This is a genomic window from Lysobacter changpingensis, from assembly GCF_017308985.1.
Taxonomy (GTDB): Bacteria; Pseudomonadota; Gammaproteobacteria; order Xanthomonadales; family Xanthomonadaceae; genus Lysobacter_J; species Lysobacter_J changpingensis.
In genome coordinates, this window is record NZ_JADWPE010000003.1 from 1,301,299 (window position 1) to 1,357,257 (window position 55,959).

The window sequence follows — 55,959 nt, forward strand, 5'->3', positions numbered from 1 at the left end:
AACTGCGCGCCGCCACCTCGCAGATCGGCAAGCGCGACAGCCGCTACGCCGCCTGACGGCAACATCGCAACGACAGCACGACGGCGGGCATGTCCCGCCGTCGTGCTGTCGGGCCAACGAAGGACGCATCCAATGTCGACGCCGCTGCTCTCGCTGTATCGCAGGATCACGCGCTGGCCCGCCGGCCACTGGCTGTTCTCGCGCGCGGTCTGCTTCAAGGCTCCCTACTTCGGGACGATCGCGCCGTGCTTCGTGTCGCTGGAGCCGAACCGCTGCGAGGTGCGCATCCGCGATCGCCGACGCGTGCACAACCACCTCGGCACGGTGCACGCGATCGCGCTGTGCAACCTCGCCGAACTGGCGGCCGGCGTGATGACGGATGCGTCGTTGCCGACGTCGATGCGCTGGATTCCCAAGGGCATGACGGTCGAATACCTGAAGAAGGCGACCGGCACGATGCACGGCGTCGCGACACCGGACGTTCCGCTGGTGGAATCGGCGTCGGGCTACGAACTGCCCGTCACGGTGATCGTGAAGAACGACGCGGGCGAAGCGGTGTTCCGCGCGTCGATCGCGATGTGGGTGTCGCCGAGGAAGTGAACGGGCCGGCTCAGCCGACCAACCACAGCGCGGCCAGCGCGAGCAGCGCCGGCACCGACTGCACGAGGAAGATGCGCTTGTTGACCGTGGCGGCGCCGTAGACGCCGGCGACGACGACGCATGCGAGGAAGAACGTCGCGACGTCGCGGCGTTCGTCGATGATCGACCAGACGAGGCCCGCGGCGAGGAAGCCGTTGTAGAGGCCCTGGTTCGCGGCGAGCGTTCTGGTTGCTTCGGCTTTCTCGCGCGTGAGGCGGAAGACTTTCATGCCGGGTGGGCGCGTCCACAGGAACATCTCCAACGCGAGGAAGTACGCGTGCAGGAGCGCCACGAGGGCGATCAGGGTCAGCGTGAGGATGGACATGCGTGCGGTCCCCCGGGCGATTCGACGATCGCTACGCGTCAACGTACCTGATCGGGTTCGAGGGCGTCATCCTGCAGCCCGTCGTCCGCCCCGTCATCCTGCAGCAGCCCGTCATCCCGGCGTGCATCCCATCGGCGCTCGCCTTCCAGCGCCTTGAGGTCGGTCCTGCGGTCCTCGTGGAGGATCTCCACACCCTTGGCGCCAACGAACTTCGTCGGATTGGTCTTGCCGCGATTGAACAGCGTGAGCGTGTGGCCGTGCGCGCGCGCCGCCTCGACGAAATGCGGCCCGAGGAAACCGGTGCCGCCGAGCACCAGGCTCTGCAGCGGCTTGGCGGCCTTCTCCGTGCGAACGCGGGAAGGCCCATCAGGGCGGCGCCGGCGAGCCCGGCCTGGAGGACATCGCGGCGGTGGGTCATGTCGATCCTTCGGAACCGGGCGCGGGGAAGCCCAGGTTGCGGCAGCGTGCGCCGGCGGGTGCGCGCCGCCATCCGCCGGAGGTCACGGCGTGGCGGGCTGTGCCTGCGGCGGCGGTGCGGCTTCGACGCGACGCGACAGGCGCCAGCCGATGGTCGCCGCGCTGAGCGCGGCCAACGCGCTGATGGCGGCGAAGCTGCCGGTGGTCACGCCCAGCGCGCGCAGGGCGTTCATGCTCAGCGCGATGGCGGTGTCGCCGAACCGCCACACCGCCGTATCCACCGCGTTCTGGCCCTTGTAGCGGACGTTGCGCGGCACACGCGCATAGAGGCTGTGGCGCGCCGGTTCGGCCATGCCGTAGGCGAGGCCGCGGCTGACGATCAGCGCGATCGCCACCGCCGGCAAGCCCAGCGCGAGCGGCGCGTGCGGGTCGTTCGAGAACACCACCAGCGACAGCGCGAGCATGCTCACCACCGCCCACACCAGGATCACCGCGCCGGGCCCGCGGCGCGGCAGCAGCCAGCGCGTGAGGGTCAGCTGGGTGAGCACGGTCAGCACGTTCGACATCTGGTCGACGCGCGCGGCGAAGGCGGTGCGCGAAACCGCATCGGTGAAGGTCGCGCCCGAATAGTCGACCACCAGCGCGTAGTTCACCGTGCCGATGCCATCGGCGAGCAGCAGCAGGATCGCCATGTTGCGCATGAACGGATCGGTGAACACCTGCTTCAGGCCATCGAGCATGCCGCCGCCGACGGCCGCTTCGTGCGCGGCCTCGAAGCGGCGTTCGCCGTGCGTCCGCGCCCATCGCCCGAGCAGGACGATGCACACCACCGCCCCTCCCAGCAGCGAGGCCGACACCAGCAGCAGGGGCGCCACGCCGATGATGTTCACCAGCGTGGCGGTGAGCGTCGGGCCGGCGAGCGCGCCGCAGGTGCCGGCCACCGCGATGATCGGGAACAGGCGCTTGGCCTGCTCCAGGGTCCAGATGTCGGACATGAAGATCCAGAACACCGACACCACGAACAGGTTGAACACGCTCACCCAGACGAAGAACGTCATGCCCAGCGCGCGCGGCCCGATCAGCGACGGCTGGGCGAACAGCGGCACGAACGCGAACAGGCAGGCGATGAAGAACAGGTACACCAGCGGCACCACGATGCGCCGCGGATAGCGCGCGATCAGCCAGGCGAACACCGGTGTCAGCAGCAGCGTGCCGATGAAGGTGGCGCCGTAGAACCACGGCAGCTGGGTCGAACCCACCGCCGCGGTGAGCTGCTCGCGCAACGGGCGGATCACGTAGTACGCGGCCAGGACGCAGAAGAAGTAGGCGAACGACAGCCCCACCGCCGGCCATTCCCCGCCGCGCACGCGCCGGGTCGCCGGTTCGGAGGGAACGCGATCGTCGTGTGGCTGCGGCATCGCGGTGCTGCTCCGGGCGAGGATGGCGCGAGTTTACCTGCGGCGCGTGGCGCGCTCGCAGTGCGGATTGCGGGTCCGCTTCGCGGCTCGAACCCGCTCCCTCCTCCCCCGAGGGAGCATTTGCTCTAATGGCCCCGCTTACGGTCGGCCGGCAACGTCGGCAGACCGGCACGACGAAAGCGGCGCAAGGGCAAGGCACACGTGTACGACTACATCATCATCGGCGCCGGTTCGGCCGGCTGCGTGCTCGCCAACCGCCTCTCCGCCGATCCCGACGCGAAGGTGCTGCTGCTCGAGGCCGGTCCGCGCGACAGCCATCCCTTCATTCACATGCCGGCCGGTTTGGCCAAGCTGGTGCACAACCGCCGGGTGAACTGGAACTACCACACCGCGCCCGAGCCGGCGCTCGACGGCCGCACCCTGTGGTGGCCGCGCGGCAAGGTGCTCGGCGGCTCCAGTTCGATCAACGCCATGTGCTACACGCGCGGCGTGCCGGGCGACTACGACGAATGGGCCGCCAGCGGCGCCACCGGCTGGGACTGGGATTCCGTGCTGCCCTGGTTCCGTCGCAGCGAACGCAACACGCGCGGCGGCGGCGCGCTGCACGGCGACGCGGGCCCGCTGTACGTCTCGGACCTGCGACACAGCAATCCGCTCTCGCACGCCTTCATCGAAGCCGGGCGCCAAGCCGGTTTCGCCGTCAACGACGACTTCAACGGCCCGCGCCAGGAAGGCTTCGGCCTGTACCAGGTCACGCAGAAGAACGGCGCGCGATGCTCCAGCGCGGTGGCCTACCTCGATCCGGTGCGCGAGCGGCGCAACCTCACCATCGTCACCGGCGCGCAGGTCAACCGCATCACGTTCCGCAAGGGCCGCGCCGATGGCGTGATCTACACGACGAAGGGCCGCGCCTACCACGAGCCCGTCGCGCGCGAAGTGCTGCTGAGCGGCGGCGCGCTCAATTCGCCGCAGTTGCTGATGCTCTCCGGCATCGGCCCGGCGATGCAGCTGCGCCGGCACGGCATCGACGTCGTCGTCGACGCACCGCAGGTCGGCGAGAACCTGCAGGACCATCTCGACATCTGCACGCTGCGCCATTGCCCGCAGCCGATCACCTACGACCGCCTGAGCGACGCGCGCATCGCCTTCGACTACTACCTTCGCGGTCGCACCGGCATCGGCACGAGCAACATCGCCGAGGCCGGCGGCTTCGTGCGTTCGCGTTTCGCGCCGGACGAACGGCCCGACATCCAGTTGCACTTCGTTCCGGCGATGCTCGACGATCACGGCCGCCATCGCCTGCCGGGCGACGGCTACACCGTGCATGCGTGCTTCCTTCGCCCGCGCAGCCGTGGTCGCGTCCGCCTGATGAGCGGCCACGCCGGCGACCAGGTGCGCATCGAGGCGAACTACCTCAGCGACGAGGAGGGCTTCGACCTGAAGATGATGGTCGAATGCGCGAAGCTCTCACGCGAACTGCTCGCGCAACCGGCCTTCGATGCATATCGAGGCGCACCGATCTTCCCGGCCCGCGACGACCTGGACGACGACGACCTGGTCGCCTTCATCCGCGCCAAGGCCGAGACGATCTACCACCCGGTCGGTACCTGCCGGATGGGTTCGGATGCGCTGTCGGTGGTCGACCCGCAACTACGCGTGCGCGGGGTCGAAGGCCTGCGCGTGGTCGATGCCTCGGTGATGCCGACCCTCATCGGAGGCAACACCAACGCGCCGACGATGATGATCGCCGAGCGCGCGTCGGAGCTCACCCGCGCCGGCTGATTCGCGCAAGCGGGCGCGGCGAATTCGCGCAATCTTCACGGCCGTGCGCGCTTCGACAAAGGTGAATGCGAAAAACAGCGGCTGGAGAACTGCGACGCAGTCCGCTAAAGCCTGAAAAATCAGGGCCATGTTGCCGACTGTTGCCCTGCCCCCTGAGATTGGCGCTATGATCCCGCGAGATCGTGAAGCAGGGGCGAAGGCCATGAAAAGCAATGTGAAAAAGCCTTCGCGCGCACTCCCGCGCCTCGCCGCCATCGCACTGCTCCTTCCGCTCACGCTCGGTTCCACCGCACAGACGCCGCAGCATTCCGGCTCGCCGTCGCTCGTCACCGCCAACGCCAAGTGGGTGACCAGCAAGCCGGCGCAGCCCGCTGCTCCGCTGCCGCCCTCGGTTCCGTTGCCCGCCGCGTTCGACGTGCGCCAGTTCGAATCGATGGCGCAGCAGCTCGTCGCCAACCAGCGCGTCCCCGGCCTTGCGATGGCGGTGGTGCATGGCGGACGCATCCTGAGCGCGCGCGGCTACGGCATCACCGACACGAGCCACGCCACGCCGGTCGATTCGCACACGGTGTTCCGCCTCGCGTCGCTGTCCAAGAGCTTCGCCGGCACGATGACCGGCCTGCTGGTCAACGAAGGCTCGCTTCGCTGGGACAGCAAGCTGGTCGATTACATGCCGAGCTTCCGCCTGAGCGATCCGCTGGCCTCGCAGCAGCTGACCGTCGCCGACCTGCTCAGCCATCGCGTGGGCCTGACGCACAACGCGTTCGATCGCGACCTGGAGCAGTACGTCGATTACCGCACGCTGACGCAGAAGCTCGCCTACGCGCCGCTGCAGTGCGCGCCGGGCACCTGCTACAGCTACCAGAACGTCGCCTTCAGCCTGGTCGGCGACATGGTCTTCGCCGCGACCGGCGATTTCTACGCGCAGGAAGTGCAGCGCCGCATCTTCAAGCCGCTGGGCATGAACGATGCGAGCCTGGGACTGGAAGGCATCCAGGCCAGCCCGAGCTGGGCGCGTCCGCACGTGCGCGGCCGTGGCGGCTGGGTGTCGCTGATGCCCAAGACGACCTACTACCAGGTGCTGCCGGCCGCCGGCGTCAACGCCAGCGCGAGCGACATGGCGCAGTACCTGCTCGCCCACACCGGCCACCGTCCCGACGTGCTGCCGGCGCCGCTGCTCGCCACGCTGCACCAGCCGGTCGTCGATACGCCGAGCGAGATCCGCGGATCGTCATGGCGCCGCACCCGCCTCACCAGCGCCGGCTACGCGCTGGGCTGGCGCACCTACGATTACGCCGGCCATCGCGTGGTCTTCCACGGCGGCGCGGTGCAGGGATATCGCGGGCTGATCGCGGTGGTGCCGGAACTCGACTTCGGCGTGGCGATGCTGTGGAACAGCGAAAGCTCGCTGCCCTCGGGCATGCTGCCGACCATCCTCGACACCGCGCTGGGCCTGCCGCCCGGCCAGTGGCTGGACGACGAGATCGACCCGACGCTGTACGCCGAGTCGTCGGACGACGCCTCGCCCGATGCGCCGCACGCGCCGGGCACGCACGCTTCGGCTTCGACGGCGGCGCCGAATTAAACGGCGAAGCGCGGCGCTTCTTATGGGGCTGCTGGTCCGGTAGCCCGGGTAAGCAAAGCGCACCGGGGCCTGCCACGCTCACCCCGGGTGCGCTTCGCTTACCCGGGCTACGAGAGCGCCGGCGCGCAGACGAGTTCGCTCGCATCTCTCGCATGTGGAGCACGGCGACTGCGTAGGCGTCCTCGCTCGCGCGGTTCGTCCTTGCGAAGGCGGGAATCCACCGGCGTTTGAACCACGCTCGTCGCCTCTGCGAGAGCGGGATCCCGCGAACTGAGCCGTCATCACTCCGTCGCGCCTCACCCCGTCCCCTCTCCCGGACGGCGAGGGGCTCAAAAGCTCCCTCGCCTGCGAAAGGCTCCCTCGCCTGCGAATGCAGCGGAGGGTTGGGGATGGGCGAAGTGCACGGCGCCATAACGCTGAAGAGCATGGCGGCGACCGCGAACGCAAAGCGCACGCATCAACCGCATCACTGCATCGCACGCCCCTACCCTCACCCCAACCCCTCTCCCGAGGAAAGGGGCTAAGCGCGGCGCGCACCATTCCGATCAAACGGAAACCACCCGCCGCAACCACAACCACCGGCGCAAAAAAAACTCTCCCCCCGCCTGGGCTGCGGGGAGAGAGCTCGATTACGGTCTTCGGGGCTTTCTTAGATCATCGGAGCCGGGGTGGCCGGCATCGCCGTCACGGACGCCTTCTTGGCGGTCTTCTTGCGGCTCGACTTCTTGGCGGCCTTCTTCGGGGCAGCCTTCTTGGTCGCCTTCTTGGCGGTCTTCTTGGCGCCAGCCTTGCGGGCGGTCTTCTTCGCGCCAGCCTTCTTGGTCGCCTTCTTCGCGGTCTTGCGGGCGCCGGTCTTCTTGGCGGCCTTCTTCGCGGTCTTCTTGGCGGTCTTCTTGGCGGCGGTCTTGCGGGTGGCCTTCTTCGCCGTCTTGCGGGCGCCGGTCTTCTTGGTGGCCTTCTTCGCAGCCTTCTTGGCCGGGCGCTTGGTCGCCTTCTTGGCGGCCTTCTTCACGGTCTTCTTGGCGCCAGCCTTCTTGGCAACCTTCTTGGTCGCCTTCTTGGCGGCGGTCTTTTTCTTCGCAGCTTTCTTCATGGCCATGGTATGGCTCCTCGTCAGTGGTTGATCAGCATTGATCAGTGGTCTTGCAGGTCTATCGCCCAGTAGAACCTCAAGCCGCGGGTATCGGACCCGCGAGCAGCCGCCGACGCGCGAACGCGTCGGAACGGATTTCGTGCCGCCCGCAACCGCGGGCAAACAAAAACCCGGCGCGCGATGTGCGGACCGGGTTGGATGGAATGCCTGGCCTGCGTGTACACGGCGCGCGTTTTCGCGGGGGAAACGAACCCTGCGTCCACCGTTTCGACTGCCCGGTCGGAGGTCCGTTTTGTGCCGCGAGTTGTCGCGTTGTCTGTACTCACTCGCTTCCGCAGGAGACGTCTGCTGGGCGAAACCTAATCACGCTTTTTCGGACTGTCAACAACTTCGCTCATTTTTTTTTCAGGCAGGTCGGCATGGCGTCGCCGTCGCCGGTGTTCGAAGCGCGGGGTCGAACGACGACGACGATCGCCGCGCGTTCGCCGACCCGCCAACGCGCATTTCGCAAATGGCTTTTTTTCAGGGGTTTGCGAATACGCATCGACGTCCGGACGCATTCGATGGCGCGATCGCACCGGTGCATCGAAGCGTCGGGAAGCGGTCGTCGAAGGCATGCGAGGCACCCCGAAAAAATTTTCGGACGACACCCCCGTTTCGCGTCGCACAAACCCGATTTGCGCGAAATTGCGCGAAGCCCGACGACCATCCGAAGCACTCGCACGCGGCGCATCGGCCGACGCGGCGACACCTTCGCGATGCACTCGATGCCGTTCGTCGTTCGTCCGCTTCGCGACGAACGCACCACCCGAGGAGGTTCGAACGATGGCGTCGAACGTGTCGGCCATCGCCATTCGAAGACCCGCGCATCGTCGATCGACGACGCCGCGCTCACCGGACCGTCACGTCCCGCAACACGCCCTGCGCCGAGCGAAAAAAAACCGGCCGCACGAGGCGGCCGGTTCCGGTGAGGTGCGAAGCCGCGCGACGCGTGCCGCGCGCTCGTGGCTCAGTGGTCTTCTTCTTCCAGCAGCTCGGCGTAGTCGTCCGGAGCCAGCAGCTCGTTGAGCTGGTCGCCGTCCTCGATCTCGACGGTGAAGATCCAGCCTTCGCCGTAGGCGTCCTCATTGATGGTCTCGGGCTTGTCGGTCAGCGCGGCGTTGACCGCGACGACCTTGCCCGACACCGGCGCGTAGACGTCGGACGCGGCCTTCACCGACTCGACGACGGCGCAGGCGTTGCCGGCTTCGACGCGGTCGCCGACGTTCGGCAGTTCGACGTACACCAGGTCGCCGAGCAGGCCCTGTGCGTGGTCGGAGATGCCGACGGTGACCTTGCCGTCGCCATCGACGCGGGCCCACTCATGGGACTTCATGAACTTCAGATCGCCGGGAATTTCACTCATGACGGGAGCCTCGAAACGTTTGCGGGGGCGCGGAACAGCGGATGTCGGCGCCTAGTCTAACGGCGGCGACTGGAGCACGCGACAGGGGAATGATCGCGGTCAACGGAAGCCTTCGGAGGGACGGTACGGCGCACGCGGATGCAGCAGGGCGTCGCGCAGCGCGTCGACGCGGTCCTGGCCCCAGAACGGTTCGCCATCGAGGACGTAACCCGGCAGTCCCGGCAGGTCCGCGTCGATCGCCGCGCGCGTGTTGTCGGCGTAACGACCGGCGACCGCGTCGGTGCCGGCCTGGCGCATCACCGTCGATGCGTCGAAGCCCTGCGATGCGAGCAGGGCTTCGATCACCGTCGGGTCGGCGAGGTCGCGGTCTTCCGACCACAGCGCGCGGAAGGCCGCGTCCATGTAGCCGGACGGATCGAGTCCGGCGTCGGCCAGCGCGATCGCGCAGCGGTCGGCCAGGGCGATGTCGACCGGGTAGAACTTCGGCGACAGGTTCAGGGGCAGGCCGCGTTGCGCGCGCCAGCGCTGCAGTTCGACCAGGCGGTAACGCTGGCGCGCCGGCGCGCGCTTGCCCAGCGGCAGGCCGCCGTTCGCATCGAACAGTTCGAAGATGCGCACCGGCCGGTAGCGCAGCGTGGCGCCGGTCTCGCGCGCCACCGCCAGCACCGCCGCATGCCCGAGCCAGGCATACGGCGAGAGCAGGCTGAAGTAGTAGTCGACGACGCGCGTGGCCATGGCGATCAGACCAGCACGCCGTCCTGCGGCTGCCCGTCGCGCACGAACGGGAACTTCACCACGCGCACCGGGACTTCCTTGCCGCGGATGTCGACGCGCACGTTGCCCGCCGAACCCAGCGCGATCTTGCCGGCCGGCACGCGGGCGAAGGCGATCGCCTTGCCGAGCGTCGGCGAGAACGTGCCCGACAGGATCTCGCCGTCGCCGTGTTCGGTGATCACTTTCTGGCCGTGGCGCAGCACGCCCTTTTCGTCCATCACCAGCGCGATCATCTGGCGCGGCGCGCCGGTGGCCTTCTGCTGCTCGAGCACGTCGCGGCCGATGAAGTCGCGGCCTTCGTCGAGCGCGACGGTCCAGGCAAGCGCGGCTTCGTACGGCGAGACGGTGTCGTCCATGTCCTGGCCGTAGAGGTTCATGCCCGCTTCCAGGCGCAGCGTGTCGCGCGCGCCGAGCCCGGCCGGCTTCACGCCCGCGGCGAGCAGCGAGTTCCAGAACGCGACCGTCTGCGCTTCCGGCACGACGACCTCGAAGCCGTCCTCGCCCGTGTAGCCGGTGCGCGCGACGAACACGTCGATGCCGTCGGCCGTCTTCGCCTCGCCGGCGGCGAACTTGCCGAGCTTGCCGATCGCGTCGCGGTCTTCCTCGCGCAGCAGGCCCAGCACCTTCGCGCGGGCATTCGGGCCCTGCACGGCGATCATGCCGAAGTCCGGGCGCTCGGTGACCTTCACGTCGAAGGCCTTCGCCTGTTCGGTGATCCACGCCAGGTCCTTCTCGCGCGTGGCGGCGTTGACCACCAGGCGGAAGAAGTCCTCGGCCCGGTAATAGATGATGAGGTCGTCGATCACCCCGCCCTGCGGGTTGAGCATGCAGGTGTACAGCGCCTTGCCCGGGACCTTGAGCTTGTCGACCGAGTTGGCGACCAGGCGGCGCAGGAAGTCGCGCACCTTCGCGCCGTTGAGGTCGACCACCGTCATATGGCTGACGTCGAACATGCCGGCGTCGCGGCGCACCTGGTGGTGTTCCTCGATCTGCGAACCGTAATGGATCGGCATGTCCCAGCCACCGAAGTCGACCATCTTGGCGCCGAGGTCGCGGTGGGTCTGGTTGAGGATGGTCTTCTGGGTCATGGCGCGGGAAACCTGTCTGCGGGAGCGAGCCCGCGATTATCCCAGAACCCGGCGCCGGAGGTTTCGGCACGCCCGCCTACGCCGGCGCATGGTCGTGCGACCTGTTCGCGTGGCCTATTCGCTGGAGCCTTCGTTGTAGCAGCGCACGCTCGAAGGCGGCACGCGCAGGAAGCGGCCGGTGCGACGGTCCAGCCGCACCGCCCAGCGCACGGCCGGGAGCATGTCGAGTTCCGAAGCCCCGTCCGCGCCCGTGTCGATGATCGCCACCACGCCGGTGTCGTCGACGCCGTTGCGCTGGCAGGTGGCGATGGCGACGAGTTCGTCGCGACGCAGCGCCGGATACGGCACCGAGTCGGTGACGCGCCAGCGAGGCTCGTCGCCGACGCGGTCGACGAACTGCGCGGCGAGCAGCTGGATCGTTCGATCCTCGGCATCGTCGAGCGTGGCGATGCTGCGCGCGCACAACTCGTCGATGCCGCTGCCGATGCCGACGCAGCTGCCGGTGTTCGACCGGAACCCGTCCGGATACGGCGGCACGATCCTGCCGACCAGTCTCGGATGCCCGTCCGCGCAGGCATGGCCAACCACGGCGCAGAGCGCCGCCGCCAGCAGCCATCGCGCGACCGGGCGTCGGGTCATACCGCCGGCTCGACCAGCAGGCTCATGCCGCGATGTCCGACGATGCGCACCACCGTGCCGGCCGGAAGCTCGGGACCGGTGACGTCCCAGAACGCATCGGCGATCTGCACGCGACCGAGGCCGTTGACGATGGCGCGTTCCAGCGGCACCACGCGGCCGATCAATGCATCGGCGCGACGGTTGAGCGTGGGCTTGTCGCTGCGCGGTTCGCGCCCGCGGAACCAACTGCGGTACACCTGGATCGACACGAAGCTGAGCACCACGAACGCCGCGATCTGCGCCAGCAACGGCACGTCGGGCACGAGCAGCACGATCGCGAACACCGCCGCAGCGGCGAAGCCCAGCCACAGCATGAAGGCGCCCGGCGCCATCGCCTCGGCGGCGAACAGCAGCAGCGCCACCACCGCCCAGGTCATCGTCTCGGTGTTCCACTGCATCGGTCAGCCTCCGGGACGCGGCGACGGCGGCGGCATCGTGCGCGCGGCGCCCTGGCGTTCCAGCGCCTCCGGGCCGAGCGCGTGCTTCGCCAGTTCGGCGATGCCGGCGAGCGAGCCGATCACGCCGGTGGCTTCCATCGGCATCATCACGAACTTCTGGTTCGGCGCTTCGGCCAGCGCCTTGAACGCCTCGATGTACTTCTGCGCGACGAAGTAATTGATCGCGTTGACGTTGCCGCCGGCGATGGCGTCCGACACCAGCTGCGTCGCCTTCGCTTCGGCTTCGGCCAGGCGCTCGCGCGCCTCGGCTTCGCGGAACGCGGCCTCGCGCTTGCCTTCGGCTTCCAGGATCGCGGCCTGCTTCTCCCCCTCGGCGCGCAGGATTTCCGACTGCCGGTGGCCCTCGGCTTCCAGGATGTTGGCGCGCTTCTCGCGCTCGGCCTTCATCTGCCGCGCCATCGAATCGACCAGGTCGCGCGGCGGCTGGATGTCCTTGAGCTCGATGCGGTTGACCTTCACGCCCCACGGATGCGTCGCCTGGTCCACGGCGACCAGCACCTTGGCGTTGATCTCGTCGCGCTTGGACAGCGATTCGTCCAGGTCCATCGAACCGATCGCGGTGCGGATGTTGGTCATCACCAGGTTGAGGATGGCGATTTCCAGCGTGGCGACCTCGTAGGCGGCCTTGGCCGCGTCGAGCACCTGGAAGTAGACGACGCCGTCGACCTTCACCACCGCGTTGTCCTTGGTGATCACGTCCTGGCTGGGGACGTCCATCACCTGTTCCATCATGTTGATCTTGCGGCCCACGCCGTAGACGATCGGGATCAGGAAGTGCAGCCCGGGCTCCATGGTGTGGGTGTAGCGGCCGAACCGCTCCACCGTCCATTCATACCCCTGCGGCACCATCCGCACGGCCTTCAGCACCAGGATGATGCCCGCGAACAGCAGGACGACGCTCAGCACCGCACTCAGTCCCATGATCCCCTCCTTCGTGTCAGGGCGAGTATAGGCCGACCGCTGCGACGGTTTCGGCGGCCCCCGCATCCAGGGGAAGGACGATCCAAAAAAACGCAGGACGCGAGCCCTTGCCCACGCCCGTGCCACCCACCACCGACGCACCCCGCAGCAGCTTCGCCATCGACGTCCCCGAGGCGTTGCTGGCGCGCGTTCGCGCCGGCGAGCGGGCGGCGTTCGAGCAGATCTACCGCCGCTTCGAGCGGCCCGTGTTCAACCTGGCGCTGCGGATGCTCGGCGCCGGCCACGGCCCGGACGGCCGCGAGGAGGCAGCCGAGGTGCTGCAGGAAACCATGCTGAAGGTGTTCGACAAGATCGGCGATTTCCGCGGCGCCGCGGGGAGCGGCAACGGCAGCGGCGCCAGTCCGTTCTGGGGCTGGGTGCGGCAGATCGCCGTGAACGAAACGTTGATGCGCCTGCGCGGCCAGCGCCGGCACCAGCACGACGTGGCGCTGGAAGGCGACGAGTTCGCCGTCGACACCGGGCCGCTGCCGGCCGCAGCGGCCGATGCCGCCGCCCTGACGCGCGCGCTCGCCCGCCTACCCGCCGCGACCCGCAGCGTGCTGTGGCTGTACCACGCCGAGGGTTACACGCACGAGGAAATCGCGTCGCTGATGCAACGCACGCCGAGCTTCTCGAAATCCCAGCTCGCACGCGGCGGTCGCCGTTTGCGAGAGCTGCTCGAGCCGGAGAAGGCCCATGCCTGACACCGAACGCAACGATTCGCCCGCCGACTGGAGCGGCGCGTTCGCTTCATTGCCGATGGAAACGCCGCCGGCCGGAGGCTGGCAGCGCGTGGATCGCGCGCTCGACGCTCCCGCCGCGCGACAGCGACGGCATTGGCCGGTGTGGCTGGCTGCCGCCGCGATCGGCGCCGCTGCGATAGGCACGGTCGCGCTCATGCCGGCACTGCATCGCTCCGGCGATGCCGATGCGCCGGGCGAATCGACCGAGCTGGCCGCGCGCAAGCGCACGCCGATCGACACCTCGCGCCCACCGATCGCCTCCTCGAAGCGACCGGAAACGCGTGTGGCGGGCGAGGACGAACCTGCACCGCGCAGCACCGGGACGTCCCCGGTCGAAGACGCGACACCTCAGCCGCGTTCCGACGCCACGCCGCGCATCGCCAGCACGCCGGCGAACGACGCCGCACCCGATCCGCGCGCCGCCGAGCTGCGCGAACGGGTCGCCGCGCTCCAGGCCGAGTCGGCGCAGCTGGAAGCGCTGCTCGCCATCGCGCGCGACGACCGCGTGGCCTCGGCCAGCGGCGCGGCGCTCGCGGTCGAGTTCGATCGTCGCATCGGCCGCATCGACGCCTCGCTCGTGCAGCCGGGCCTTGCCGACGCGGATCGCGCCGCGCTGTGGCAGGCGCGCGTCTCGACGATGCGCGAACTCGCCGGCATCGAAACCACCCAACGCTGGCTGGTGTCCAGCGGCGAGCGCTACGACGGCGCGCTGGTCAGCGTCGATTGACCCCTCTCACCCGCAGGACCCATGCCATGACCCACCTCCGCAACACGACGCGACTGGCCGCGACGATCGCCCTGCTCCTCGCCGGCATGGCCGCCGGCGCGCAGACGCCGAAGGCCGATGCCGGGCGCGCGCGCGCCGACGCCACGCGGCAGGACGCCGAACGCACGCGGCAGATCGAAGCCGCGCGCGCCGACCTCAACCGCGCCGCACGCCGATACGCCGAACTCACGCGCGAGAACGCGAACTTCGACCGCGCCCGTTTCGAGCGCGAGTTCGAGAAGCGCTTCGCCCGGCAGCCGGTGCTGGGCGTGGTGCTCTCGCCCGATCCGAGGGGCGGCGTGCGCATCGCGGCGGTCACCCCGGACAGCGCGGCGGCGAACGCCGGGCTGCGCGCCGGCGACGTCATCACCGCGATCGACGGCAACCGGCTCAACCAGCCGCAACCGGAGGAGCGCCTCGCCCAGGCCCGCCTGCGGCTGCGCGCGCTCGATACCGACAAGCCCGTCGCCCTCGCCTACACGCGCGGCGGCCGCGCCGCGACCACGCGCGCCACGCCGAAGCTCGGCGACCGCCTGCTGGTCGCGCGCGATGCGGACGGCAATCCGCTGGCCGCACCGATGCCGATCGTCGCACCGCAGGTGCGCAGCGAACTCATCCGCCTGGACTGCGACGACGACGAGGGCGATTGCCGCCTGCCGCTGCTGTCGGAGGCGTTCCGCTGGAACGGCCTGAACCTTGCGACGGTGGACGCGCAGCTCGGTCGTTATTTCGGCACCGATCGCGGCGTGCTCGTGCTCAGCACCGGGCCGGAATTGTCCGGGTTGCAGGCCGGGGACGTGATCCAGCGCATCGACAACAAGCCGGTGAATTCCCCACGCGAGGCGATGGCCGCGTTGCGCGACAAGCCGGAGCAGAGTCGCGTGGGCATCACCTACCTGCGCGACCGCAAGAGCGCGACGACGCAGATCACCGTGCCGAAGACCGCGATGTTGCGCATCCCGAAGCCGCCGGTTCCGCCATTGCCGCCGAAGGCACCGCCTGCGCCGGCGGCACCGGCGGCTCCTGCTGCGCCCGCCGCGCCCGCGGCACCGCCCCCGCCGCCCGCACCGAAGCCACCGCTGGCGATGACGCCGCCCGCGCCGCCGGCTCCACCGGAGCCGCCGGAGGGAATGATCGGATTCGTGATATCGCTCTGACGACCAACGAAAGAGCCCCTCACCCGCAAGCACGGGAGAGGGGTTGGGGTGAGGGAGGGCGCCCTGCTCGCGTCGGCGAATCACCGTGCTGCCGAAAAGATTGACCCGGCTCTTGTAGCCCGGGTGAGCGAAGCACACCCGGGTTGTGCGTCGCGGCGACGTTGCCCCCGGGTGCGGCCTGCGGCCTTACCCGGGCACAAAAGCTGCTCGCGTCGGCGAGTCACCGTGCTGCCGAAAAGATTGACCCGGCTCTTGTAGCCCGGGTAAGCGAAGCGCACCCGGGTTGTGCGTCGCGGCGACATTGCCCCGGGTGCGGCCTGCGGCCTTACCCGGGCTACAAAAGCTGCTCGCGTCGGCGAATCACCGCGCTGCCGAAAAAGATTGATCAGCTCTCGTAGCCCGGGTAAGCGAAGCGCACCCGGGTTGTGCCTCGCGGCGACGTTGCCCCGGTGCGGCCTGCGGCCTTCCCCCGGGCTGCAAAAGCTCTGCCGAGTCCGGCCGGTCAGTACGAAGCCGTGCTCACCGCCGCGCCGCCGCCTCCACCGGCGCGCGCTCGACCCACTTGTCGAACACCGCGTCGATCTGCGCGTCGCGCACCTTGCCGCCCTTCTCCAGCGAGCCGGCCTGCTCGAACAGCGGAATGATCATCGCCATCCCGTCGACCTTCGTCCTCAGGTGCACGCCCGGCGACTGGCCGAGGAAGCGCTCCCAGCGCGCGCGCACCTTCGCCCAGTAGTCCTTCGTCGCGTTCCAGTAGGCATAGGCCGGCTTGAAGTCGACCTCCGTGGTCTTCCGGTAATCGTTGAAGCCGAACTCGCGCGCCAGTTCCACCTGCGTGCCGTCGGGCTTGCGCAGCACCTTGGTGTTGAACTGCTCGTGCGTCCAACCGTTGGGCGTGAGCGTGTGGCGGTTCACCGCGCTGATGGCGTTGTAGTCGCTGCGCCTGGTGTACTCGCGACGCGGCAGCGGGCGCCAGCTCACGTCGCTGGTCCACGTGGGCACGTTGTTGTCGTAGGTCCATGGGCCCGTGCCGCAGTAACGCGGCGCGTCGCTCACCTCGTACACGCACTGCGTCCATGCGCCGCGCGTGCGATCGGCCGGGATCGCCCGCACCTGCCACGTCTGGTCGGCGCTGAACTCGAAGCGCGTCGGTGCCTCGAACGTCCAGTCCTGCCGCCAGTGCTTGGTCACGTGGCCGCTCTTCTCGTCCACGAGGATGTGCTGCAGGACGACCTTGGTCGGCGAATCCTCCACCACGATCACCGTCTCGTTGCCGCCGCTGCGCATCGCCGGATGGCGTTCGTAGCCGGGCTGCAGCAGCACGGTTTCATCGAAGGCGAAATCGACGATGTACTCGCCCTGCATGGCGAGGATCGACTCGCGATCGCGCGCAGCGTCGGCGAAGGCCGCCGGCGGGGCGGCGGCGAGAAGGAGGCCCATCGGAAGGGCGAGCGTGCGGAGCTTCATGGCTGGCTCGATGTTGAAGGTTGGAGAGAGGAACGTGAGCTTCACCAGCTCACCGACAGGCTGACGCCGACGCTGCGGCCCGGGCTGGTGTAGCGATCGACCACGCGGCTCGACGCGAGCGTGCCGGCGGGCACGTCGGCCGCGTCCCAGTACTTGCGGTCGGCGAGGTTGAACACGCCGGCGTCGAACACCGCGCCCGGCGCGAAGTTCCAGTGCGCGAGCAGGTCGAGCACGCCGTAGCCCGGCACCTCGAACTGATTGTCCGCCGGCAGTTCGTCCTTGCGCCCGGCGAAACGGCCGGCGAGTTCGATGCCCCAGCCCTGCGCGTCGTACGCGACGCCGAGGGTCGCGCGCAGAGGATCGATCGACGGCAGCGGATCGTTCGTCGTGCGGTCCTCGCCCTTCGCCCACGACGCGGCGCCCCTGATCGACCAGCCGGCCAGCGCATCGCTGATCGCCCGCAGGTCCACGCCGGCACGCGCCTCCACGCCGTGGATCTCCGCGTCCTCGATGTTCTGCGACTGGAACACGATCAGTTCAGATGCCGGCGGCGCGCTCACCTGCACCGACGATTCGATGAGATCGTCGTAGCGGTTGTAGTACGCCGAAACCTCCGCGTACACCGCTTCGTTGGAGAAGCGCAGGCCCAGTTCGACGCCGTCGCTCTTTTCCGGCTTCAGGTCGGGATTCGGAATCGCCGTGTAACCGAACTGCAGGTTGGTGAAGCCCAGGTTGACGTCGCTGTACGGCGGTGCGCGGAAGCCGTGCTGGTAGCCGCCGAACAGCGACCAGTCCTCGCTGAAATGCCACACCGCGCCGAGTTTCGGCGACACGCTGGTTTCGCTCAGTTCCGCGACTTCGACGCCGGGGTTGTCCTCGGCGAAGATCGAATCGGGCTTGGGCTCGAGCTTGTAGTAATCCACGCGCACGGCCGGGATCAGCCGGAACGCGCCTTCGGCGAACGACATCTCGTCCTGCACGAACAACGCCGCCTGCGTGGTTTCGCTCACCGGGAAATCGCGCACGGGGAAGGTGTCGGGCGAGATCACGTTGGTCACCGTGCCGGTGAGCAGGCTGGTCGCGCGGCCGTCGCGCTTCTGCCGGAATTCGGTGCGCGTCAGCTCCACGCCGTAGGTGATGGCATGGTCGACGGCGCCGCCGGTGATGTCCTTGTGCAGCACGGCGTCCAAGCCGGTGAGGCGCTGGTCGAAGTTGAATTCGCGCTCGCGCAGCACCGGGTTGGCCGCGACGCCGCCGGCCAGCATGGCGCGCTCCTCGCGCGTGCGCTGCGTGGTTTCGCTGTCCTGGCGGTAGACCTGCCACTGCAGCGAATCGGCGAACGCCGCGCCCAGCGCATCGGCTTCATGCGCGAACGCGATGCGCGCGCGGGTCTGCGTGTCCTGGCCGGACTGCGAGGCCACGCGCACCGACGGCGACATGCCGGGCATCATCGTGGTATCGCCCAGCGCGGTGAGCACGTCGGTGTCGACGTTGTCCTCGTTGCCTTCGACGGTGAGCTTGAAGCGCTGGTTCCCGTCCGGCTCGAACACCAGCTTCGTCAACAGGCTGCGGCCGTCGTATTCCTGCGGGTTCGGCGCGGTGCGCGAGGAACCGGTGCCGCGGTTCCCGCCCATGTTCTCGCGTTCCTGCCCCTGGCGATGGCCGACCACGACCAGGCCCGACCAGCGATCGCCGCCGAACGCCGTGGTCGCGCCGCCGAACAGGCCGTTGTCCTCGCCGAAGTAGCCCAGCTTCATACCGAAGTAGGCGTCCTTGCCCTCCGCCAGGTAATCCGACGGGTCCTTGGTGACGAACGAGACCACGCCGCCGAGCGCGTCGGAGCCGTACAGCGCGCTGCCCGGTCCGCGCACGACCTCGACGGCCTTCAGCGTGTCGAGGTCGACGAAGTTGCGGTTCGCATTCGAGAAGCTGCCGATCGAGAACGCGTCGGGCACGGCGATGCCGTCGGTTTCGATGCGCACGCGATTGCCGCCGAGGCCGCGGATGCGGATGTCGCCCAGGCCGCCGAAACGGCCGGAACCGCTCGACACGCTGATGCCGGGCTCGTAGCGGAACAGGTCCTTCAGATCGCGCACGAGCTGGCGGTCCATCTCGTCGCGGTCGATCGCGGTGACGACGTTCGGCACGTCGTCCAGCGCGCGCTGCGTCAGCGTGGCGGTGACGACGATGCGGTCGAATTCGTTCGCGGCGGCGACGCCGGTCGCGGCGGTGGTCAGGGAGGGGGCGCTGCCGTCGGGCGTGGCCTCGTTGGAGACGGCGACGGCCGGAATGGCGAGCAGCAGGGCAAGGGCCAGGGTGTTGCGGACAGGTTGCATGCGCGGTCTCGGAGTGGATTCCGAGGCGGGCTGGCAGCCGTTGCCGGCAGGCTTGCTTGCCTTGGGAGAGAGAGGTTGTCGAAGGGAAGCCGCCATGTGCGGCCGTGCGCGGCGTCCTTCCCCAAGGGCGTCGCGCGTTCGGTGGATCACGGCGCCCGGAGGAGCCGCCGCGATCAGGGAATCACTTGGTGAGGATCAGCTTGTCGTTGCGCGTGTGGCGCAGGCGGTAGACCTCGCCGCCGTGGCGGATCAGCACTTCGCGACCGCCCCGCAGCAGCTCGTCGCTGTCGAGGAGACCGTTGGCGAACGCCATCGCGGAGGGCGTGGACATCGCCTGCGCGGGCATGGCCGGCGAGGAGACGGCGGCGATGGGCGGCGTCAGCCGTTCGGTGCGGGGCTTGAGCTGCAGCAGCGTGGGACGCGTCGACATGGGCGTGGCTCGTTGGGGCTCGCCACGGATGATAATGATTCTCATTTGCTAGTCAACAGCCCACGCCACGAAGCCGCTATCCGACCGCGGCGTCCACGCGCTGCCAGTCGCCTTCCGACAGACGGTCGGCCAGCTCCAGCGCATCCAGGTTCTGGATCAGCTGCTCCGGGCGGCTCGCACCCAGGATCACGCTGGACACGTGCGGGTTGCGCAGGCACCAGGCGATCGCCAGCGGCGCCGGCGCCACGCCGAGTTCCTCGGCGATCGCGACGAAGCGGCGCGCGCGCTCCACGCGGGCGCCCTCCTCGCCGAGCACCGAACGCTGCAGCCATCCGAGGCCTTCGCGGCCGAGCCGGGCCTCGTCCGGCACGCCGGCGTTGTACTTGCCGGTGAGCAGGCCCGACGCGAGCGGCGACCAGATCGTCGTGCCCAGGCCGTATTCGGCGTAGAGCGGCGCGTATTCGAGTTCGACGCGTTCGCGATGCAGCAGGTTGTACTGCGGCTGCTCCATCGTCGGCGCATACCAGTTGCGCGCGTGCGCGATGCGGTGCGCGTCGCGGATCTGCGCGGCGGTCCATTCCGACGTGCCCCAGTAGAGCACCTTGCCCTGGCGGATCAGTGCGTCCATCGCGCCGACGGTTTCCTCGATCGGCGTGTCGGGATCAGGACGATGGCAGTAGTAGAGATCGAGTGTTTCCACGCGCAGCCGCTTGAGCGCGGCGTGGCAGGCATCGGTGACGTGCTTGCGCGAGAGGCCCCGCTGGGTCGGGCCCGGTTCGGCCACCGCACCGAAGAACACCTTGCTCGACACGCAGAAGCCGTCGCGCGGCAGGCGCAGGTCGGCGATCACGTCGCCCATCACCTTCTCCGCCTCGCCGTTCGCATAGGTCTCGGCGTTGTCGAAGAAGTTGATGCCGTTGTCCCAGGCGGCGGCGATGAGATCGCGCGCGGTGGAGCGCCCGATCTGGGCACCGAAGGTGAGCCAGGCGCCGAAGGACAGCGCCGAAAGCTGCAGGCCGGACGAACCAAGGCGACGGTATTGCATGGGGACACTCCAAAAAAAGGGGATCTGGAAGCTGGCTCGTTCAGTTTAGCCCTGCCCCTGTGGCGGTCCGGTCGGTACAATGCGCGCACTTCCTCCTCCGGGGAGTAGCCCATCCGCCGCGACACGCAGCGGAGACCCGCGTCAACACACTTGGCCCACAGGCCATGGCGCGGGAGCGGCAGCCAGCCGGCGACGGCCAGCCACCACGGGCAAGACCGAAGGCAGGCGTCATGCGAGCAACTGGCGAGAGCCGGGTCGGGCCGCGTGGCGGCTGCCTTTCGCGTCCACGCGAAAGCCCGACCCCCCGGAACGTCCATGGACCACTTTCCCCTGATGACCGCCGCGGTGTCCGCCGGCACCGTCGCGCTCGCCGAGATCGGCGACAAGACGCAGCTCCTCGCCCTGCTGCTGGCCGCGCGCTTCCGCAAGCCGTTGCCGATCATCGCCGGCATCCTCGTCGCCACGCTGCTCAACCACGCCCTCGCCGGCTGGTTCGGCACGCTGGTGGCGCAATGGCTGAGCCCGGACGTGCTGCGCTGGGTGGTCGCGGCGAGCTTCCTCGCGGTCGCGCTGTGGACGCTCAAGCCGGACACACTCGACGAAGGCGAGGAATCGCTGCCGGCGCGCGGCGCGTTCATCGCCACGACGTTCGCGTTCTTCCTGGCCGAGATCGGCGACAAGACCCAGGTCGCGACCGTGCTGCTGGCCGCGAAGTACCCGCCGCTGTGGGAAGTGGTCGTGGGTACGACCGTCGGCATGCTGCTGGCGAACGTGCCGGTGGTGCTGCTGGGCAGCAAGCTCGCCGACCGCTTGCCGCTGAAGGCGGCGCGCTATACGGCGGCGGTGGTGTTCCTGGTGCTGGCGGCGTGGGCGGCGGTGCGCGGGATTTCGTAAGGGGGTATCGAACACTGCGCGTTCCTTCCATATGCCGAAAGGAGGGCGCCGCGCGGGGAACCGCCTTGGCGCGCTATGCTCGGCGCGGCCCCGGGAGGGCCGGCAAGCGGGGGAAGCGCATGCTCGGAACCGGCGGTAGGGTCCGCGACGTCGTCGCCGCGCTGCTGGCGCGGCCGGATGAAATCATGTTGGAGATCGGCGCCGGCGGCGAGCTGATGGTCGCGCGCCTGCGCGTGGTCATCGCCGCGATGCTGCTGGTGCTGCCGGTGACGAACGCGCTCGGCGGCGGCAGCGTCAAGGACACGCTGATCGGGCTGGTCGGCGCGATCGTCGTCAACATCTTCGCGCACCTGTGGCTGGCGATGGCGCGGCGGCGGCGGCTGTTCCGCTGGCTGCCGTTCGCTTCTTCCGCGTTCGACGTCACCGCCACGACGGTGCTGCTGGTCATCCTCGCCGCCGACCACCTGCCGGCGGGCCTGAACAACCTCACCGCATGGTGCGGCTACGTGATTTCGATCGTGCTCACCGCACCGCGCAGCGACGGGCGCATCGCGCTGTTCGCGGGCGCGCTGGCCATCGGCCAGTACAGCCTGCTGGTGCTGTGGGTGTTCGCGTCGGCGTCCTCGCCCGAGCAGCTGATTTCCAGCGATTACGGCGCCATCACCATGGGCGGCCAGGTCCAGCGCGTGCTGCTGCTGGTGGTGTTCACGCTGATCACCGCGATGGTGGTCTACCGCATGCAGCGGCTGGTGGAAATGTCCGGCACCGACGGCCTCACCCGCCTGCCGAACCGCACCTGGCTGCTGTACCGCGTGCCGCGCCTGTTCGACAGCGTGCGGCATGACGGCGACAGCCTCACCTTGGCGCTGATCGACCTGGACCACTTCAAGCGCATCAACGACGCCCACGGCCACCACGCCGGTGACCGCGCGCTGCGGCACGTGGTCGCGGTGCTGCGCGAACTTGCCGAACCGGGCGAATGGCTGGTGCGGATCGGCGGCGAGGAATTCGTCCTGCTGCTGCGCAAGCCGATCGGCACCGCCTGGGAACGCGTGGACGCGATCCGCCGCGCGCTCGGCGAGCGGCCGTTCGAACCCGAGCGCGGCGCCGACACGGTCGCGCTGAGCTTCAGCGCCGGGCTGGCGGGCTTCCCGCACGAAGGTTCCGACCTGTCGAGGCTGCTGCGCCGCGCCGACGGGCGCCTGCAGCAGGCCAAGCTCCAGGGCCGCAACAAGGTCGTCGCGCGGGATACATGACGGCGCACTGATGGCTTGGCCCGATCCCTCGACGCGCACTTTTCCGACACCCGATCGCGGCGAGCCCTTCTGGACGCGCCCGCCGCCGCGCCCGCTCGGCCTCGTCGTAAACTACGCGCCGCCGCAGCCGTGACCCGCCCCTCGCAGGGGCCCAGGCCGCATCATTCCTGAACGACAACGACTCGCTGCCGGCCGCCGGTTGCAGGGGAGAACTGAGTGGAAGCCATTACCCGGGTGGCCTTTGGCCTGTTTGGTCTTGCCGTGCTGATCGGCATCGCCTGGCTGTTTTCGAACAACAAGCGCCGCGTGGACTGGAAGCTGGTCGCCACCGGCGTGAGCCTGCAGGTCGCCTTCGCCGCGCTGGTGCTGCTGGTCCCGGGCGGCAAGGACGTGTTCGACGCCATCGGCCACGGCTTCGTGAAGGTGCTCAGCTTCGTCAACGAAGGCTCGAAGTTCATCTTCGGCAGCCTGATGGACGTGAACACCTACGGCTTCATCTTCGCCTTCCAGGTGCTGCCGACCATCATCTTCTTCGCCGCGCTGATGGGCGTGCTCTACCATCTGGGCGTGATGCAGGCGGTGGTGCGCGCGATGGCATGGGTGATCACCAAGGTGATGCGCGTGTCCGGCGCGGAAACCACCAGCGTCTGCGCCAGCGTCTTCATCGGCCAGACCGAGGCACCGCTGACCGTGCGCCCGTACATCCCGAAGATGACCGAGTCGGAGCTGATCACCATGATGATCGGCGGCATGGCGCACATCGCCGGCGGCGTGCTCGCCGCGTACGTGGGCATGCTCGGCGGCGGCGATCCGGAGCAGCAGGCGTTCTACGCCAAGCACCTGCTGGCCGCGTCGATCATGGCCGCGCCGGCCACGCTGGTCATCGCCAAGATCCTCGTGCCCGAAACCGGCGAGCCGCTCACGCGCGGCACGGTGAAGATGGAAGTGGAGAAGACCACCGCCAACGTCATCGATGCGGCGGCGGCTGGCGCCGGCGACGGCCTGCGTCTGGCGCTGAACATCGGCGCGATGCTGCTGGCCTTCATCGCGCTGATCGCGCTGATCAACTGGCCGCTCGCGTGGTTCGGCGAGGTCACCGGCATTTCCGCCGCGATCGGCAAGCCGTTCGACCTGGCGACCATCTTCGGCTATGTGCTCGCGCCGCTGGCGTGGGTGATCGGCACGCCGTGGCAGGACGCGCCGATCGTCGGCAGCCTGATCGGCCAGAAGATCGTCATCAACGAATTCGTGGCCTACCTGCAACTGGCCGACATCGTCAACGGCAAGGTCGCCGGCGTGACGCTGACCGACCAGGGCCGCCTGATCGCCACCTACGCGCTGTGCGGTTTCGCCAACTTCAGCTCGATCGCGATCCAGATCGGCGGCATCGGCGGCCTCGCGCCGGAACGTCGCCAGGATCTCGCCCGCTTCGGCCTGCGCGCGGTGCTCGGCGGTTCGATCGCGACGTTCATGACGGCGACGATCGCGGGCGTGCTGACGTGGTTCGGCAGCTGAAGATGCCGTGATTCGCGATTGGGGATTCGTGATTCGCACAGGCGGATCCCCGATCGGCCACAACCTTCGGCAGGCGTAGCGATGAGCGTTGCTTCAACGAATCACGAATCACGAATCACCCATCCCGGCGCCATCGTCGTCGTCGGTTCGTTCAACGTCGACCACGTCTGGGCCGTCGCGACGCTGCCGCGGCCGGGCGAGACGCTCAGCGGGCAGTACCACACCGGCCCGGGCGGAAAGGGTTTCAACCAGGCCACCGCCGCGGCCCGCGCCGGCGCGACGACGACGTTCGTGTGCGCGCTGGGCCAGGACCTCGGCGGACAACTGGCGCGCGCACTGGCGGAAGCCGACGGCATCGAGCTGCGCGACCTCGTCAGCGAGGCGCCGACCGGCACCGCCGGCATCTATGTCGATCACGATGGCCGCAATTCGATCGTGATCGGACCGGGCGCGAACGCGGATCTCTCGGCCGCGTTCGTCGAATCCCAGCGCGAGCGCATCGCCGGCGCGCACGTGCTGCTGGCACAGCTGGAATCGCCGTTGGCGGCGATCGAAGCCGCCTTCGTCGCGGCGCGCGCGCATGGCGTTCCGACGGTGCTCAATCCCGCGCCGTCGGACGCGCAGTTGCCGGCGTCACTGCTCGCGCTGAGCGACGTCGTCACGCCCAACGAAACCGAATTCTGTTCGCAGGTCCGCCGGCACGTGGGCGAGGACCTCGATGCCTCCACTCTGACGACGCTGGGCGATGCGGCGCTGCACGGCTGGTGCCGCCGGCTGCTTCCACACGGGACGGTCGTGATCACGCTGGGCGCGGCGGGCTGTTTCGTCTCGCACGCGGACGGCGCGCTACGCGCGGATGCACGTTCGTACTACCGCGTCGCCGGCACGAAGGTGCATCCGGTGGACACCACCGGCGCCGGCGATGCGTTCAACGGCGCGCTGGCGGCGTCGTGGGCGCTGCGACCGGACGCGGCGTTCGCCGATCATCTGCATTACGCGAACCGGTATGCGGCGCTTTCGACCGAGCGCGAGGGCGCGGCGTTGTCGATGCCGCGCGACGCGGATGTGCGCGCGCGCTTTGGTTGAACGCCCTCCCCTGCGAATGCAGGGAGGGGTGAAGCGCACAGCGCCGAAGCGCTGACGAAAGTCGCTTCGATCGGCTAAGCGCCGGCACCAACCGCATCACTACATCGCACGTCCCGCCCGCCACCCCGACCCCTCTCCCGGGGGGAGGGGCGCAGGCATCGGGGCACGTCGTTGTACCGAACACCGTCCGCGCCAGCGCAACAAAACCCGCCGCCCTATCAAATAAGAACCATTCGCATTACCATGGCGGGCTTTCGACGTCCCGGAACCCACGATGCTCCGCCGCCATGCCCTCGCCAGTGCCCTGCTGGCCGCCCTCGTCGCGCCTGTCGCCCACGCCGATGAGGCCACCGACATCGATCGCGTGACCGTTTCCGCCAGCACCAGCCGCATTCCCGATTCCGAGGCCGCGCTGCCGAACACGATCACCGTGATCGACCAGGCGCAGCTGCAGCAGCAGCTCGCGCTGACGCAGGACGTATCGCAAGTGCTGGCGAACCTGATTCCCTCCTTCGCGCCCTCGCGCCAGAAGCTCACCAACAGCGGCGAGACGCTGCGCGGACGCAAGCCGCTGTACCTCGTCGACGGCGTGCCGCAGTCCACGCCGCTGCGCGACGGCGGTCGCGACGGCCACACCATCGATCCGTCGATGATCGAGCGCATCGAGGTCATCCACGGCGCGAACGCGCTGCAGGGCCTGGGCGCGTCGGGCGGCATCATCAACATCATCACCAAGCGCGCGCCGCGCCAGGACGGCCAGGCCTTCCAGGACGTCTCGGTGTCCGCGTCCACCGCCGTGCCGCACGAGAGCGACAGCACCGGCTACCGCGCGTCCTACCTGTTCGGCACGCGCAGCGGCGCGTTCGACTTCGTCGGCGGCGCCTCGTACGCCAGCGAAGGCCTGTACTACGACGCCGACGGCGACTCGATCGCCGTCAACGACGTGCAGGGCGACCTGATGGACGCGGAGAGCTACAACCTCTTCGCCAAGGCCGGCTGGAACCTCGACGGGAACCGCCGTCTGCAGCTCAGCGCGAACCGCTACGAACTGCAGGGCAACAACAACTACCACGCGGTCGAAGGCGATCCCGCCACCGGCGAGACGGCGACGTCCGCGCGCGGCGGCAGCATCGGCGAAGGCCCGCGCAACCGCTCCACCTCGCTGACGCTGGACTACACCGACAAGGCGCTCGCCGGCGGCTACTTCCAGGCGCAGCTGTACTGGGTCGATTTCGAGGCCCTGTACGGCGGCAGCTTCTGGGGCGATTTCTGGGGCGACGGCCGCGATCCGGACTGGTTCGACCAGTCGCAGAACGCGTCGGAAAAGCTCGGCGGCAAGTTCAGCTGGTCGCGTGGCGACCTGTTCGGCCTGCGCCTGCGCGCGACCCTGGGCCTGGACATCGCGCGCGACACGACCTCGCAGGAACTCGTGCGCGCCGGCATGGATTGGGTGCCGGAAACCACCTACGAGTCGGTTTCGCCCTTCGTGCAGCTGGAATGGTGGGTGGCCGATTCGGTGATGCTGACCGGCGGCCTGCGCCACGAACGCGGCAAGCTGCAGGTCGACGACTACATCACCATTCCCGACCAGCGCCTCACGCCCGGCATCCATGGCACGCGCTACCTCGTCGAAGGCGGTTCGCCGGAAACCAGCGAGACCCTGCCGAACGTCGGCATCGTGTGGGAAGCCACCGACGCACTGAAGTTCTACGCGTCCTATTCGGAAGGCTACACGGTGGCCGACATCGGCCGCGTGCTGCGCGCGATCAACACGCCGGACCAGCGCGTGGACACGCTGGTCGACCTCCAGCCGGTCATCGCCGACAACCAGGAAATCGGCCTGGACTACGACGACGGCCGCTGGCTGGTGCACCTGGCGGCGTTCTGGTCGGATTCCGACCTGGGTTCGCGCCTGGCCTTCGACCAGGCCACGCAGTTCTACAAGGTCGTGCGCGAGCGCACCGAGATCGACGGTTTCGAAGGCAGCGTCGCCTACCAGTTCAGCGACGCCACGCGCGTCGGCCTGGCCTACGCGCAGACCGACGGCCGATACGACAGCAACGGCGACGATCGCGTGGACAGCGACCTGCCGGGCGTCAACGTGAGCCCGGATCGCGCCACCGCCTTCTGGGAGCAGTCCTGGACGCCGGCGATCTCCACGCGCCTGCAGGCCAGCCACTCGCTCGACCGCGATTTCGACTATCGCGGCACGACGCTGCCGGACGAGTTCGAGGGTTACACGACGGTCGACCTGCAGGCGCGCTTCCAGCTGCCGGTCGGCGCGCTGAACGTGGGCGTGGAGAACCTGTTCGGTGAGCAGTACACGACGTATTACTCGCAGACCACGCCGCGCGCCGACACCTACACCGCCGGTCGCGGTCGCGTGCTGACGGTGGGCTGGTCGCACCGGTTCTGATAAACCACGCAGATGGACATGGCCACCACCGTCGCCGCATCGAAGGCACCGCCCAGGCGGCGCCTGCGCGCGGCGCTGTCGTGGCTGCACCTGTGGACGGGGCTGACCGCGGGGCTGGTGTTCGCACTCGCCTCGCTGGCGGGCACGGTGCTGGTGTTCCATGTCGATCTGCTCAAACTGCAGCATCCGCAACTCGCGCAGCACGAACCCGTCGCAGACGGGCGCGTGCTCGCGCAACTCATCGAACGCTGGCGGCCGGAAGGCTTGCGCTCGCTCGATCTTCCGCGCGAGGAACTGCCGGTCTGGCAGGCGTATTTCGAGGACGGACATCGCCAGTACTTCGCGCCCGAGGACGGCGCGCTGCTGCTCTACCGCAGCCATCGCGACGACGTGCTGCTGTGGCTGCACGAGTGGCACGTGGACCTGCTCGGTGGAAAGACCGGTCGCGAAGTCTGGGGCGTGATCGGCTGGATCTCGCTGGCGATGATCCTGATCGGCCTGTATCTGTGGTGGCCGAAGGCGGGGCGCTATCTCGCGCAACTGAAGGTGCACGCGGGACCGCCAGTGCGGCGCTGGCTCACGTGGCATCGCAGCGCCGGCGTGATCCTGCTTCCGCTGCTGTTGCTCGGGACGGTGACCGGCGTCGGCATGGTGTATTCGAAAGGCTTCCAGAAGGCCCTGACGGGTGCGTTCGGCGGGAAGAACGTGGCGGCGCCGGAACTGCCCGCGAGCAGTGCGCCGATCGACTGGACGCACGCGATCGCGCAGGCGCGCATCGCGATTCCGGAGGCGCGGCTGGCACGCGTGTCGGTGCCCGATCCGGATGAAGGCGCGGTCTCGTTCCGCGCACAGGCCCACGGCGAATGGCATCCGGTGGGACGCAGCACGATCGTGCTGACGCGCGACGGCCGGGTCGTCCAGGCCTTCGACGCGACGACGCACGGCCTCGGCATGCGCATGAGCCAGGCGTTCTATCCGTTGCACATCGGCGCGGTCGGCGGCAGCACGATGAAGTGGATCACCGCGTTCATCGGGCTGCTGCCGATGTTCCTGCTGGTGACGGGGTTCCTGTTCTGGCGGCGTCGACGCGGGAAGCGGTAAGCCGGCGATCCGGGTGGCGTGATGGCCTCGCACGGGACAACGATATCCCGCCGCTACAATAAGGCCATGTCCGCCCTCTCCTTCCGCATCGGTCCGCACGAGATCGCCCCGCGCGTCGTCCTGGCGCCGATGGCGGGCGTGACCGACAAGCCGTTCCGCATCCTGTGCAAGCGCATGGGTGCGGGGCTGTGCGTGTCGGAGATGACGACTTCGGACCCGCGTTTCTGGACCACGTCGAAGTCGCGCCACCGCATGGACCACGAAGGCGAGCCGGCGCCGATCAGCGTGCAGATCGCAGGCACCGTGCCGGAGGTGATGGCGGATGCCGCGCGCTACAACGTCGACCACGGCGCGCAGATCATCGACATCAACATGGGCTGCCCGGCGAAAAAGGTCTGCAACGCCTGGGCCGGATCGGCGCTGATGCGCGAGCCGGAACTGGTCGCGCGCATCCTCGACGCCGTCGTGCGCGCGGTGGACGTGCCGGTCACGCTGAAGATCCGCACCGGCTGGGCCGCCGGGCAACGCAACGCGCTGGAGATCGCGCGCATCGCGGAACGTGCCGGCATCGCCGCGCTCGCCGTGCACGGCCGCACGCGCGACCAGCAGTACACCGGCTTCGCCGAATACGACACGATCGCCGAAGTGAAGGCCGCGCTGTCGATTCCCGTGTTCGCCAACGGCGACATCGATTCCCCGCACAAGGCCGCGCAGGTGCTCGCGCACACCGGCTGCGATGCGGTGCTCGTCGGGCGCGCGGCGCAGGGCCGGCCGTGGATCTTCCGCGAGATCGCGCACTACCTGGAAACGGGCGAAACGCTCCCCGAACCCACGCTGGCGGAAGTGCGCGACGTGCTGCTCGGGCATCTGGAACACCTGCATGCGTTCTACGGCGAGGTCTCCGGCGTGCGTATCGCGCGCAAGCATCTGGGCTGGTACGCGAAGGACCGACCCGAGAACGCGGCGTTCCGCGCGGTGGTGAACCGGGCGGAGACGGCGGAGGCGCAGCTCTCGCTCACGCGCGACTACTTCGATGCGTTGATCGCGGGCGTGCAGCCGCTGGGTGTGGCGGCGTAACGAACTTCCCGCGAAGTCGGGAAGCCATCCTTCGGGCGCATCAGCCATCCGGAAGACGGAATCGATGCGGACAGTCGGATCCCCGCCTTCGCGGGGATGACGGTGATACTGGGAAAACGGGAATGGGACAGCACGTTCCTGCCGCGACGGCTGGTTCTTAACTTCCGCCATGCGAGCATCCCGGCATCCGATACCGCACCGGTGCCGCCATGCCTTCCAACCCGACGTCCTGCTCCGACTTCCCCTACCTGCACGGCTTCTCCGCGACCGAACAGGCGCGGCTGGTCAAGCAGGCGCGGCTGGCCGAATCGACGATCTTCCACAACATCGACTACAGCAGCGCGCAGCGGCTGCTGGAAGTGGGCAGCGGTGTCGGCGCGCAGACCGAAATCCTGCTGCGCCGCTTCCCGGAACTGCACGCGACCTGCGTCGATCTCAACGAAGCGCAGCTCGACGCCGCGCGCGCCAACCTCGATGCGATGCCATGGCTGAAAGGCCGTTACGACCTGCACCAGGCCGACGCCACCAATCTGCCTTTCGAACCGCGCAGCTTCGATGCCGCCTTCCTGTGCTGGGTGCTCGAGCACGTGCCTTCGCCCTCGCGCGTGCTCAACGAAGTGCGCCGCGTGCTCGCGCCGGGATCGCCGGTGTACATCACCGAGGTGATGAACTCGTCCTTCCTGCTCGATCCGTATTCGCCGAACGTATGGCGCTACTGGATGGCGTTCAACGACTTCCAGTACGACAGCGGCGGCGATCCGTTCGTCGGCGCGAAGCTCGGCAACCTGCTGCTGGCCGGCGGCTTCCGGGACGTGACCACCGAAGTGAAGACGTTCTACTTCGACAACCGCGAACCGGCGCGGCGCAAGACGATGATCGCGTTCTGGGAGGAACTGCTGCTGTCCGCCGCCGACCAGCTGATCGAAGCGGGCAAGGTCACGCAGGACGTGGTCGACGGCATGCGCCGCGAGATGCACCAGGTGCAGAACGATCCGAATGCGGTGTTCTTCTACGCGTTCGTGCAGGCGCGCGCGGTCGTTTATTGAAACTGCTACCAGCGCAGGAACGAGAAACCAGGAACGGGAAACGGGTAACGCGTTGCATCACCTGCTCGTTTCCCGTTCCTCTCCACTCGTTCCCCGCTTTGGTGAGATACGTGAAGGCCTCGCATCGTTTTCGCATGTAACCTTCATGCGCATGTGCCTGCATCGCGCTCGCGACGAACGGTGCAGGTCGAAAGTAACGCCCCCCTTCGGCCGATGTTTTTCCGCATCGCATGACCCAACCTGCGAGCGTCGGGGCGTCCCCTCTGCGGATCCACCGCAGCGCTCCGGCGGACCAGGAGGCCAACATGAAAGCCAAGCTTGCATTCATCGCCCTGGCAATGGCGGTGGCCCCGGCATGGGCCGCCGATCCGGTAGGCGATCTGTCGAAAGTCACCGGGCTGAGCGAGCGCAAGGTCACGATGCTCGTCGGCAACCGCACGGCGTTCGCGGAGTATCCGTACACCTACAATCGCGCGTACAAGAAGTTCGTTGCCGCCGTCGGCAAGGACAACTACGAGCGGTTGATGGATGGCGAAGCCATCGCGCTGCGCGACGCGCAGGGCAACGAGTACCTCGTGCAGCTCGACCGCGAGACGCTCTCGGAGCGCGATGCGCTGTAAGTCCGGCCGGGGTGCGCGTCGTCGCGCGCTCCGGGCGGGCCGGTCCAACCGACGATCGGGTGCCTACGTGAACCGTTCAATGTCCATCTGAAGGGACCGCGTGCGCACGCCACGCGGCCCCGCAGGAGACGCCGGTTCCGGCACAGGGGATCAATCCAGCGTGACGCCTTCCGCCGACGCGCGCGGCGTGCTTTCGCTTGCGCCCGCACTGGCGATGTCGCTCGCCGGCTCGTGCCAGATGCGATGCCACATCGCTTCCAGGCGTCGCCCCGCTTCCCACGGCCATTGCAGCTGGTGCGGCGGGATTTCCTTCCAGCCGCCGTCCTGGCGCGCGACCGCGAAACTGAAGCTGTAATCGGGCTCGGCGCCCATGCGCAGGTCCGACAGCACGAGTTCGCCATCGCGCACCTGGGCCTTCATGAATCCGCGGTTGAACCACTGCAGGCGCTGCACGGCCGGGAATTCCCGTACCTGCGACATCGCGGCGACGTCGGAGGGATGATGGCGGAACCGCATCAGCCCCTGGTCCGCGACCAGCGAGCGTTCGCCTTCGACGAAGCCGTCGGGCGTCATCGCGACCACGCGCCAGAGCAGGATGTTGAACGGCATCGGCACCGAGAATCGCGGCGCATCCGCCAGCCCCTGCGCTGCGAGCGCCTGCTCCGCCGCATGGTCGACCTGCCGCTTGGCGAGCAGCGACAGGCCGAGGTAAAGCGAACTCACCGACAGCCCGGCGACGAGCATGGCGTGCGCGATGCGCCGCTCCCGCGCGAACCACGCGATGACGCACGCCAGCAGCAGCCATACGGTATAGAGCGGATCGATGATGAACACGCTCGACCACATCGTCGGGCGAACCGGCAGGGGCCACAGCAGCTGCGTGCCGTACACGGTGAACGCGTCGAGCAGCGGATGCGTCACCAGCGCGCCCTGCATCGCCCAGAACCAGCGCTTGGGCGATTGCGCGACACGGCCGCCACGCGAGCGGAACCACGCCCAGATCGCCCACGCGACGAAGGGCAGCACCAGCAGCGAATGGCTGAAGCTGCGATGCCAGGTCATGCGCGCGACCGGGTCGTCGGTGATCAGGTTGATGGGAAGGACGTCGAGGTCGGGCAGCGTGCCGAGCGCCGCGCCGGCGAGCAGTGCGGCGCGCCGATGCTGCGGCGGTGCGATGGCGGCGGCGACGGCGGCGCCGAGGACGATCTGGGTGAAGGAATCCATGCCCGGATGCTAGCGGGTTCGCGTGGTTGGGTGTTTGAACCCCTCTCCCTTCCGGAGAGGGGTCGGGGTGAGGGTCAGGGCGTGCGGTGCGGTGATGCGGCCGAAGCATGCGCGGCATTCAAGTCCGCGGCGCCCTTCGTCGGCGCAACGGTGCTGCACTTCACCCCTCCCCCACCCTCCTGCAGTCGCGGGGGAGTTCAGGCCGCTTGCGGTTCCGCCACTGGCTGCTGCTCCGCGTCGGTGCTCTCGTCGCGCCGCGAAGGCCCGATCACCCCCCGCGTCTCCCCCGTATGCGTCAGCAACCGCAGCATCCCGTCCGGGTCCTCCGCGATCGCACTGAGGCTTTCGACCCAGTCGCCGTCGTTCGCATAGATCAGGCCGTCGCGTTCGATCAGCGACGCGCGATGGATGTGCCCGCAGACGATGCCGTCGAGTCCGCGGCGCCGCGCATCGTCCAGTCCGGCCTGCACGAACCGCGCGATGTAGCGCTCGGCCGCGCCGCTGCGGCGCTTGAGGAATTCCGACAACGACCAGTAGCGCCGGCCGGACAACCGGCGGATGCGGTTGAGCCACTGGTTGCCGGTGAGGATGCGGTAGTACAGCCAGTCGCCGAATCGTTCCTGCAGGCCGCCGAAATGGGTGACGCCGTCGTAGTCGTCGCCATGCGTGACCAGCAGGCGACGGCCGTCGGCGGTGACGTGCACCATGCGGCGGCGCACCCGCATGCGCGGCAGCGCGAGGCCGCAGAAGCGGCGGATCGGGCGATCGTGGTTGCCCGGCACGTAGATCAGTTCGGTGCCGGCGCGACGCAGCGCATGCAGTGCCTCGACCACGCGGTTGTGGTGTGCGCCCCAGCGCGCGCGCCGTTGCGCCATCCACCACAGATCGACGATGTCGCCGACGAGGTAAAGACGATCGCAGCGCAGCCCGGCGAGGAAATCGGCCAGTTCGGCCGCGTGGCAGTGCTTGGAACCCAGATGGACGTCGGACACGAAGACCGCGCGTCGGCGCGGCGGCAACACGGTCGGCATCGACGTCATCCGGCGGTCTCCAGGCACGGTTGGCTGGGCACGGCGCCGAGGTAGCGCTCGCGCTTCTTCGGGCGAAGCTTTTCCAGGTCGACCTCGATCAGCCCGTCGACCGCATCGCTGAACGCCGGATCCACGCCGAACGCGAGGAATCGCGCGCCACCCGGTTCGCACAGCTCGGTGTACTGCTTGTAGAGCATCGGCAGCGTGGCGCCGAGCGCGTCGAGGTTGTTCTTCAGCACGCGGAACGCGGTGGCCGCGTCCACTTCGCCGAATTGCGGCGGCGCGGCCTGGTAGACGAACGGCTGGCGCGAGACCGCACTGTGCGCCTCGCTGCCGTAGTAGCGCGCGTAGTAGGCGACGATCTGCTCGCGCGCGGCGGCCGGCAGCGCGGCGCTGATCGACACCGGCCCGAACAGGTAACGCACGTTCGGATGCGCCGCCAGGTACGCGCCGATGCCCTGCCACAGGTAATCGATGCTGCGGCTGCCCCAGTAATCGGGTGCGACGAAGCTGCGCCCCAGTTCCATGCCCTGCGCGATGCGCGGCACCGCGTCGTCGGCGTAGGCGAACAGCGACGCGGTGTAGAACCCGGCCAGGCCGCGTTCGGCAAGCACGCTGGCACCGCGCGCGATGCGATACGCGCCGGCGATCTTCGCCGCCTGCGCATCCCACAGCACGATGTGTTCGTACCAGCTGTCGTAGACATCGACATCCAACCGCTGGCCGGTGCCCTCGCCCACCGCGCGGAAGGTGAGTTCGCGCAGGCGGCCGATTTCCTGCAGCAGCGGCGAACCGGCGGCGAGCCTTCCGACGCGGATCTGCTTGCCGTCGAAGGTCTGGCCGAGCAGCGTCATCGCGTCGACCCCTTCACGCACCTGCGCCGGATCGAGCGGATCGATGAGCGGCGCGACCAGCGGCGCGGCGGGCTCGGCCGCGATGGAGGTGGCCGAATCGCCGCGACGGCGACCGAGCGAGAACAGCTCGCGACGCACATCGCGCAGCACGCGCTGCGGGTTTCCATCGGCCGGCAACACCAGCGGCGTGCCGATGCGCAGGGCGATGCGGTGCGCGCGGCGGGCGAACATCTCGCGCGCCAGCAGCGCGGTACCGGCCGGCTTGAACAACACCGAGGCGCCGTAGAACAGCGCTGAATTGCGTGCTTCGATCCGCACCGGCAGCACCGGCGCGCCACTCGCGCGGGCGAAGCGCAGGAAGCCGCGCCGCCAGCGCCCGTCGGTCACGCCGCGCAGGCCGAGCCGCGCGACTTCGCCGGCGGGAAAGACGATCACGCACTCGTCGGCGGCCAGCGCGGCATCGATGGCGGCCAGGCTTTGCGGGCTCGGTCGCCCGCCGAGGATGCGCACCGGCAGCAGCAGGCCCTCGAGCGGTTCCAGCGCGCCGAGCAGGTCGTTGGCGACGATCCGCACGTCCCGGCGCACGCGGCCGACGGCGTCGAGCAGGGCGAGCGCATCGAGCGCGCCCGACGGGTGGTTGGCGACGATCAGCAGCCGGCCCGTGGCGGGGATGCGCCCGAGTTCGTCCGCATCGACGGTGTAGCGCGCCTGCAGGTGGTCGAGCCCCGCGGCGACGAAGTCGAAATCGCGCAGGTGGCCGTTGGCATGCAGGAATTCCTCGACCTGGTCGAATCGCGACCAGCGGCCGATCGTGCGCAGCAGCGGCCGGGCGACGCTCGCGCGGCGGCCCCGGAACCAGTGCGGAAAGCGTTCTTGCAGGCGGCGTTCGAGTGGCATGCAGCGTGCGCGCATCGCCCCGGCGGGGCGTTCGCCGCGGAAGGTTGGGCGCGCATGGCGACAGGGAGGTGGCGGTTTGGGGACAGGAACGTGACAGCCCGGCGATTGGGCGGTTCCAGGGCGTTGTTCAGCCGGCGCGGCGCCCGCGAACGCCCTGCAGCGCTTAACCAGCGCGCAACATCTCCATGGCGCACAATGCGCCGACCCGGCCGAGCCTGTATCATGCGCGGCCATCCTTTCATCCGAATCAAGGGATATTGACCTCGATGTCCAGCTACCTGTTCACCTCCGAATCCGTCTCCGAAGGCCATCCGGACAAGATCGCCGACCAGATCTCCGATGCCGTCCTGGACGCGATCCTGGCCCAGGACAAGCGCGCACGCGTGGCCTGCGAGACGCTGGTGAAGACGGGCGCCGCGATCGTCGCCGGCGAAGTCACCACGACCGCGTGGGTCGACATCGAGTCGCTGGCGCGCCGCGTGATCAACGAGATCGGCTACAACAATTCCGACGTCGGCTTCGACGGCCACACCTGCGCGATCATCAACATGCTCGGCAAGCAGTCGCCGGACATCGCCGCGGGCGTGGACCGCAAGAAGCCGGAAGAACAGGGCGCGGGCGACCAGGGCCTGATGTTCGGCTACGCCTGCAACGAGGCGCCGGAATTCATGCCGGCCCCGATCTACTACTCGCACCGCCTGGTCGAGCAGCAGGCCAAGATCCGCAAGAAGAAGAACTCGCCGCTGCCGTGGCTGCGTCCGGACGCGAAGTCGCAGGTCACGCTGCGCTATGACGCCAACCACAACGTCGCCGGCCTCGACGCCGTCGTGCTGTCCACGCAGCACGATCCGGGCATCAAGCAGAAGGACCTGGTCGAAGGCGTGTACGAGAACATCCTGCGCCCGGTGCTTCCGAAGAAGTGGCTCGAGTCGCTGCCGAAGAACAAGATCCACATCAACCCGACCGGCATCTTCGTGATCGGCGGCCCGGTGGGCGACTGCGGCCTGACCGGCCGCAAGATCATCGTCGACAGCTACGGCGGCATGGCCCGTCACGGCGGCGGTGCGTTCTCGGGCAAGGATCCGTCGAAGGTCGACCGTTCGGCCGCCTACGCCGCGCGCTACGTCGCCAAGAACATCGTCGCCGCCGGCCTGGCCGACCGCTGCGAAGTGCAGGTGTCCTACGCCATCGGCGTGGCCGAGCCGACCTCGATTTCGGTCACCACCTTCGGCACCGGCAAGATCCCGGACGAGAAGATCGAGAAGCTGATCCGCAAGCACTTCGACCTGCGTCCGTACGGCATCGTGAAGATGCTCGACCTGATCCACCCGGTCTACCAGGACACCGCCGCCTACGGCCACTTCGGTCGCAAGCCGAAGGAAGTGTCCTACGTCGACGGCGCCGGCAAGAAGCAGACCGCCACGGCCTTCTCGTGGGAGAAGACCGACCGCGCCGATGCCCTGCGCGCCGATGCGAAGCTGAAGTAAGGCATCGCCACCCCAAAGCTCCTCCCGCTCGTCCGGAAGGGGCCGGGGAGAAAGGAAAAAGGCCGCGAAAGCGGCCTTTTTCATGCCTGCGCGACGACGCCCGGGACCGCGCCGGGTTCACTCATCCGGGGCCATGAACGGCTAGAATGCGCGTTCCCGCCGAGGGGCGCTGCAAGTCCGGAACCTCCATCTCCTGGAGGCACGGAATCAGGCTCGGCAGGACCGAACACGAACAACGGCGCCCGGTTTGGCAGGCCTCCACGGCCGGCCCTCACCCCACCCTCTCCCGCGAGCGGGAGAACGGGACACAAACCGGAGCAATCTGATGAACGCACAGATCAAGACCTTCTCGACCGAGGGCGACTACAAGGTCGCCGACATCTCCCTGGCCGATTGGGGTCGCAAGGAAATCGACATCGCCGAGCACGAGATGCCGGGCCTGATGTCCATCCGCAAGAAGTACGCCGCCGCGGCCTCGCTCAAGGGCGTTCGCGTGACCGGCTCGCTGCACATGACGATTCAGACCGCGGTGCTGATCGAGACGCTGCGCGACCTCGGCGCCGACGTGCGCTGGGCCTCGTGCAACATCTTCTCGACGCAGGACCATGCCGCCGCCGCGATCGCCAAGTCGGGAACGCCGGTCTTCGCGTGGAAGGGCGAAACGCTGGAGGAATACTGGGACTGCACGCTGGCCGCGCTGACCTTCCCGGGTTCGGGCGCCGACAAGTACCTCGGCCCGGAGCTGGTGGTCGACGACGGCGGCGACGTCACGCTGCTGATCCACAAGGGCTACGAGCTCGAGAACGGCAGCGACTGGGTCAACACCCCGTCGGGCAACCACGAAGAGCAGGTCATCAAGAACCTGCTGAAGAAGGTGCACGCCGAGCGTCCGGGCTTCTGGCACACCGTCGTTCGCGACTGGAAGGGCGTCTCGGAAGAGACCACCACCGGCGTGCACCGCCTGTACCAGCTGGCCGAAGCCGGCAAGCTGCTGGTGCCGGCGATCAACGTCAACGACTCGGTCACCAAGAGCAAGTTCGACAACCTGTACGGCTGCCGCGAGTCGCTGGCCGACGGCCTCAAGCGCGCAATGGACGTCATGCTCGCCGGCAAGGTTGCGGTGGTGTGCGGCTACGGCGACGTCGGCAAGGGCTCGGCGCATTCGCTGCGTGCCTACGGCGCGCGCGTGGTCGTCACCGAGATCGATCCGATCAACGCCCTGCAGGCGGCGATGGAAGGCTTCGAGGTCAACACCGTCGAATCGACGCTGGGCCGTGGCGACATCTACGTCACCACCACCGGCAACAAGGACGTGCTGACGCTCGAACACATGTCGCAGATGAAGGACCAGGCCATCGTCTGCAACATCGGCCACTTCGACAACGAGATCCAGGTCGATCGCCTGAACGCATCGGGCGCCACGCGCCTGAACATCAAGCCGCAGGTGGACAAGTACACCTTCAATCGTGCCGACGGAAAGCCGGGCAACTCGATCTTCCTGCTGGCCGAAGGCCGCCTGGTGAACCTGGGCTGCGCCACGGGCCATCCGAGCTTCGTGATGTCGAACTCGTTCTCGAACCAGACGCTCGCGCAGATCGACCTGTGGGCGAACAAGGACAGCTACGAGCCGAAGGTCTACATCCTGCCGAAGAAGCTCGACGAGGAAGTCGCGCGCCTGCACCTGGAGAAGATCGGCGTGAAGCTGACCACGCTGACCAGCGAACAGGCCGCCTACCTCGGCGTGCCGGTGGAAGGTCCGTACAAGCCGGATCATTACCGCTACTGATCCACGGCGGTATCGCTCCGCGATGCACGGAAACGGGCGCTTCGGCGCCCGTTTCTTTTGGACGACCGTCCACGCCGCCAAAGTCCGTTCAATTCATCGCGATGAAGAGATAAACTCTCCCGAACCCTCTGCGAGCGGCCCGCATGCCCACGCCCATCAGCTTCGAGTTCTATCCGCCCAAGACCGACGAGCAGCGCGCGCAGCTCGACAAGACAGCGGCGAAGCTCAAGTCGCACAAGCCCGAGTACGTCTCGTGCACCTTCGGCGCGGGCGGTTCGACGCTGAGCTACACGCCCGAGACAGTCGAGCGCCTGCACCGGGAACACGGGCTGGATGCAGCGCCGCACCTGTCCTGTGTCGGCGGCACGCGCGCGGAACTGGGCGAACTGCTGGAACGCTACAAGGCCATGGGCTGCCACCGCATCGTCGCGCTGCGCGGCGACCTGCCCTCGGGCATGGGCCACACCGGCGATTTCCGCTACGCGACCGAACTGGTCGAGTTCATCCGCCGCGAGCACGACGGTTATTTCCACATCGAGGTCGGCTGTTATCCGGAATGCCATCCGCAGTCCGACGACGCGCTCGCCGACCTGCGCCACTTCAAGGCGAAGGTGGATGCCGGCGCGAACGGCGCGATCACGCAGTACTTCTACAACGCGGATGCGTATTTCCGTTTCGTCGACGATGCGCGCCGGCTCGGCGTGGACGTTCCGATCGTGCCGGGCATCATGCCGATCTCGAACTTTTCGCAGCTTCGCCGTTTCTCCGATGCGTGCGGCGCGGAGATCCCGCGCTGGATCGGCAAGCGCATGCAGGCCTACGGCGACGACGTGGAATCGATCCGCGAGTTCGCCGCCGATTTCGTCGCGGACATGTGCCGTCGCCTGGTCGAGGGCGGCGCTCCGGGCCTGCATTTCTACACGCTGAACCTGACCAAACCGACGCTGTCCGTGCTCGCGCGCATGGGCTGACGAAGCGGCGATCTCACACGCGGTATTGACGGTTCCGGGCGGACGATGAGCGCACCCGCCCCCCCCCCCGGGAACCGACATGAAACCGCCGCGTTCGATTGCGGCGTGGAGTGCGATCCTCGCGTTGTCGTGCGCGCTTGCCCCCGCGCATGCCGCAGGCGCCCTCCACCGTTGCGAGACTTCCGACGGCTCGGCCGTCTACACCGACAGCGCCTGCGCCGCGTTCGACGCGAAGCCTTCGCCGATGTCGAGCGAACTGATCAGCCGTCTTGCGATGGACGATGCGGCGTTCGCCACCGATTCCGCGCGCACGCGTTCGCTCTCCAACGCGATCCGCACCCGCCGCGCACCGCAGGCCGGCTGCGCACGCAGCCCCACCCAACTGTCGATCGACCTGCTCGCGTCCTTCGCCATGGGCGATGTGAACCGCATCGCCGAAAGCGTGCACTGGCCCGGCCTTCGCCATCGGCAGGCGCACGTGGTGATGAACCGGCTGCAGCAACTGGCGCGGCAGTCGCTCATCGACGCCAGCTTCTGGCCGGGTTTCGCCGGCGGTGGGGGCAGCGGCGCGATGCAGCTGACCTTCGCCCGGCCGCAACGCGTGATGGAAGTCGGCGTGGAGCGGTACGCCGGCTGCTACTTCGTGCGCTTCTGAATGCCGCCCCGAACACCGCGCGCGGATGTGCGATGCACGCACTGTGCGACGGCGATCCGCCCCGCTAGTCTGCGCCGATGCCCGTGCCCGCCCGCCCGTTCCTCGTCGTCTCCGCCTTGTTGTCCCTGGCGTGGTCCGCGCCGGCCCCCGCGCAGGTGCGGCACTGCGTGCTGCCCGATGGGCAGAGCGTGTTCACCGATCGCGGCTGCGAGGAAGTCGGCGGCGTCGAACAGGTGCAGCAGGGTCCGCCGGTCGTCGGCAATGTCGAGAAGAAGCGCGGCGGCGGCTGCGCCCGCAATATCGACGACCTGCTGTTCGAGATGAACACCGCCTTCGGCGCGCACGACGCCAACCGCCTCGCCGGCGTCTACCACTGGGCCGGCATGTCCGGCAGCAGCGCGTACCGGGTAATGGAGCGGCTGGATGCGATCGTGCAGCGACCGCTGGTGGACATCGTGCCGGTAATGCCCGAGGACGAGCCAGCACTGGTGGCCGAGCCGGCACCGTCCTACTCCGCCTTCGCAGACGCCGAACTCCACGCCGTCACCGCCGAAGCACCCACGGCCCCGCCGCCGCGAGTGCCGGTCGCCGTGCGCGTGGAGCAGACGCAGGAGAACGGCATCACCCCGTCGCGGACCGTGTTCGGCCTGCAGAAGCATTTCGGCTGCTGGTGGATCAAGGGCTGAAGCGCCGCGACCGGCAAGCCCGGTCGTTTGGGAAGCCGGCGCGACGCGGGCACAATAGCGGTTTCCCCTGACGGAATGCCGCGATGCAATACCCCGACTGGATCTGGCACAACGGCGCGATCAAGCGCTGGGCCGACGCCACCACGCACGTGATGTCGCACGCGCTGCATTACGGCTCGTCCGTCTTCGAAGGCATCCGCTGCTACCAGACGCCCGGCGGCCCGGTGATCTTCCGCCTCACCGACCACAACACCCGCCTGTTCGCCTCGGCGAAGATCTACGACATGGCGATGCCGTACTCGCTGGAGCAGATCAACGCGGCCTGCCGCGAGGTCATCCGCGCGAACGAGAACACCACCGACTACCTGCGCCCGGTCGCCTACCGCGGCCTGGGCGGCTTCGGCCTGTCGGCCGACACGCCGACCGACGTCGCCGTCGCCACGTGGAAGATGGGCCAGTACCTGGGCGCGAGCGTGCTCGAACAGGGCATCGACGCCTGCGTGTCGAGCTGGCAGCGATTCGCCCCGAACACCCTGCCGGCCGGCGCGAAGGCGGGCGGCAATTACCTCTCCGGCCAGCTGGTCGCGCGCGAGGCGCGTCGCCTCGGCTTCGGCGAAGGCATCGCGCTGGCGTCGACCGGCCTGTTGTCGGAAGGCGCCGGCGAGAACCTGTTCCTCGTCTTCGACGGCGCGCTGCACACGACGCCGGTGAGCGCGGCGCTGCTCAACGGCATCACGCGCAACACGATCATCACCCTCGCCCGCGACGCCGGCATCGAAGTGGTCGAACGCGACCTGCCGCGCGAGTACCTGTACCTGTGCGACGAGTTGTTCATGTGCGGCACCGCGGCCGAGATCACCCCGATCCGTTCGGTCGATGGCCGACAGGTCGGCGCCGGCAAGCCGGGCCCGCTGACGCGGCGCATCCAGGATCTGTTCTTCGGCCTGTTCGACGGCAAGACGCCGGACAAGTACGGCTGGTTGGAAGCGCTGTAAGCGAGCGCATTGTCGTGGATGGAAAAGGCGCCGGGAGGCGCCTTTTCTGTTGGTGCGGTCGATGGCGTGCTTGCGGGTGCGTGTGGGCGTGCGTGTCGCACCATCACCCGTTGTTCTTGTAGCCCGGTAAGCGAAGCGCACCCGGGGCCCGGCCGCCTCGCCTACCCGGGTGCGCTTCGCTTACCCGGGCTACACGAGCAGCACCACCTTCCCGAGAAGATCGCCCTTCCGAGAAGGGCAAACGCCTCTCACCCCACCGGAATCGAAATCACCGGCGAATCGAACGTCAGCGTCGCGATGACCCCGCGCGGTCCGCCCGGCCGCACCTGCACGTCCCATGCGTAGAGCGTGCACAGCCGACGCACGATCGACAGGCCGATGCCACCGCCCTGCGAATGCCCCGCATGCGTGCCGCGATACCCACGCTGGAACAGCTTCGCCGCATCTTCCTCGCTGAGTCCCGGCCCCGAATCGACCACGTCCACCGAACGCCTGCCGATGCGCACCACGACCTCGCCTTCGGTCGTGTACTTCACCGCGTTGCCGATGAGGTTGCCCAGCGCCACCGACACCGCCGCTTCCGGCGCATCGACGATCAGGCTCGGTTCGCCTTCCACGCGCAGGTCCAGCGGCTTGCCGCCGAGCTGCGCCCGATGCGCATCGAGCAGTTGTTCGGCGACCCTCGCCACGTCGGTCGCGCCGTGCCCGCGCTCGTTGCGCGAGAGCAGCAGCAGCGCACTGATCAGGTCCGTGCACTGCTGCTCGGCGCGCTGGATGCGCAGCAGGCGGTTGCGCGTCTTCTCGTCCACGTCGGGACGCGAAAGCAGCAGTTCGACCGCGCCCTTGATCACCGCCAGCGGCGTGCGCAGTTCATGGCTCACGTCGGCGTTGAACTCGCGGTCGCGCTGCACCACTTCGGTGAGCCGCTCGGCGTAATCGTCCAGCGCTTCGGCCAGCTGGCCGACTTCGTCGCTGGGGAAATGCGAGGCGAGGTTTTCCGGCTCCGCGCTACGGCCCGACTGCTTGAGACGCTTGGCGAGTTCGGTCACCGGGCTCATCACGCGCGAGGCCGACCACCAGCCCACCAGCAGCGAGAGCAGCGTGAACACGAACACCGACGCCCAGATCGCCCGCTGGAACTGCGCTTCGCCACGCGAGGCCTGCGACATGTCGTAGGCGAGGAAGAACCATGCCTTGGGCGTCTTGCGCACGGCGAGCTTGTACGCGAATGGCTCGCCGTTGGCGACGCCGGTCATGCCGTAGATGCCGTCGCCCAGCTCGTACCATTCGGGCCAGTTCACCCGGACCGAATCGATCTTGTCGATCGGATAGACGTAGGCGCGGATCTGGTCGACGGCGAACTGCGGGTTCTCCGGATCCAGCTCGAACTGGCGCGCGGCCATTTCGATGTTCCGGTTCATCACGTCCTCGACCAGCTGGTTCTCCACGCGGTTGCGCGTCCAGTTGGTCGCCCACGCGAACAGCGCCGTCAGGCCGAAGCCCAGCAGCACGAACGCGAGGATGATGCGGCTGCGAAGCTGCCGCCGGAAACGGGTGCGCCTTCGCGGCGGTGCGGTTTCCTCGGCCACCCGGTCAGCCGTTGTCGGGCGCGGCGATGCGGTAACCGATGCCATGGCGGGTCTGGATCAGCGGCACGTCGAAGGGCTTGTCGACCACCGCGCGCAGGCCGTGGATGTGCACGCGCAGGCTATCGGAATCGGGCAGTTCCTCGCCCCAGACGCGCGTTTCCAGTTCCTGGCGCGTGACCACGGCCGGCGAGGCTTCCATCAGCGCCTGCAGGATCTTCAACGCGGTCGGATTGAGCTGCAGCAGCTTGCCCTGGCGGCGCACTTCGAGCGTGTCGAGGTTGTATTCCAGGTCGGCGACGTTGAGCACGCGCGTCTGCACGCCGCGACCGCGACGCGAGAGCGCGTTGAGCCGCACTTCCACTTCCTGCAGCGCGAAGGGCTTGATGAGGTAGTCGTCGGCGCCGGAATCGAAGCCGGCCAGCTTGTTCTCCAGCGAGTCGCGCGCGGTGAGCATCAGCACCGGCGTCTGCTTGCGCGCTTCGTTGCGCAGCTTGCGGCAGACCTCCAGGCCGTCGAGGCCCGGCAGGTTGAGGTCGAGGACGATCGCGTCGAAGTCGTGGACCACCGCCAGGTGCAGGCCGGTGACGCCGTCGGCGGCGAAGTCGACGGTATGACCGCGGTCCTCGAGGAAATCGCCGAGGTTGGCCGCGATGTCCTGGTTGTCTTCGATGACGAGAATGCGCATGTGACCTTTCCTGGGTAATGGGCCTTCGACCGGCGCGAGCCGCTGCGGTTCCGCATCGTCTGAATGCGCGCGCGACGTTGCCGGGGAGCTTAACGATATTGCCAGAGCCGCCGAAGTGCGCCGATCACCGTGCGCTGACGTCGCAACGCACGTTCGCGATCGCCGCGCGCCGGACCGGAGCCGACGGCACCGCCCAAACAAAGGCCCAGACACGGGGCCACCGTGCCTGGGCCAAAAAGGTATTGCCCCGATTACCGTAACCTGCATCGACCAGGTACTGACTTGGAAGAGCGGCAGTGCTGCGGTAGGCACAGGCTACGCCGATTTCGATTAAACCGTCGTTAAAAACAGGCGTTAAATCCGCGTTATTCAGCGTTGAAAATGGCCGCTGAACGCGGCTTGATCGCAGAACTTCGGCGAACGCGCACGCATCCGCCGCGAACGCCGGACTCAGCGCGCGGCGGCCCGTTTCACCGCCTTCCGCCGTACGCGCTCGGCCAGATACGTGACGATCTCCCCGGCCACGTCCACGCCGCTGGCGTCCTCGATGCCTTCCAGTCCGGGCGACGCGTTGACTTCGAGCACCAGCGGACCGCGCTGCGAACGGATCAGGTCCACGCCGGCGATGCCGAGCCCCAGCACGCGCGAGGCGCGGATTGCGACATCTTCTTCCGCCGCGCTGGCGCGCACGCCCTTGGCGGTGCCGCCGCGATGCAGGTTCGAACGGAAGTCGCCCTTTGGCGCCTGCCGCTTCATCGCCGCCACCACGCGGCCGCCCACCACGAAGCAGCGCAGGTCGGCGCCGCGCGCTTCCTCGATGAACTCCTGCACCAGGAAATTGGCGTACAGGCCGCGCAGCGCCTCGATCACGCCCTGCGAGGCGGACAACTTCTCGGTGAGCATCACGCCGGCGCCCTGCGTGCCCTCGTTGAGCTTGATGACGTGCGGCGGCGCGCCGAGCATCGACAGCAGGTCGTGCGTGTCGTCCGGGTTGTCGCCGAACACCGTCGTCGGCAGGCCGATGTGTTCGGCCGCGAGCAGCTGGTGGCAGCGCAGCTTGTCCCGCGCGCGCAGCACGGCGTCGGAGGAATTGGGCGTGAGGGTGCCCATCAGTTCGAACTGGCGCAGCACCGCCGAGCCGTAGCGCGTGATCGAGGCGCCGATGCGCGGGATCACCGCCTGGTAGCCGGAGATCGGCTTGCCCTTGTAGCGCATGCTGAATCCGTCGCTGGCGATGCGCATGTAGCAGCGCAACGGGTCGAGCACGCGCACGCTGTGGCCCTGGTCGCGCGCGGCTTCCACCAGGCGGCGGGTGGAGTACAGCTTGCTGTTGCGCGAGAGGATCGCCAGTTTCATGAAGGGCGGCGGTGCGGGGGCGAGGTCGGGAAGGGAACCGCCTCGCCGGGCGCGGCGGGGCGGGATACGGCGACGACACCCGGCTCGCGCCGGGCATGTCGTCCGTGCAGGAACGAGCGCCCAGGATCGACCGTGAACGCGCGCGCCAGCGCGGTACGCCCGAGCAGCATCGGGAACAGCATCCCGCGCCGATCGGACAGATTGATTTCAATCTCGCGTTCGATGCCCGCCAGCGCCAGCGTCGTGCGGACGAACACGCGACGCGTGCAGTGTCCGCCCGAATCGGTGACCTCGCGTTCGTCGAACACCGGCGCCACGGCTTCGATCATCGGCGCGCCGTGGCCGGGGCTCAGGCAGAAGCCGACCCACGGACCACCGCGCTCGTGGAACCGCCATTGCGAATCCACGTGCAGCGCCGAACTTCGCGCGCCGCTGTCCACCTTCGCCCGCAACCGCCCAATGCCGAGTTCCGGCAGGGCGATCCATTCACGCCAGCCGAGCACGATCCTGCTTGCCATCGCGCCTCCAGACATCGTCTGAAAGACAAAAACGGCGGCCACTGTAAAGCAGGCCGCCGTCGCAATTGTTTGGAGCGGGTGATGGGAATCGAACCCACGCTAGCAGCTTGGGAAGCTGCAGTTCTACCATTGAACTACACCCGCACGCGATGAAGTCTATGCCCCCGCGTGGAGGCTTGGCAACGCGGCGCCGGGAGATCGTTTCGCGGGCGCCGCGTGCCGGTTCAGCCTACCCGGTCAGAACCCGCCGCCGAAGCTGACGAACACCGTCGCGTCGTTGCCGCCCTTCTGGCCGACCGTGACGTTGGCGCCGATGTCGGTGCGCAGGCCGAACAGCTCCGTGCGCGCGCCCATCACCAGCGTGCCGTAGTCCTGGTCGTACTCCAGGCCGCGCACCGCGTAGGCGCCCACGCCCGGCAGCGAACGCAGCGCGGCGGTGGCCTCGTTCGGGGCGTCCTCGAACTCGTGGTCGTAGGTCAGCTTCGCGTACGGCTGCAGGTGCTCGTTGATGGTGTAGTTCACCTGCCAGCCGAGGCTGCCGATCAGCGAGTCGAATTCCTGGTCGCCATACGACAGCGCGGTGGATTCGTCGCTGTTCTCATCGAAGCCGTCGACCTCGATCGTCTGCGAGACCAGTTGCATCAGCGGACCGTGCTTGAGCGAGCCCTCGCCGAAGTTCCAGCCCGCGGCGATCGCGGCGGTCAGGTTGGTGCCGTCGGTCGAGCCGCTATGCACGCGGTAGGTCGGACCGAGGTTCACGCGACGGTCGATGTCGTACGACACCCAGGTGTAGCTCAGCTGGCCGTTCACCCATGCCGAACCGCTCGCCCAGGCGAGGTAGCCGCCGAGGCTCGCGTCGTCCTGGTCGAACTCGCCGCGGTTGCGGCCCCAGTCCATCTTCTGCTGGCCGTAGCCGGCGAAACCGCCGTACACCAGGTTGCCACTGGCCCAGTCGAGGCCGAAGCTCAGCGTCGGGCCGATGCCGTCGTAGTCGTCGCCGCCGCCGTAACGCTGCGAATCGGCGCGCACGTCCGCCCACCAGCGCATGCCGTCCACGTCCGGACGCGTCGCCGCCTGCGCGCCGACGCGCTCGGCGCGGGCGCGGCCGACCATCGCTTCGGAGTGCGGCAGCACCGCGATCTGGCGCGGCGCGTCGAGCAGCGACAGCGTGTAGTCGGCGAGGATCTCGTGCGCCTTGCTCGACGGATGCACGCCGTCGGCGAAGACGTAGGTGTTCGGGGCGTCCGGCGAGACCATGCTGCCCGGAGTCACCGGGTTGCAGGTGATCGACTGCGCCGTGATCTGCGGATTGCAGGCCGTGCCGGTGGTGTTGGTGATGCCGTACGGCGTCGGGTTGGCGACGATTTCCTGCAGCAGGTGGAAGGTGTCGACCGGGATGAAACGCGCGCCGACCGAGGCCAGGCCCGCGTACAGCGCGTTGTTGTAGCCGGTCGCCAGCGCGGTGCCGGCGGCCGAAGCGGCGGCGCCCTGCGAGCGGAACTGCGGCGTGATGCCCAGGTCGGGCACGTTCGGCACCAGGATGTACTGCGCGCCGGCGTTCTGCAGCGCCATGACGTTGCCGACCTGCCCGGCCGCCGCGGCGCCGACGATCGCCTGCGCCTGCGCGGGCGCAGCCGCCGCGGCGAACAGGTCGTTCGCACCGCCCCACACCGTGTAGAGCGCGTCCGGATCGGCGGCACCGCCGTTCGCGGTCAGATAGGTGGCGATCTGCGAACGCAGCGAGAGCGTCGGCAGCTGCGGCGTCAGGCCGGCGCGGTCGGTGGTGACCATCGCGCCGCCGATGGCGTAGTTGGTGCCGCCGGCGTTGAACGCGTTGGCGTTCGTGCCCAGCTCGGTCGCCACGTGCTCGGCCCACACCAGGCCCGGGTTGGTGGTGAAGCGGCCCAGGATCGCGCCCGCGGGGCCGGCCTGGGCGATGATCGCCGGCCGGAAGTAGCCCGCGTCGGTCAGGCTGTCGCCGAAGAACACGGTCTGCGAATAGTCCTGCGCGAAGGCCGGCGCGGTCGCCAGCGCGAGGGCGGCGGCGAGCACGGAGCGGACGGGTTTCATCATCTTTCGATTCCTTGTTGGATGTTCTTGGCTGGAGCCGGTTCGGGCTGGATCCGGGAATACATACGCCCGCGGATGGCCGAATCGAACCATGCGGCGCCAGCGCACTCACGCCGCACTGCGTCAAAAACCGTGCCGACTGGCCGGCCGCCGCGGCGAGGGGCGACAATACGCGAATGCAGATCCTTTTGAACGGCGAGCCGCGCGCGATCGCGGCGCAGACCACCGTGCTGCAGCTCGTGCAGGCCGAAGGCCTGGGCGAGCGCCGCGTCGCGGTGGAGGTCAATGGCGAGATCGTCCCGCGCGGGCGGCATGGCGAGCATGCGCTGGGCGAAGGGGATCGCGTCGAGATCGTGCACGCGCTGGGCGGTGGGTGAGGTAAGGCCGCTTGCGCGGCACTGCCGCGTGGCGTGCCGAACGCCCGTCCATGGATCGGCGGGCCGGGCGATCCGGAGCCCGCAACGTCCCGCCCGGGATGGCAGCCATGGCCGAACGGAGTCCGTGCAACACGGCGCGCAGAACATCGCCGGGCTCAACCAAAAGGCCGCTGAACGCGAAAGAGCCGCCGCGACGCGCTGCTAAACTAGCGCGATGACCGCTCCGCACTCCCCCACGTTCCCGGCCGATCCGCTCGTGATCGCCGGCAAGGCCTACGCGTCGCGCCTGCTCACCGGCACCGGCAAGTTCACCGACCTCGAACAGACCCGCCTGGCCACCGAAGCCGCCGGCGCGCAGATCGTCACCGTCGCGATCCGCCGCACCAACATCGGCCAGAATCCCGGCGAGCCGAACCTGCTCGACGTCCTTCCGCCCGATCGCTACACGATCCTGCCCAACACCGCCGGCTGCTACACCGCCGACGATGCCGTGCGCACCTGCCGCCTCGCGCGCGAGCTGCTCGACGGCCACTCGCTGGTGAAGCTGGAAGTCCTCGGCGACCAGAAAACCCTCTACCCCGACGTCGTGCAGACGCTGGCTGCCGCCGAGCTGCTGGTGAAGGACGGCTTCGACGTGATGGTCTACACCTCGGACGATCCGATCCTGGCCAAGCGCCTGGAAGAGATCGGCTGCGTCGCGGTGATGCCGCTGGCCGCGCCGATCGGCTCGGGCTTGGGCGTGCAGAACAAGTACAACCTGCTGGAAATCGTCGAGAACGCCAAGGTGCCGATCATCGTCGACGCCGGCGTGGGCACCGCGTCCGATGCCGCCATCGCGATGGAACTGGGCTGCGACGGCGTGCTGATGAACACCGCCATTGCCGGCGCGAAGGATCCGGTGCTGATGGCGCACGCGATGAAGCTCGCCGTCGAAGCCGGTCGCGCCGCGTTCAAGGCCGGCCGCATTCCGCGCAAGCGTTTCGCGTCGGCGTCGAGCCCGGTCGACGGACTCATCGGGTGAGGCAGGCCGCTTGCGCGGCACCGCCGCGCGGCCTGTCGAACGCCCGTCCATGGATGGACGGGCCGGGCTCTCCGCAGCCCGCCACGTTCGGCCACGGATGGCCGCGTTAGCGCACATCGCACCAAAGCCCAACAAGAAGAACCCGCTTGTCCGACTCGCCTTTCAATCGAAAGCTTCCCCCCAAGCCTTTCACCCTGGAGGAAGGCCGCCGCCAGGTCCGCAGCTTCGTGCTGCGCCAGGGCCGTTTCACCGAAGCGCAGCAGCGCGCGTTCGACACGCTGTGGCCGCGCTACGGGCTGGACTACACCGGGCAGCCGCGCGACTTCGACGCCGTGTTCGGCCGCAGCGCGCCGCGCGTGCTGGAGATCGGCTTCGGCAACGGCGAGGCGCTGCGTTACGCCGCGCAGCACGACAAGACCCGCGACCTGATCGGCATCGAAGTGCACGCGCCCGGCGTCGGCCGGCTGCTCAACGCGCTGGCGCAGGACGAGGCGGAACACGTCCGCCTGTACCATCACGACGCCGTGGAAGTGCTGCGCAACGAGATCGCCGACGGCACGCTCGACGAGATCCGCATCTACTTCCCCGATCCCTGGCACAAGAAGCGCCACAACAAGCGGCGCCTGGTCCAGCCGGAGTTCGCGAACCTGATCGTGGCCAAACTGGCGCCGACCGGCCGCTTGCACCTCGCCACCGATTGGCAGGACTATGCCGAGCAGATGTGGGACGTGCTCGATGCCACGCCCGGCCTGGTCAATCGCGCCGGTCCGCGCGGCAGCGTGGAACGGCCGCAATGGCGACCGCAGACCCATTTCGAAACCCGCGGCCAGAAGCTCGGCCACGGCGTGTGGGACCTGTTGTACGACAAAGCGCCGTGATTCGTGATTCCGGATTCGTGATTCGCAAAACAGGCGCCAGCGCCTGCCACGATGCACCGGATTGGTCGAGTGACGGTTCTTCCGAATCACCAATCACGAATCACAAATCACGGATCTGATGGACACCGCGCTGACGCTCACCACCGACATGAAGCTCGTGCTCGGGCTGGTGGGCTTCACGATGGTGATGTTCCTGTTCGAACGCATCCGCGCCGACGTCGTCGCACTGGTCGTGCTGGTGCTGCTGGGCCTGTCGGGGCTGGTCGAACCCGACGAACTGTTCAACGGTTTCTCCGGTAACGCGGTCATCAGCATCGTGGCGACGATGATCCTCGGCGCCGGCCTGGACCGCACCGGCGCGCTGAACCGCCTCGCCGGCTGGCTGCTGCGCCGCGCGAAAGGCATGGAGCAGCGGCTGCTGCTGCTCACCACCGCGGTGGCGGGCGTCAATTCCTCGGTGATGCAGAACCCGTCGGTGCTGGCGCTCTACATGCCGGTCGCCGCGCGCCTGTCCTCGCGCACCGGCATCGCGCTGCCGCGCCTGCTGCTGCCGCTCGCCGCGGCCATCGTGATGGGCGGCGGCCTGACGATGGTCGGCAACTCGCCGCTGATCCTGCTCAACGACCTGCTGATCGCCGCCAACAGCAACCTGCCCTCGGGCGCGGCGACGCTGGAACCGCTGAAGATGTTCGCGCCGCTGCCGATCGGCATCGCGCTGCTCGCCGCGTCGCTGGCGTACTTCCATTTCTTCGGCGACAAGCGCCTGCGCCACGACGACGACGGCACCGGCGCGACGCCCGCGCGCACGCAGAGCTATTTCGCCAAGGCCTACGGCATCGAAGGCGACGTGTACGAACTCACCGTCACCGCCGACAGTCCGCTGGTGGGCATGTCGCTGGGCGAAGCCGAGGCGCTGCACAACGCGCCGCTGCTGCTGGCGCTCAAGAGCGACGGCGAGGCGCGGCTGGCACCGCCGGCGGACACGCGCATCTGGGTCGGCAGCGTGCTCGGCGCGATGGGCCCCAGGCAACAGGTCGCGGACTTCGCGCAGAACCATTTCCTGCGCCTGTCCTCGCGCCTGCGCAACTTCGGCGATCTGTTCAATCCCAGCCGCGCGGGCATTTCCGAAGCGGTGGTGCCGGCCACGTCGAAGTTCATCGGCAAGAACGGCCGCGACCTGCAACTGCGCAAGCAGATGGGCCTGAGCCTGCTGGCGATCAACCGCGACAAGAACGTGCTGCGCGAGAACGTGCGCGACGTGAACCTGCGCGCGGGCGACATGCTGGTGTTCCACAGCATCTGGACCGACCTGGGCGAAGCCGCCGCGAGCAAGGACCTGGTCGTCGTCACCGACTACCCCAAGGGCGAGCAGCGTCCGCACAAGTTCAAGATCGCCATGGCGATCTTCGCCGTCGCGATGCTGCTGGCACTGTCCTCGCGCCTGCCGGTGTCGATCGCGCTGATGACCGGCGTGGCCGGCATGCTCATCGCGGGCGTGATCCACATCGACGAGGCGTACGCGGCGATCAACTGGCGCACCGTCTTCCTGATGGCCTGCCTGATCCCGCTGGGCTGGGCGATGGATTCCAGCGGCGCGGCGGCGTGGGTCGCGGGACACACGATCGAGCGGTTACCCACCGGCACACCGGTCTGGCTGCTGGAAATCCTCGTCGGTCTGTTCACCACCCTGTTCTCGCTGGTGATCAGCCACGTCGGCGCGACCATCGTGACGGTGCCGCTGGCGATCAACCTCGCCCTCGCCGCCGGCGGCAACCCGACCGCGTTCGCGCTGATCGTCGCGCTGTCGGCATCGAACAACTTCATGACCGCGTCGAACCCGGTCATCTCGATGATCACCGGCCCGGCAGGCTACACCGGCAAGGAGCTGTGGAAGATCGGCGGCCCGCTGTCGCTGATCTATACGGCGGTGGCGGTGGCGATGGTGAATCTGTTGTATTGATTCTTCGTGATTCGTGATTCGTGATTCGTGATTCGTGATTCGTGATTCGAAACAGCAGATCACGCATCGCCTTGCTGATCCGTCATCCCGGCGAAAGCCGGAATCAAGGCCCCACCGCCCCACCTCGCAATGCCCGCTCTTGTAGCCCGGGTAAGCGAAGCGCACCCGGGAACCGACGCGGCAACGTGCATTGCCCAATGCGGCACCCACGCGTTACCCATCGCGAGAGGTGCTGAACACACCTTCATCTGTCGGCGGACCGATCGCATCCGGAAGCCGCGGTCTCCTCGAGCCAGGAGTTCCCAATGACTTCCCGTTGTCAGTCTTCGAACCCCGCCGCCTCATGATCAGCCGGAGTCGCTACGCGAATCGACGGTATGCACGCCCCGCGCAACCCGCCGCCCCCCACATCCGCCTGCGCGGATACCGGCTCGCCGAAGCCGGCTTCGCCGCAGGCGCGCAGGTGAAGGTGATCGTGGCCGAACGCGCCATCACACTCGTTCCCGACGCTTCGAGATGACCGATGACCGAAGCGCGCGATCCCGGGTGCGCTTCGCTTACCCGGCCTGCAAAGGCGTCGCTTGTGTGGCGAACGCGTTCGCCACCACCACCGCCCACATTCCAAGCACCGCGAGGAAGTTGACGGTGAACACCACGCCACGCAGGCGCACGTTCCCGGTAGGGATCTGCACCAGGCTGTGCAGCACGCGCCCGGCGACGAAGGTCCACGCCAACGACCGCGCGAGGCCGCCGCCGTCGTTGCCCACGATCAGCAACACGCAGGCGACGTGGAAGAACAGCGGCCATTCGAACTGGTTCGACAGGTTGGCGCTGATGCGCGGCTCGACCTTCGACCACGGATTGCTTCCATCGGCGCGACGGCCGACGCCCCACACGGCAGGCGCACGCGCAACGGTCAGCAGCACATAAAGGAATGCGGCCCACGCGACATGCGCCCCCATCGGCACCATCAAGGGATGCGACACGACGCCTCCATGCAACGGTGGCGATGTGCCTCAGGCACGCGCATCAGCGCGCGTCGCCCAGCCACACCGCCCCATCGCGAACGCTGACATCCACCGCCCGCAGCGACTCCCCGCGGCACGGACCCGCCACGCATTCGCCGCCGGCGAGTTCGAAACTCGCGCCGTGCGCGGCGCACACGAGGTGCCCGTCCCTGCTCTTGAGGAACTGGCCCGGCGCCCAGTCGAGGCGCCGGCCGGCGTGGGGGCAGATGTTGAGCCAGGCTCGGACGTGATCGCCGTCACGATACAGAATCAGGCTTTCCGCATCCCCGTCGAGGACCGCTTCGACCTCGGCGAAAGCCCCGTCCTGCAAGCGTTCCAGCGCCAGGAGCGGGTCCGCCGCCGCGTCCCCTTCATGCGAAATGCTTAACGAAGTTCTCACACCCTCGCTCATGGCTGGCCCGATACTCGCCTCCCCGGCGCTTGTTGCCGCATTGTGTCACGACGCAATCCGATGTTCGCCCAGACCTTCCGCTTCGGTACTTCCCACTTCCATTCGCGCGTGCGTTCGGCCTTCGAGCCGCGCAAGCCGCGTCATCGCCTGCTGCGTTTCGCGCTCGGCGTGGTCGGCCTGGGCGTGCTCGCGGTACTGGTGGCGTTCTCGGTGGCGCTGGGCGCGGCGATGATCGCTGCCGGCATGCTCTACAAGCTGTGGAAGCAGCGCGGCAAGCGCATCGCGCGCTCGCAGGATGCGCGCATCGTCGAAGGCGAATTCCGCGTCGTCGGCCAGCCGGCGATCGACCGTTCCCGCCCGCACACCACCCTGTAAGCCCGCATGAGCGACGTGATCGCGGCCCCGCCGCAGCCGCGCGTCCCGGTCCGTGGCACGGACCAGACCTTTCCCGTACACCGCATCTACTGCGTCGGCCGCAACTTCGCCGACCACGCGCGCGAAATGGGCGCGGCGGTTCCGGCTTCGCGCGCCGATCGCGGCACGCCGGTGTTTTTCCTCAAGCCGGCCGATGCGATCGCGCTGCAATCCGACGTGCCCTACCCGCCCGGCACGAACGACCTGCACCACGAAGTCGAACTCGTCGTCGCGCTCGGCAAGGACGCGCCGGTCGGCGTGCTCGATCCCGCCGATGCGATGAGCCTCGTCTACGGTTACGCCGTCGGCCTCGACCTCACCCGCCGCGACCTGCAGGGCGCCGCAAAGGCCAAGGGCCTGCCGTGGGACACCGGCAAGGCGTTCGACCATGCCGCGCCGATCAGCGCGATCGTGCCGGCGAGCGTCGCCGGCGAACTCGGCGAACGCGTGCTCACCCTGACCATCAACGGCCAGACGAAGCAGCACGGCTCGCTCGCGGACCTGATCTGGACGGTGCCGGACATCCTGCACGAGCTGTCGAAGCTCTACGCGCTGCGCGCCGGCGACCTGGTCTTCATGGGCACGCCCGCCGGCGTCGGCCCGCTGCAGCCGGGCGACCGCTTCCACGCGGTGCTCGAGGGCATCGCCGAGCATTCCGGGACGATCGTCGCCGCCCCGACGGTATAGTCGCAACGCCGGGGACCGCCCCCAATGTCAACGCTGGAGACCACGACGCCATGGGCCTGATCACCGAGTTCAAGGAATTTGTTTCGCGCGGCAACGTCGTCGACCTCGCCGTCGGTGTCGTGATCGGTGCGGCGTTCGGCAAGATCGTCACGGCACTGGTGGACGGCATCGTGATGCCGACGATCGGTGCGTTCACCAAGGGCGTGAGCGTCAGCGACTGGAAATACGTCATCAAGCCCTCGCAGCTGGATTCGGCGGGCAAGGAAGTGGCGGCCGAACTGGCGATCCGCTACGGCATGTTCCTGCAGACGATCATCGATTTCCTGCTGATCGCACTGGTGATCTTCCTGTTCCTGAAGGCGTACAACCGCGTGCGCGCGCCGGCCGCCGCTGCGGCGACGCCGGAAGACATCCTGCTACTGCGGGAAATCCGCGACGAATTGAAGAAGTAAGCGCGATCGCGCGCCGTGCTCGACCCCCACTGTGGTCGTGGGCCGGCTCGCATCTGCTGTTCGGGCTGGCGTGTACGGCGGTGGGCGTCATCGTGGTCGCCCCCTTGCTGCCCAGCCATCGTTTCCGGCGCTGGTTCGCGCGCGGCGATATCGATCTGGAATACGTCGGGCCCGGTGTTCTGATCCTGGTGGTGCTGTGCATCGGCGTGTCGAATTACGTGCGCGGCCCCGCGTAGCCGCGCTTCGCGCGAAGCGACCGATCCCGCAAACTCCAGCGCGTGACTGACGACACCCTGCCTTCCGGCCGCGAGTTGCTACGCTCGCGTTCTCGTCGTTTCTTTTCGACACCGTCTTCCAGGGGAGTTGTTCG

General features: G+C 68.4%; 55 protein-coding genes, 1 tRNA gene and 1 riboswitch (1 of these 57 only partly in view). Of the genes, 31 read left to right on the plus strand and 25 right to left on the minus strand.

Annotation, left to right across the window (positions count from 1 at the left end; all coding sequences use genetic code 11):
- On the plus strand, positions 1–56 hold the end of the coding sequence (locus tag I4U41_RS12965) for an acyl-CoA dehydrogenase (protein WP_206861500.1). 2,413 nt of this gene lie to the left of the window's left edge; only the last 56 of its 2,469 coding nucleotides appear in the window; the start codon falls outside the window, past its left edge; its stop codon occupies positions 54–56.
- A 76-nt stretch (positions 57–132) separates the two neighbouring features.
- A complete protein-coding gene (locus I4U41_RS12970) occupies positions 133–600 on the plus strand; it encodes a hotdog fold domain-containing protein (protein WP_206861501.1) in 468 nt (155 codons plus the stop codon).
- Positions 601–610: 10 nt separating this feature from the next.
- On the opposite strand, the gene I4U41_RS12975 is transcribed toward I4U41_RS12970, so the two are convergent.
- The 3 genes from I4U41_RS12975 to I4U41_RS12985 form a co-directional block, all read right to left on the minus strand.
- Positions 611–964: a DUF1304 domain-containing protein gene (locus I4U41_RS12975; RefSeq protein WP_206861502.1), complete on the minus strand. Its 354-nt coding sequence runs from the start codon at positions 962–964 to the stop codon at positions 611–613.
- Between the two features lie 38 nt (positions 965–1,002).
- The gene (locus I4U41_RS12980; protein WP_206861503.1) at positions 1,003–1,278 is read right to left on the minus strand and encodes a Rossmann-fold NAD(P)-binding domain-containing protein; all 276 of its coding nucleotides are present in this window, start codon (positions 1,276–1,278) and stop codon (positions 1,003–1,005) included.
- Positions 1,279–1,464: 186 nt separating this feature from the next.
- Positions 1,465–2,799, minus strand: a complete 1,335-nt coding sequence (locus I4U41_RS12985; protein WP_206861504.1) for an NTP/NDP exchange transporter — start codon at positions 2,797–2,799, stop codon at positions 1,465–1,467.
- A gap of 201 nt (positions 2,800–3,000) precedes the next feature.
- Between I4U41_RS12985 and I4U41_RS12990 the strand changes: the two genes are divergently transcribed.
- The 3 genes from I4U41_RS12990 to I4U41_RS18690 all read left to right on the plus strand — a co-directional run bounded on the left by I4U41_RS12990 (position 3,001) and on the right by I4U41_RS18690 (position 7,290).
- Entirely contained in the window at positions 3,001–4,581 is a 1,581-nt protein-coding gene (locus tag I4U41_RS12990; RefSeq protein ID WP_206861505.1) for a choline dehydrogenase, read from the plus strand.
- Positions 4,582–4,783: 202 nt separating this feature from the next.
- Positions 4,784–6,166, plus strand: a complete 1,383-nt coding sequence (locus I4U41_RS12995) for a serine hydrolase (RefSeq protein ID WP_206861506.1) — start codon at positions 4,784–4,786, stop codon at positions 6,164–6,166.
- Between the two features lie 698 nt (positions 6,167–6,864).
- Positions 6,865–7,290 carry a hypothetical protein gene (locus tag I4U41_RS18690; RefSeq protein ID WP_425492582.1) on the plus strand — a complete coding sequence of 142 codons (426 nt, stop codon included), beginning with the start codon at positions 6,865–6,867 and terminating at the stop codon, positions 7,288–7,290.
- A gap of 328 nt (positions 7,291–7,618) precedes the next feature.
- Here I4U41_RS18690 and I4U41_RS13005 read toward each other — a convergent pair whose 3' ends face one another.
- The 7 genes from I4U41_RS13005 to I4U41_RS13035 form a co-directional block, all read right to left on the minus strand.
- Positions 7,619–8,107, minus strand: a complete 489-nt coding sequence (locus I4U41_RS13005) for a hypothetical protein (RefSeq protein ID WP_206861508.1) — start codon at positions 8,105–8,107, stop codon at positions 7,619–7,621.
- Between the two features lie 161 nt (positions 8,108–8,268).
- Positions 8,269–8,664, minus strand: a complete 396-nt coding sequence (gene gcvH / locus I4U41_RS13010) for a glycine cleavage system protein GcvH (protein ID WP_206861509.1) — start codon at positions 8,662–8,664, stop codon at positions 8,269–8,271.
- Between the two features lie 99 nt (positions 8,665–8,763).
- Complete coding sequence (locus I4U41_RS13015; RefSeq protein WP_206861510.1) at positions 8,764–9,399, minus strand: 2-hydroxychromene-2-carboxylate isomerase; 636 nt, start codon at positions 9,397–9,399, stop codon at positions 8,764–8,766.
- A 5-nt stretch (positions 9,400–9,404) separates the two neighbouring features.
- Entirely contained in the window at positions 9,405–10,526 is a 1,122-nt protein-coding gene (gene gcvT, locus I4U41_RS13020) for a glycine cleavage system aminomethyltransferase GcvT (RefSeq protein WP_206861511.1), read from the minus strand.
- A 114-nt stretch (positions 10,527–10,640) separates the two neighbouring features.
- Positions 10,641–11,165, minus strand: a complete 525-nt coding sequence (locus I4U41_RS13025; RefSeq protein ID WP_206861512.1) for a hypothetical protein — start codon at positions 11,163–11,165, stop codon at positions 10,641–10,643.
- Positions 11,162–11,602, minus strand: a complete 441-nt coding sequence (locus I4U41_RS13030; protein WP_206861513.1) for an NfeD family protein — start codon at positions 11,600–11,602, stop codon at positions 11,162–11,164. Before I4U41_RS13030 ends, I4U41_RS13025 begins: the two co-directional genes overlap by 4 nt.
- Positions 11,603–11,605: 3 nt before the next feature.
- Complete coding sequence (locus tag I4U41_RS13035) at positions 11,606–12,583, minus strand: SPFH domain-containing protein (RefSeq protein WP_206861514.1); 978 nt, start codon at positions 12,581–12,583, stop codon at positions 11,606–11,608.
- Positions 12,584–12,690: 107 nt separating this feature from the next.
- On the opposite strand from I4U41_RS13035, the gene I4U41_RS13040 reads away from it, so the two are divergent.
- Genes I4U41_RS13040 through I4U41_RS13050 form a run of 3 tightly spaced genes read left to right on the plus strand, consistent with a single transcriptional unit; the run spans position 12,691 to position 15,288 of the window.
- Complete coding sequence (locus I4U41_RS13040) at positions 12,691–13,326, plus strand: RNA polymerase sigma factor (RefSeq protein ID WP_206861515.1); 636 nt, start codon at positions 12,691–12,693, stop codon at positions 13,324–13,326.
- Positions 13,319–14,092, plus strand: a complete 774-nt coding sequence (locus tag I4U41_RS13045) for a hypothetical protein (RefSeq protein ID WP_206861516.1) — start codon at positions 13,319–13,321, stop codon at positions 14,090–14,092. The genes I4U41_RS13040 and I4U41_RS13045 overlap by 8 nt, the downstream gene beginning before the upstream one ends.
- Before the next feature lie 26 nt (positions 14,093–14,118).
- The gene (locus I4U41_RS13050; RefSeq protein ID WP_206861517.1) at positions 14,119–15,288 is read left to right on the plus strand and encodes a PDZ domain-containing protein; all 1,170 of its coding nucleotides are present in this window, start codon (positions 14,119–14,121) and stop codon (positions 15,286–15,288) included.
- A 519-nt stretch (positions 15,289–15,807) separates the two neighbouring features.
- On the opposite strand, the gene I4U41_RS13055 is transcribed toward I4U41_RS13050, so the two are convergent.
- The 4 genes from I4U41_RS13055 to I4U41_RS13070 all read right to left on the minus strand — a co-directional run bounded on the left by I4U41_RS13055 (position 15,808) and on the right by I4U41_RS13070 (position 20,566).
- A complete protein-coding gene (locus I4U41_RS13055; RefSeq protein ID WP_425492583.1) occupies positions 15,808–16,728 on the minus strand; it encodes a DUF6607 family protein in 921 nt (306 codons plus the stop codon).
- Between the two features lie 68 nt (positions 16,729–16,796).
- Entirely contained in the window at positions 16,797–19,091 is a 2,295-nt protein-coding gene (locus I4U41_RS13060) for a TonB-dependent hemoglobin/transferrin/lactoferrin family receptor (protein WP_206861519.1), read from the minus strand.
- A 181-nt stretch (positions 19,092–19,272) separates the two neighbouring features.
- Positions 19,273–19,521, minus strand: coding sequence for a hemin uptake protein HemP (locus tag I4U41_RS13065; protein ID WP_206861520.1), 249 nt, complete (start codon positions 19,519–19,521; stop codon positions 19,273–19,275).
- A 76-nt stretch (positions 19,522–19,597) separates the two neighbouring features.
- Positions 19,598–20,566, minus strand: coding sequence for an aldo/keto reductase (locus I4U41_RS13070; protein WP_206861521.1), 969 nt, complete (start codon positions 20,564–20,566; stop codon positions 19,598–19,600).
- Positions 20,567–20,881: 315 nt separating this feature from the next.
- Here I4U41_RS13070 and I4U41_RS13075 point away from each other — a divergent pair, with 315 nt between their 5' ends.
- The 9 genes from I4U41_RS13075 to I4U41_RS13115 all read left to right on the plus strand — a co-directional run bounded on the left by I4U41_RS13075 (position 20,882) and on the right by I4U41_RS13115 (position 31,577).
- Positions 20,882–21,460: a TMEM165/GDT1 family protein gene (locus I4U41_RS13075; protein WP_206861522.1), complete on the plus strand. Its 579-nt coding sequence runs from the start codon at positions 20,882–20,884 to the stop codon at positions 21,458–21,460.
- Between the two features lie 185 nt (positions 21,461–21,645).
- The gene (locus I4U41_RS13080; RefSeq protein WP_206861523.1) at positions 21,646–22,716 is read left to right on the plus strand and encodes a GGDEF domain-containing protein; all 1,071 of its coding nucleotides are present in this window, start codon (positions 21,646–21,648) and stop codon (positions 22,714–22,716) included.
- Between the two features lie 216 nt (positions 22,717–22,932).
- Positions 22,933–24,231 (plus strand): nucleoside transporter C-terminal domain-containing protein, encoded by a 1,299-nt coding sequence (locus tag I4U41_RS13085; protein WP_206861524.1) that lies wholly within the window; start codon positions 22,933–22,935, stop codon positions 24,229–24,231.
- A gap of 81 nt (positions 24,232–24,312) precedes the next feature.
- Entirely contained in the window at positions 24,313–25,317 is a 1,005-nt protein-coding gene (locus I4U41_RS13090) for a ribokinase (RefSeq protein WP_206861525.1), read from the plus strand.
- 274 nt (positions 25,318–25,591) lie between these two features.
- On the plus strand, positions 25,592–27,733 hold the full coding sequence (locus I4U41_RS13095) for a TonB-dependent receptor (RefSeq protein WP_206861526.1): 2,142 nt from the start codon (positions 25,592–25,594) through the stop codon (positions 27,731–27,733).
- An 18-nt stretch (positions 27,734–27,751) separates the two neighbouring features.
- Positions 27,752–28,834 carry a PepSY-associated TM helix domain-containing protein gene (locus I4U41_RS13100; protein ID WP_206861527.1) on the plus strand — a complete coding sequence of 361 codons (1,083 nt, stop codon included), beginning with the start codon at positions 27,752–27,754 and terminating at the stop codon, positions 28,832–28,834.
- Between the two features lie 66 nt (positions 28,835–28,900).
- Positions 28,901–29,911, plus strand: coding sequence for a tRNA dihydrouridine synthase DusB (dusB, locus tag I4U41_RS13105; RefSeq protein ID WP_206861528.1), 1,011 nt, complete (start codon positions 28,901–28,903; stop codon positions 29,909–29,911).
- A 209-nt stretch (positions 29,912–30,120) separates the two neighbouring features.
- Complete coding sequence (locus I4U41_RS13110) at positions 30,121–30,957, plus strand: class I SAM-dependent methyltransferase (RefSeq protein ID WP_206861529.1); 837 nt, start codon at positions 30,121–30,123, stop codon at positions 30,955–30,957.
- A 305-nt stretch (positions 30,958–31,262) separates the two neighbouring features.
- Positions 31,263–31,577, plus strand: coding sequence for a hypothetical protein (locus I4U41_RS13115; protein WP_206861530.1), 315 nt, complete (start codon positions 31,263–31,265; stop codon positions 31,575–31,577).
- A gap of 150 nt (positions 31,578–31,727) precedes the next feature.
- Here the strand turns inward: I4U41_RS13115 and I4U41_RS13120 are convergent, their stop codons facing one another.
- From I4U41_RS13120 to olsF, 3 genes are all read right to left on the minus strand, one after another.
- Complete coding sequence (locus I4U41_RS13120; protein ID WP_206861531.1) at positions 31,728–32,801, minus strand: metal-dependent hydrolase; 1,074 nt, start codon at positions 32,799–32,801, stop codon at positions 31,728–31,730.
- A gap of 197 nt (positions 32,802–32,998) precedes the next feature.
- Complete coding sequence (locus I4U41_RS13125; protein WP_425492562.1) at positions 32,999–33,832, minus strand: UDP-2,3-diacylglucosamine diphosphatase; 834 nt, start codon at positions 33,830–33,832, stop codon at positions 32,999–33,001.
- 5 nt (positions 33,833–33,837) lie between these two features.
- A complete protein-coding gene (gene olsF / locus I4U41_RS13130; RefSeq protein WP_206861533.1) occupies positions 33,838–35,583 on the minus strand; it encodes a bifunctional ornithine lipid synthase OlsF in 1,746 nt (581 codons plus the stop codon).
- Between the two features lie 266 nt (positions 35,584–35,849).
- Here olsF and metK point away from each other — a divergent pair, with 266 nt between their 5' ends.
- The 6 genes from metK to I4U41_RS13160 all read left to right on the plus strand — a co-directional run bounded on the left by metK (position 35,850) and on the right by I4U41_RS13160 (position 42,163).
- On the plus strand, positions 35,850–37,070 hold the full coding sequence (gene metK / locus I4U41_RS13135; protein WP_206861534.1) for a methionine adenosyltransferase: 1,221 nt from the start codon (positions 35,850–35,852) through the stop codon (positions 37,068–37,070).
- 155 nt (positions 37,071–37,225) lie between these two features.
- Positions 37,226–37,321, plus strand: a riboswitch (S-adenosyl-L-homocysteine riboswitch).
- 74 nt (positions 37,322–37,395) lie between these two features.
- Positions 37,396–38,856 (plus strand): adenosylhomocysteinase, encoded by a 1,461-nt coding sequence (ahcY, locus tag I4U41_RS13140; RefSeq protein WP_206861535.1) that lies wholly within the window; start codon positions 37,396–37,398, stop codon positions 38,854–38,856.
- A gap of 143 nt (positions 38,857–38,999) precedes the next feature.
- Complete coding sequence (gene metF / locus I4U41_RS13145; protein WP_206861536.1) at positions 39,000–39,827, plus strand: methylenetetrahydrofolate reductase [NAD(P)H]; 828 nt, start codon at positions 39,000–39,002, stop codon at positions 39,825–39,827.
- Positions 39,828–39,906: 79 nt separating this feature from the next.
- Positions 39,907–40,482 (plus strand): hypothetical protein, encoded by a 576-nt coding sequence (locus tag I4U41_RS13150; RefSeq protein WP_206861537.1) that lies wholly within the window; start codon positions 39,907–39,909, stop codon positions 40,480–40,482.
- Between the two features lie 77 nt (positions 40,483–40,559).
- Complete coding sequence (locus tag I4U41_RS13155) at positions 40,560–41,168, plus strand: hypothetical protein (protein WP_206861538.1); 609 nt, start codon at positions 40,560–40,562, stop codon at positions 41,166–41,168.
- A gap of 83 nt (positions 41,169–41,251) precedes the next feature.
- Complete coding sequence (locus I4U41_RS13160; RefSeq protein WP_206861539.1) at positions 41,252–42,163, plus strand: branched-chain amino acid transaminase; 912 nt, start codon at positions 41,252–41,254, stop codon at positions 42,161–42,163.
- Between the two features lie 248 nt (positions 42,164–42,411).
- Here I4U41_RS13160 and I4U41_RS13165 read toward each other — a convergent pair whose 3' ends face one another.
- From I4U41_RS13165 to I4U41_RS13190, 6 genes are all read right to left on the minus strand, one after another.
- A complete protein-coding gene (locus tag I4U41_RS13165) occupies positions 42,412–43,797 on the minus strand; it encodes a sensor histidine kinase (RefSeq protein WP_206861540.1) in 1,386 nt (461 codons plus the stop codon).
- Positions 43,757–44,437: a response regulator transcription factor gene (locus tag I4U41_RS13170; protein WP_115843471.1), complete on the minus strand. Its 681-nt coding sequence runs from the start codon at positions 44,435–44,437 to the stop codon at positions 43,757–43,759. The genes I4U41_RS13165 and I4U41_RS13170 overlap by 41 nt, the downstream gene beginning before the upstream one ends.
- A 450-nt stretch (positions 44,438–44,887) precedes the next feature.
- Positions 44,888–45,793 (minus strand): 30S ribosomal protein S6--L-glutamate ligase, encoded by a 906-nt coding sequence (gene rimK, locus I4U41_RS13175; RefSeq protein ID WP_206861541.1) that lies wholly within the window; start codon positions 45,791–45,793, stop codon positions 44,888–44,890.
- On the minus strand, positions 45,790–46,311 hold the full coding sequence (locus I4U41_RS13180) for an ATP-dependent zinc protease family protein (RefSeq protein WP_206861542.1): 522 nt from the start codon (positions 46,309–46,311) through the stop codon (positions 45,790–45,792). The genes rimK and I4U41_RS13180 overlap by 4 nt, the downstream gene beginning before the upstream one ends.
- Positions 46,312–46,381: 70 nt before the next feature.
- Positions 46,382–46,455: transfer RNA gene (locus I4U41_RS13185), tRNA-Gly, on the minus strand.
- Between the two features lie 93 nt (positions 46,456–46,548).
- The gene (locus tag I4U41_RS13190) at positions 46,549–48,384 is read right to left on the minus strand and encodes an autotransporter domain-containing protein (RefSeq protein WP_206861543.1); all 1,836 of its coding nucleotides are present in this window, start codon (positions 48,382–48,384) and stop codon (positions 46,549–46,551) included.
- A gap of 173 nt (positions 48,385–48,557) precedes the next feature.
- Here I4U41_RS13190 and thiS point away from each other — a divergent pair, with 173 nt between their 5' ends.
- The 4 genes from thiS to I4U41_RS13210 all read left to right on the plus strand — a co-directional run bounded on the left by thiS (position 48,558) and on the right by I4U41_RS13210 (position 52,617).
- Entirely contained in the window at positions 48,558–48,758 is a 201-nt protein-coding gene (thiS, locus tag I4U41_RS13195) for a sulfur carrier protein ThiS (RefSeq protein WP_206861544.1), read from the plus strand.
- A gap of 214 nt (positions 48,759–48,972) precedes the next feature.
- The gene (locus I4U41_RS13200; protein WP_206861545.1) at positions 48,973–49,779 is read left to right on the plus strand and encodes a thiazole synthase; all 807 of its coding nucleotides are present in this window, start codon (positions 48,973–48,975) and stop codon (positions 49,777–49,779) included.
- A 146-nt stretch (positions 49,780–49,925) separates the two neighbouring features.
- On the plus strand, positions 49,926–50,657 hold the full coding sequence (gene trmB, locus I4U41_RS13205) for a tRNA (guanosine(46)-N7)-methyltransferase TrmB (protein ID WP_206861546.1): 732 nt from the start codon (positions 49,926–49,928) through the stop codon (positions 50,655–50,657).
- Positions 50,658–50,775: 118 nt separating this feature from the next.
- Complete coding sequence (locus tag I4U41_RS13210; RefSeq protein ID WP_206861547.1) at positions 50,776–52,617, plus strand: SLC13 family permease; 1,842 nt, start codon at positions 50,776–50,778, stop codon at positions 52,615–52,617.
- A 557-nt stretch (positions 52,618–53,174) separates the two neighbouring features.
- On the opposite strand, the gene I4U41_RS13215 is transcribed toward I4U41_RS13210, so the two are convergent.
- Complete coding sequence (locus I4U41_RS13215; protein ID WP_206861548.1) at positions 53,175–53,603, minus strand: MAPEG family protein; 429 nt, start codon at positions 53,601–53,603, stop codon at positions 53,175–53,177.
- A 43-nt stretch (positions 53,604–53,646) separates the two neighbouring features.
- Positions 53,647–54,036 carry a Rieske (2Fe-2S) protein gene (locus tag I4U41_RS13220; protein ID WP_206861549.1) on the minus strand — a complete coding sequence of 130 codons (390 nt, stop codon included), beginning with the start codon at positions 54,034–54,036 and terminating at the stop codon, positions 53,647–53,649.
- Between the two features lie 60 nt (positions 54,037–54,096).
- Here I4U41_RS13220 and I4U41_RS13225 point away from each other — a divergent pair, with 60 nt between their 5' ends.
- From I4U41_RS13225 to I4U41_RS13240, 4 genes are all read left to right on the plus strand, one after another.
- Entirely contained in the window at positions 54,097–54,411 is a 315-nt protein-coding gene (locus I4U41_RS13225) for a hypothetical protein (RefSeq protein WP_206861550.1), read from the plus strand.
- 6 nt (positions 54,412–54,417) lie between these two features.
- On the plus strand, positions 54,418–55,137 hold the full coding sequence (locus I4U41_RS13230; RefSeq protein WP_206861551.1) for a fumarylacetoacetate hydrolase family protein: 720 nt from the start codon (positions 54,418–54,420) through the stop codon (positions 55,135–55,137).
- A 50-nt stretch (positions 55,138–55,187) separates the two neighbouring features.
- Positions 55,188–55,589, plus strand: a complete 402-nt coding sequence (gene mscL / locus I4U41_RS13235; protein WP_206861552.1) for a large-conductance mechanosensitive channel protein MscL — start codon at positions 55,188–55,190, stop codon at positions 55,587–55,589.
- Positions 55,590–55,669: 80 nt separating this feature from the next.
- On the plus strand, positions 55,670–55,825 hold the full coding sequence (locus I4U41_RS13240; protein WP_206861553.1) for a hypothetical protein: 156 nt from the start codon (positions 55,670–55,672) through the stop codon (positions 55,823–55,825).
- The last annotated feature ends 134 nt before the right edge of the window (positions 55,826–55,959 follow it).

Bases quoted from the DNA above. Each gene is read 5' to 3' on its own strand.
- I4U41_RS13230 (WP_206861551.1), top strand. From the start codon at position 54,418: ATGAGCGACGTGATCGCGGCCCCGCCGCAGCCGCGCGTCCCGGTCCGT.
- I4U41_RS13055 (WP_425492583.1), bottom strand. From the start codon at position 16,728: ATGGGCCTCCTTCTCGCCGCCGCCCCGCCGGCGGCCTTCGCCGACGCT.
- olsF (WP_206861533.1), bottom strand. From the start codon at position 35,583: ATGCCACTCGAACGCCGCCTGCAAGAACGCTTTCCGCACTGGTTCCGG.
- I4U41_RS13170 (WP_115843471.1), bottom strand. From the start codon at position 44,437: ATGCGCATTCTCGTCATCGAAGACAACCAGGACATCGCGGCCAACCTC.
- I4U41_RS13200 (WP_206861545.1), top strand. From the start codon at position 48,973: ATGACCGCTCCGCACTCCCCCACGTTCCCGGCCGATCCGCTCGTGATC.
- dusB (WP_206861528.1), top strand. From the start codon at position 28,901: ATGTCCGCCCTCTCCTTCCGCATCGGTCCGCACGAGATCGCCCCGCGC.
- I4U41_RS13075 (WP_206861522.1), top strand. From the start codon at position 20,882: ATGGACCACTTTCCCCTGATGACCGCCGCGGTGTCCGCCGGCACCGTC.
- I4U41_RS13030 (WP_206861513.1), bottom strand. From the start codon at position 11,602: ATGCAGTGGAACACCGAGACGATGACCTGGGCGGTGGTGGCGCTGCTG.
- I4U41_RS13110 (WP_206861529.1), top strand. From the start codon at position 30,121: ATGCCTTCCAACCCGACGTCCTGCTCCGACTTCCCCTACCTGCACGGC.
- I4U41_RS13160 (WP_206861539.1), top strand. From the start codon at position 41,252: ATGCAATACCCCGACTGGATCTGGCACAACGGCGCGATCAAGCGCTGG.
- I4U41_RS12975 (WP_206861502.1), bottom strand. From the start codon at position 964: ATGTCCATCCTCACGCTGACCCTGATCGCCCTCGTGGCGCTCCTGCAC.
- mscL (WP_206861552.1), top strand. From the start codon at position 55,188: ATGGGCCTGATCACCGAGTTCAAGGAATTTGTTTCGCGCGGCAACGTC.
- I4U41_RS13025 (WP_206861512.1), bottom strand. From the start codon at position 11,165: ATGACCCGACGCCCGGTCGCGCGATGGCTGCTGGCGGCGGCGCTCTGC.
- I4U41_RS13070 (WP_206861521.1), bottom strand. From the start codon at position 20,566: ATGCAATACCGTCGCCTTGGTTCGTCCGGCCTGCAGCTTTCGGCGCTG.
- I4U41_RS12970 (WP_206861501.1), top strand. From the start codon at position 133: ATGTCGACGCCGCTGCTCTCGCTGTATCGCAGGATCACGCGCTGGCCC.
- I4U41_RS13060 (WP_206861519.1), bottom strand. From the start codon at position 19,091: ATGCAACCTGTCCGCAACACCCTGGCCCTTGCCCTGCTGCTCGCCATT.
- I4U41_RS13050 (WP_206861517.1), top strand. From the start codon at position 14,119: ATGACCCACCTCCGCAACACGACGCGACTGGCCGCGACGATCGCCCTG.
- I4U41_RS12995 (WP_206861506.1), top strand. From the start codon at position 4,784: ATGAAAAGCAATGTGAAAAAGCCTTCGCGCGCACTCCCGCGCCTCGCC.
- I4U41_RS13035 (WP_206861514.1), bottom strand. From the start codon at position 12,583: ATGGGACTGAGTGCGGTGCTGAGCGTCGTCCTGCTGTTCGCGGGCATC.
- I4U41_RS13150 (WP_206861537.1), top strand. From the start codon at position 39,907: ATGAAACCGCCGCGTTCGATTGCGGCGTGGAGTGCGATCCTCGCGTTG.
- I4U41_RS13090 (WP_206861525.1), top strand. From the start codon at position 24,313: ATGAGCGTTGCTTCAACGAATCACGAATCACGAATCACCCATCCCGGC.
- rimK (WP_206861541.1), bottom strand. From the start codon at position 45,793: ATGAAACTGGCGATCCTCTCGCGCAACAGCAAGCTGTACTCCACCCGC.
- metF (WP_206861536.1), top strand. From the start codon at position 39,000: ATGCCCACGCCCATCAGCTTCGAGTTCTATCCGCCCAAGACCGACGAG.
- I4U41_RS13080 (WP_206861523.1), top strand. From the start codon at position 21,646: ATGTTGGAGATCGGCGCCGGCGGCGAGCTGATGGTCGCGCGCCTGCGC.
- I4U41_RS13125 (WP_425492562.1), bottom strand. From the start codon at position 33,832: ATGCCGACCGTGTTGCCGCCGCGCCGACGCGCGGTCTTCGTGTCCGAC.
- I4U41_RS13180 (WP_206861542.1), bottom strand. From the start codon at position 46,311: ATGGCAAGCAGGATCGTGCTCGGCTGGCGTGAATGGATCGCCCTGCCG.
- gcvH (WP_206861509.1), bottom strand. From the start codon at position 8,664: ATGAGTGAAATTCCCGGCGATCTGAAGTTCATGAAGTCCCATGAGTGG.
- I4U41_RS13045 (WP_206861516.1), top strand. From the start codon at position 13,319: ATGCCTGACACCGAACGCAACGATTCGCCCGCCGACTGGAGCGGCGCG.
- I4U41_RS13120 (WP_206861531.1), bottom strand. From the start codon at position 32,801: ATGGATTCCTTCACCCAGATCGTCCTCGGCGCCGCCGTCGCCGCCGCC.
- I4U41_RS13225 (WP_206861550.1), top strand. From the start codon at position 54,097: ATGTTCGCCCAGACCTTCCGCTTCGGTACTTCCCACTTCCATTCGCGC.
- I4U41_RS13005 (WP_206861508.1), bottom strand. From the start codon at position 8,107: ATGGCCGACACGTTCGACGCCATCGTTCGAACCTCCTCGGGTGGTGCG.
- gcvT (WP_206861511.1), bottom strand. From the start codon at position 10,526: ATGACCCAGAAGACCATCCTCAACCAGACCCACCGCGACCTCGGCGCC.
- I4U41_RS13165 (WP_206861540.1), bottom strand. From the start codon at position 43,797: ATGGCATCGGTTACCGCATCGCCGCGCCCGACAACGGCTGACCGGGTG.
- I4U41_RS13190 (WP_206861543.1), bottom strand. From the start codon at position 48,384: ATGATGAAACCCGTCCGCTCCGTGCTCGCCGCCGCCCTCGCGCTGGCG.
- I4U41_RS13210 (WP_206861547.1), top strand. From the start codon at position 50,776: ATGGACACCGCGCTGACGCTCACCACCGACATGAAGCTCGTGCTCGGG.
- I4U41_RS13220 (WP_206861549.1), bottom strand. From the start codon at position 54,036: ATGAGCGAGGGTGTGAGAACTTCGTTAAGCATTTCGCATGAAGGGGAC.
- ahcY (WP_206861535.1), top strand. From the start codon at position 37,396: ATGAACGCACAGATCAAGACCTTCTCGACCGAGGGCGACTACAAGGTC.
- I4U41_RS13155 (WP_206861538.1), top strand. From the start codon at position 40,560: ATGCCCGTGCCCGCCCGCCCGTTCCTCGTCGTCTCCGCCTTGTTGTCC.
- I4U41_RS13100 (WP_206861527.1), top strand. From the start codon at position 27,752: ATGGCCACCACCGTCGCCGCATCGAAGGCACCGCCCAGGCGGCGCCTG.
- I4U41_RS13065 (WP_206861520.1), bottom strand. From the start codon at position 19,521: ATGTCGACGCGTCCCACGCTGCTGCAGCTCAAGCCCCGCACCGAACGG.
- I4U41_RS12985 (WP_206861504.1), bottom strand. From the start codon at position 2,799: ATGCCGCAGCCACACGACGATCGCGTTCCCTCCGAACCGGCGACCCGG.
- I4U41_RS13115 (WP_206861530.1), top strand. From the start codon at position 31,263: ATGAAAGCCAAGCTTGCATTCATCGCCCTGGCAATGGCGGTGGCCCCG.
- I4U41_RS13015 (WP_206861510.1), bottom strand. From the start codon at position 9,399: ATGGCCACGCGCGTCGTCGACTACTACTTCAGCCTGCTCTCGCCGTAT.
- metK (WP_206861534.1), top strand. From the start codon at position 35,850: ATGTCCAGCTACCTGTTCACCTCCGAATCCGTCTCCGAAGGCCATCCG.
- thiS (WP_206861544.1), top strand. From the start codon at position 48,558: ATGCAGATCCTTTTGAACGGCGAGCCGCGCGCGATCGCGGCGCAGACC.
- I4U41_RS13095 (WP_206861526.1), top strand. From the start codon at position 25,592: ATGCTCCGCCGCCATGCCCTCGCCAGTGCCCTGCTGGCCGCCCTCGTC.